Genomic DNA, 55702 nt, shown 5'->3' on the forward strand with positions numbered 1-55702 from the left:
GCCTCGCGCGACCACGGCTCTACCTCGCGCGACCACGGCTCTACCTCGCGCTACCACGGCTCTACCTCGCGTGACCACGGCTCTACCTCGCGCAACCACCGTTCTACCTCGGCAGCACCGGGGGGTGGTAGGCCGGGCCGGCGAAGTGGCGCAGGGCGGTGTCGAGGTCGCGCGCGACGGGGACGTCGAGGTCGGCCGTGAACGGGACGGTCGACAGCAGGCGCTCGTGCGTGAACAGCTCGGGGAGCACGAGGCGCGCGAGGGGCGACGGGTCGTCGGCGGCATCGGAGCCGGCGCGCGGGCGCCACAGGAGCGAGACGGCGACGGAGCTCGCCGGGCCCTTCGGCATGAGGTGGGTGCTCGCGGGGCGGACGGCGGTGACGTGGACCGCGACGGCCTCCAGCTCGGCCCAGTCGAGCCGCAGGGTGGCGGCGCCGAGCGCCAGGCCGTCGGGGCCGACGGTCGCGGTCCGTCGCGGCGCCCGCACGAAGGCCCGGACGGTCGCGGTGCCCAGGCCGCCGAGGAACGCGACGACGAGCGTCAGGAGCACCACCGCGACCGGGAGGGGCACCCGCACCGACTCCGGGTAGAGCACGACCTGGCGCAGGACGAGCACGGCCGCGGCGATCAGCCCGAGCCCGAGGACGAGGAAGAGCGGCCGCCGCCGGGCGAGTGGCAGGACGAGGGGGCGGTCGCCGTCGGGCACCCAGGCACCCGGTTCCCGCGCGCCGCCGGCGGCTGGGGACGCCGCGCTCACGGGCGGGCGTCGCGGTCGTCGCCCGCGAGCCACTCGCGCGCCGCGGCGACGAGCAGGGCGACGCCCAGGTCGAGCGTGGGCTCCGGTGCCGGGGCGAAGAACGGGGAGTGGTTCGGCGCGACGCCGTCGGGCAGGTTGCCCATGCCCGTCGCGGTCGCGAGGTCGAACGCGGCGAACAGCGCCGGGTCGAACCCGCCGAGGTTCCAGTAGACGAGCGGGACGTCGGCCGCGGTGGCGAGGTCGCCGACGTCCTCGGAGCCCGGCAGCGGGGGCAGCGCGACGACGGCGGGCCGGCCGCCGGCGGCCTCGATGCGCTCGCGCTGCTCGTCGAGCGTGCGCGCGAGGACGACCCGCGTGCGCTCGGCGGCGACGGGGTCGTTCACCATGAGGTCGAACGTCGAGACCTCCTCGTAGTCCGGCGCGGCGGGCGCGCCGGAGGCCGCCGCCTCGGCGTCGACGATGCGGTGGATCGCGGCGAGCACGCGGCGGCGGACGTCGGGCGTGAACGACCGCACGTTGACCAGCAGCTCGGCCGAGCCGGGGATGATGTTCGCCTGGGTGCCGGCGCGCAGGGCACCGACGGTGACGACCGCGGACTCCCCCGCCCCGACCTCGCGCGACACGACGCCCTGGAGCCGCATGACGGTCGCGGCCGCCATGACGACGGGGTCGACCGTCGACTCCGGGCTCGACCCGTGCCCACCCTTGCCGTGCAGGGTGACCCGGAACGAGTCGGTGGCGGCCATCGCGGGCCCGGCCGTGAGGTTGACGACGCCGACCGGGAGCGGCATGACGTGCTGACCCAGGACCACGTCGGGCCGTCCGCCCGTGCAGTCGTAGAGGCCGTCGGCGACCATGGCACGCGCTCCCCCGCCCACCTCCTCGGCGGGCTGGAACACGACGACGAGCGTCCCCGTCCACGTGTCGAGGTGAGCGGCGAGCTCGGCCGCGGCGCCGAGCAGGCACGTGACGTGGACGTCGTGCCCGCACGCGTGCATCGTCCCGGACTCGTGCCCGTCGGGCGTGGTCGCGGTGTCCGTGGACGCGTACGACAGGCCGGTGCGCTCGGTGACGGGGAGCCCGTCCATGTCGGCGCGGAGCAGGACGCGCGGGCCGCCGCCGTTCGCGAGGACGCCGGCGACGCCCGTCCCGCCCAGGCCCTCGTGGACCTCGTAGCCCCACGAGCGCAGCCGCTCGGCGACGATGCCCGCGGTGCGGTGCTCCGCGAATGCGAGCTCGGGGTGCCGGTGCAGGTCGGTGTAGACGTCGGTGAGCTCGGCGGTCGTGAGGGGGGTCGCGGTCATGCACGCATGATCGCGCGACCCGTGGCCGGGGGCGAGCTCGGGCCCGTGGTCGCACGACAGCCCGGGAGGGCCGGGTCGTGCGCCGAGCGGGCGCCGTCACCCCACGAAGACGCAGAACGGGTGCCCGGCCGGGTCGGCGTAGACGCGCAGCGGCTCCTCCGGGTCGTCGGACCGGTCGTGGAGCAGGCGCGCCCCGAGCGCGAGGGCGCGCTCGTGCTGCCGGTCGAGCTCCGCGACGTACGGCACGGTGCAGTCGAGGTGGATCTGCTGCGGGACGCCGTCGTCGGGCCACGTCGACGGCGGGAGCGTGCCGACCTGCTGGAACGCGAGCTGGACCCCGTCCGGCGCGGCGCGCAGCACGAGCCAGTCGGCACCCGCCGGGTCCGGCTCGCCGGCCGGTGGCGGCTCGTCGCCGGCGCGGTACTCGAGCCCGAACAGCGCGCGGTAGAACTCCGCGAGCGCACGGGCGTCGGTCGTGTCGAGCACGACCTGGGCGATCCGGGGAAACACGTCGGCCACGGCGACCACCTCCGCTCGCCACCGTCGCCCGGCGCGCGGGCGCTCGCAACGCGCCGTGATCCCTTCCGAGGGCCTTCTCCGGTCACCACCCGGCGGCCGGGGCTAGGCTCGCGCAGCAAGGCACCAGCGCGGGAGGGGACCGCATGACCGACCAGGACGCGCGGCTCGCGCGGCACGTCGCCGAGGCGGCGGACGCGTGGCTCCGCGACCCGCTCGACGCGGGCGTGTACCGGCGCCTCGTCGACGCGACGCTCGCATGGCGTGCGGGCGGCGGCCGCGTGGTGCCGGGCACGGCGGCGGCACCCGCCCCGGTCCCGACCGACGCTCCGCGAACCGGGACCGGGGCGGGTGCGGCGCCCGGCGGGGCCGACGACCCGGACGACGACGCGCGCTACCTCCGCCCCGAGCGCGCGCCGCGCGCGGTGGGCAGCACGCTCGCGGACGTCGCGAGCATGCTGCGCGCGCGGGCAGGCGCCGCCACCTCGGAAAGCAAGCCCTCGACAGAAGAATCGCAAGAACGCGACGACCGGCCCCTGACAGGGGCATAAGGCGAGGTCATGACGCGCATCCTCGTCACCGGTGCCGACGGCGGCCTGGTCGCCCCCTGAGGGCTGGTCACCCCGCGGCGCAGGTGGGAGTCGGCGGCTCGCCCGCCAGGCGCGCCTCGGTCCACCGCACGAGGTCGGGGGCGAGCGGGGAGTCGGCCTGCACGAGCCCGACGTGGTCCCGCCCCTGATACGTGCGGTAGTCGACGGGCTGCCCGGCGGTGCACCGCGCGCCGACGTACGCCTCCTGCGCCGTGGGGAGGATCAGCGTGTCCGACGTCCCCTGGGCGACGAGGAGCGGCGCAGCGACCGGACCCGTCGGCACGTTCTCGGCCAGGCGCTCGCCCAGCGGGCCGGTCGCCGGGTCGGTCGTCCACAGCGGCTGGTCCATCGACAGGGCCTCGGCGACAGAGACGAGCGCGCCCGGCTCCGACAGGCAGCGCGACGCCATCTCCCGCACGACGAACCGCGCACCCGGGCGGACGTACCCCGCCGCGTCGCTGTCCGGGTAGATCGCGTCGTACGCCTCGACGACGAACGACGCGAAGATGCTGCCGCCGGTGACGCTCTCCAGGTGGGACACGAGGCCGGTGAGGTCGCTCGCCGGCGCGAGCGCGGCGACGCCCACGAGCGGGACGTCGGGCGCGTACTCCGGGGCGACGGCCCCGGTCCACAGGGCGGCGTGGCCGCCCTGCGAGTGGCCCCAGACGACGGTCTGCTCGCCGAGCGTCGCGCCGTCCAGCTCGCGCGCCGCGCGCACGGCGTCGAGGACGGACCGCGCCTCGCCCTGGCCGACGAGGTACGGGTGGGGGCCGTCGGTCCCCAGACCCACGTAGTCCGTGGCGACGAGCGCCCAGCCGTGCGCGAGGACGTCGTCGAGCAGGAAGAACGCGCCGGACTCGAAGGGCTCGTCGAGGACGGACGGTGCGCAGCCGCGCGCGGAGCCCGTCGTGCCGTGGGCCCACGCGATCACGGGCGACGCGGCATCGTCCCGGACGGCGTCCGGCACGACGACGATCCCGCTCGCCACCGCGGGCTCGCCCTCGTCACGGGTGGTCGTGTAGAGGATGCGCCACGCCGTCGCGCCGTCGGGGATCTGCCGCGTGAACGGCTCGGCGCGCACGAGGCGGCCGGGCTCGTCCGGGACCGACGCGGGCGGGTCGTAGAACGCGTCGACCTGCGGCGCCGCACGGTGCAGACCGACGCTGACGGCTGTGAGCGCCCCGGCCCCGACGACCGCGAGGACCGCGCCGACGAGCGCGACCCGGCCGTGGCGTCGAGGCCCGGACGGGTCGGGCGCTGCGAGCGCGCCGCCCGCGTCGACGGGCACGGCGCCGTACGTGGCGCCGGACGGTCCCGCCTGCGCGCGAGCACGGCGGACCCCGGCGACGAGGAGGCGGACGCCGAGGACCACGACGCGGACTCCGAAGACCACGGCGACGACGAGCACGGTGACGTCCGGCCACGCGAGGGCCAGGACGCCCAGCACGACCGAGGCCACCCCGAGCGCCAGGCGCGTCCACCGGTCGACGCCGACCGACCCCGCCCCTTCGAAACCGTCCAGGACGCCCGCGACGACGAGCCCGACGCCGACGAGGACCGCGACGACGACGATCGACGGCGCCGGCCACACGACGACCGCGACCGCGAGCGCCAGGAACACCAGCCCGCGCACGACGTGCGGCCACCGCGGGGCTCGCGGTGCGCCGGGACCGGGCTCGTCGCCCCGGTCGGGCGAACGACCGGCGACGAGCTCCGTGACACCGAGGACGACCGCCCCCACGACGACCGCGACCACCAGCAGCGCGAGCGACGCGAACGGCCGCAGGACGACGGCCGCGCCGACGAGCGCGCACACGACCCCGAGCGCGACGGAGACCCACGGCGGGACCCTCTCCCCCGCGGCGGCGGCGGACGCGCGCATCTTGGCTCCGAAGCGGCTCACGCGGCGAACGTACCGGGCGCGGTGCCTGTCCGCGCGCCGTCCGAGGTCGAGCGCGGAGCGCGACCCTGCTCAGGCGGGCGGTGCGGCTTCGTGCGCGGGCCGCAGGTCGGTGCGCGAGAAGTCGTCGCCGACGAAGAGGAGCCGGTCGCGCGTCGCCGCGGCCAGCGCGTACGCGAAGCAGTCCCCGAGGTTGAGCCGCGCGGGGTGCCCGCTCCCCCGGCCGAACTCGCGGTACGCCTCGCGGGCGATCTCGGCGTGCTCGGCCGTGAACGGCTCGACCTCGATCCCGTACAGCTCGAGGAGGGCGTCGAGCCGGCGACGTTGCGCCGGGGACGACCGGTTGTCGAGTACTGCGTAGAGCTCGACGAGGGTCGGGGCGGCCATGCGCGGACGGCTGGCGGCGAGCAGGATCTCGGAGAGCGTGTCGGCACCCGGCTCGTCCAGGACGACCGCGACGAGCGCCGACGTGTCGACGATCACCGAGGGAGACCGCGCTCGTCGTAGAGCGACGCCTCGGCGGCACGCACGCTCTCGACGTCGAGGTCGACGCGGATCTCGTCGAGGAGCCGGGCGATCTCGGCGCGTCGGGCGGCGACGGCCTCGTCGCCCCTCGACCGGGACTCGAGCACCTCGTCGAGACGGTGCTGGACCGCCTCCTCGATCGCGCTCGTCTGCGACTGACCCGTGGTCTCCGCGAGCCGGCGCACCAGCGCGTGGGTGCGCTCGTTCTTGATGTTCAGGCTCATGGGTACCTTTCTACCGTGGCAGCACCGCTCGTCTACCTAGGGTAGATACCATCGCCGCCGATGTCTACGGCTCGCGCCCTCCCGGCGGACAGGCAGGCTCGCGCACGCAAGAATTGAACTGTGCTCCGCAATATCACGACAGAGCCTTGTGCTCAGGACGACGGCACTCTAGTGTTCGGCACGAACGACCCTGCGCGGAGGTGCGACCGTGCAGCGGGCCGGAGGGACAGCACGCCCTCCGGTGAGCACGGAGGCGGACCGCCTCCCGAGAGAAGACGGGTCAACGATGATTCGCAGCACGAACCACCCCGCGGCGCGGCGGCGCGCCCGGGTCGCCGCCGCCGCGGCCGTCGCCCTCACGCTCGTGGCGGGCACCGCGTCGTCGGCCCTCGCCCACGGCAAGCCCCAGCCCCCGGCCCCCGCGGTCGTGACGCGCGCCGCCGTCGACCCGGCGCTCGTCGAGGGACGCGGCGCCACCGTCCCGTTCCTCGAGCAGGAGGCGGAGAACGCCGTGACGACGGGGACCGTCATCGGGCCCGGCCGTGACGCCTACACGATCGAGGCCGAGGCGTCGGGTCGCTCGGCCGTCCGGCTCGCGGCGGGGCAGAACGTGGAGTTCACCCTCCCCGCGGACGCGAACGCGATCACGGTCCGGTACTCGATCCCCGACTCCCCCACGGGCGGCGGGATCACGTCGCCGCTCGACGTGTCGGTCCTGCGCCAGGGCAAGAAGGTCGGGGTCGACCGGCGCATGACCCTCACGTCGGCGTACTCCTACCTGTACAACCAGTACCCGTTCACCAACGACCCCACGGCGGGCCTCCTCCAGCCCGGCTGGTGGGTCACCGAGTGCGCGTGCGTCCCCGCGGAGACGACGCCGACCCCGACGTTCGAGAAGCCGTTCCGCCCCATGAAGTTCTACGACGAGCAGCGGCTGCTGCTCGGCCAGACGTACAAGAAGGGCGACGTCGTCCGGCTCACGGTGCCCACGCGCGGCGCGGCGGCGTGGACCGTGGTCGACCTGCTCGACTCCGAGAAGGTCGCGCCGCCGAAGGTGCGCCTGCTCGCCGCGAACGCGCTCCTCTTCGGGGCGGACCCCACCGGCCGGCGCGACTCCGCCGATGCGATCGACAAGGCGATCGCGTTCGCCAAGAGGCACCGGCTCGAGGTGTACGTCCCGCCGGGCGTCTACCAGGTGAACCGGCACATCGTCGTCGACGACGTGACCATCCAGGGCGCCGGGAGCTGGTACACGATCTTCACGGGCAGGGAGGTCGCGCTCGACACGCCCGCCCCCGACGGGTCCGTGCACACCGGGGTCGGGTTCTACGGGAGGTACGCCGACGAGGGCGGCAGCAGGAACGTGCACCTGCGCGACTTCGCGATCGTCGGGGACGTGCGCGAGCGCGTCGACACCGACCAGGTCAACGGCGTCGGCGGCGCGCTGAGCGCCTCGTCGATCTCCGGGCTGTACCTCCAGCACACCAAGGTCGGCCTCTGGTTCGACGGGCCGATGGACGACCTGCGCGTGGAGAACACCGTGATCGTCGACCAGATCGCCGACGCGCTGAACTTCCACGGGGGCGTGACGAACTCGGTCGTGCGGAACAACTTCGTCCGGAGCACGGGCGACGACGGCCTCGCCCTGTGGTCCGAGAAGCTGGCGAACAGCGGCAACGTGCTCGAGCGGAACACGATCCAGTCCAACACTCTCGCCAACGGCATCGCGGTCTACGGCGGCACGGACAACACCGTCCGCGCGAACCTCGTCGCCGACCCGGTGCGCGAGGGCAGCGGGCTGCACGTCGGGTCGCGGTTCGGGGCGGAGCCGTTCGCGGGCTACCTCCACCTCACCGACAACACGGCGGTCCGGGCGGGCACGTACGAGCTCAACTGGAACATCGGGCTCGGCGCGATCTGGTTCTACGCACTCGACCGCGACATCGACGCCGACGTCCGCATCACCGGCGACCACTACCTCGACAGCACGTACAACGCGATCATGCTGGTCTCCGACTGGGGCGTGAAGGACCAGGTCGCGATCGAGGGCGTCGCCTTCAAGGACGTGCGGGTCGACGGCACCGGGACGTCGGTCGTGAGCGCGCGCGTGCGCGGCGGGGCGTCGTTCGACAACGTCGACGCGCGCAACGTCGGCTGGGCGGGCGTGAACAACTGCGGGGCGTTCACCTTCCCGGACGGCGGCACCGAGTTCACGCTCACCGACCTCGGCGGCAACGACGGCACGTCGCTCAGCCCGTGGGAGCCGGGCACCGTGAACTGGCTCGGGAGGTTCGTGCCCAACGCGCCGAGCTGCGACGACCGCCCGCCGGTCGTCGCTCCCCCGGCGCCGTCCCCCTGGGTCCAGCCGATCGGCTGACCCCACCCCGATGAGTGCATGGAATAGTCGCGGTCGGATCGATTCGGCCGCGACTGTTCCATGCACTCACGGACGGGGTGGCGGGAAGGGTCCTCGACACCTCACGACGTCGGCACGGGGTGCCGGTCGGACCGCTGTCAGACCGCCTCGGCCGCCACCTGGCGCGCGAGCGCCTCGACGATCCGCACGTCGGCGTCGAGCCACGGCACGGTCAGCCAGCTCCCGGCGTCGAGCCAGGTCAGCTCGTCGTGCTCCACGAGGGGCTGCGGCTCCCCCGCGGTGATGCGGGCGAACCACAGGCGCATGACGTGCCGGTCCGTGATGATCCACGTCCCGTGGTCGGGCCCCACGAGCTCGTCACCGAGATCGACGGCGACGCCCAGCTCCTCGCGCAGCTCGCGGTGCAGCGCCTCCGTCGGCGTCTCTCCGGGGTCGACCTTGCCCCCGGGAAACTCCCACCGACCTGCGAGGTGCGACGGTCGTGACCGGCGCGCGCTGAGCAGGAGCCGCGGAGCGACGAGATCGTCGACGATCGCCGCGGCCACCACCAGTCTGCGCAGAGTCATACGCGGAGTGTCGCACGGCGTCGTGTCGTGCGGGTGACACGGTCACGCCCACGGCCCGGCAGGACCGTCGAGCCGTCGGTCAGCGCAGGCCGGCCGCCCGCGCCCAGGCCACGGCCTCGGCGCGCGTCGAGACCCCGAGCTTGCGGTAGAGGCTGCGGACCTGCGACTTGACCGTGTTGCGCGTGACGAAGAGCTTGGTGGCGATCTGCTCGAGCGTGACGTCCTCAGACAGGTTCGACAGGACGACCCGCTCACGGCGGGTCAGCGGGGCGATCGGCGTGGCGATCAGCTCCGACGGGGCCGCCATGGGGCGGACCAGCTCGATAGTGCTCATGTTCTCCTCCAGGTGCTCTCCGGGCACGTCATCCCCACGTGGCGTAGTTCCGGTGTGGTGCTACATGAAGAGATGGACCAGGAGCCGATTCATGACGCGACTTCTCGCGGCGAGTTTCAGGACGTCCGTCCCGAGCCGGGCAGAACGCCGCCTTCGCGGCGTTCGTGCAGGTCAGGCGGCGTGCTCGTAGGTCAGGAGCAGCAGTGCGACGGCGGTGAAGTCCTCCACGGACGACGTGGGACGCGTCACGACGCTCACGCTCATCTGCTCGACGGTCGGGACCATGCCCTGGGCGAGGTCCTCCTGCAGCGACCGCTCGACGGCGTCGCTCAGCGCCGCCATGGCCTCGTCGACCGTCTGCCGGGGACCTGACGAGAGATAGGTCGGCGTCGGGACGCGGGACGCGCGGCGCGCCGACGTCGTCAGGTGCTGAGGAGACGTCACGGTGTCGATCATGGGTTACCCCCTGCGAGTCCGGGGGACCTTCCCCCGACATCTCCCACACTCGGGGCCGGTCCTCGGGGGAACCCCACGGCTGCCGCAGGAGAACCTCAAGATTCCCTCAAGACTCCGGGCTCGCGTCGTTCCCGGGCTCTCCGGTCAGCTCGCGCAGCCGGCGGAGCGACGGAGCGACGGAGGGCAGGTCGTCCGACCGCAGCGTCCTCTCGAGAGCGCGCGCCTCCTCGGTGGTCTCGTCGTCGCCGAACGTGCCCGCGGACCCGGCGATCGCGTGGCAGAGCGCCGCGGCGGCGAGGACCGCCTCGGGCGACGCGCTGCCCGCACCGCCCGGACCGATACCCAGCAGACGGGAGATCTCGTCGACGCGCGCCGCGTTGCGGGCCCGGGCCCGCCGCCGGAGCACGGTCAAGGCCTCGTCCAGCTCGTCCCCCACGTCTCCCCCGGCATCGGCGGTCACGGGTTCCACCCCAGGAGCGCCCCCAGCCGAGGGCCGAGGTCGAGGACGTCGAACGGCTTCGTGATCACACCGGCAGCGCCCAGCCCGTCGAGCCGCGAGATCTCCCCCGCACCCACCTTGGCGGTGAGGAAGACGACCGGCACGTCCCGCAGGCTCGGCCGCGCCCGCAGCTCCGCGAGCACGGTCGGACCGTCGACCACGGGCATCATGACGTCGAGCAGGATCGCGTCCGCGCCGACCCGCTCCGCGAGCGCCGTACCCTCCTCGCCGTCCGCGGCGACGTGCACCTCGTATCCCCCGACCACGCGCAACGCGAGCTCGACCACCTCGCGGATCGAGGGGTCGTCGTCGATCACGACGACCCGCCGACGGACCTCCCCCTCCTCGCTCATCACCCCGACGCTAGTGCAGAGGCGCCGGCCCGGCAGCGCACGGCAGCAGGCCGTCGCCTAGGCTCGGCGCATGGAGCAGCAGCGGGCCGGTACCGGTGCGCGCGATCCCTTCGTGCGCTGGTGCTGGGTCGTCGGCGTCGCACTCGCCGTCCTCGTGGTGGTCCTCGCGAGCCCGCTCGACGCGTCGACCCGGCGAGGCATCGCGCAGCTCTCGCTCGTGGGGGCCGGTGCGATCGCCGCGGCGAGCTGCGGCTGGCGCGCCGCGCGCTCCACCGGCCGGCGCCGCCAGGCGTGGAGCCTGCTCTCGATCGGCGGCGCGGTCGGTCTCGTCGGGAACGTGTACGCGGGGGTGATCGGCGACCCCACGACGGGAGACGTCGCCTACATCGCCGCTCTGCTCCTCGGAGTGGTCGGCCTCGCCTTCTTCCCGACGGTGCGCCCCCGCGGCAAGGAGATCGGCCGCATGCTGCTCGACAGCGTGGTCGTCGGCGGCTCGGTCCTCTACATCGCTCTGTACGCCGTCACGCTGCGCGACGTGGGTACGCAGGAGCCGGGGTCGGCGGCGCTGACCGCCTACCTGCTCCCGGTCGTCGACGCGCTGCTGGCGACCTTCGCCGTCCTCGTCCTCACACGCTCGAGCGCGTCGGAACGCGTCCCCCTCGTCCTCGTCGGCACGGGATTCGTCCTGTACGCGGTGGCCGACGTCGCGTTCGCGCTGCTGTCCGCGGACGGGTCGTTCACGTTCGGCAGCCCCGTCGACGTCGGCTGGGTGGGCGGCTATCTCATGATCGCGCTCGCCGCCCGCCATCGCGCAGCGTCGGGGAGCCCGGTGGCACCTCGACCGGCGGAGGGTTCCGCGGTGCTCGGCACCACGGTGACCTTCTGCCTGTTCCTCGGGGCGGCGCTCGTCCGCGTCGCGCAGAGCGCGGACGGGGTCTCCTGGCTCTCGAACCTGCTGTGGGTCGTCGTGCTCGTCGCGGTCGTCGCGCGGCAGATCCTCGTGGTCGCGGACAACGAGTCGCTGCTGCACGGCCTCGAGCGCCGCGTCGAGGAACGCACCGCGCAGCTCAGGGCGCTCGCCAGCGAACGCGCGCGGACCCTCGAGTCCGTCGCGGACGGGATCTACGGCGTGGACCCCGACGGGCGGGTCACGTTCGTCAACGCCGCGGGCGCCCGGACGCTCGGCGCGAGCCCCGAGTCCCTCATCGGGCACGAGGCCCACGCCCTGTTCCACGCCCCGGACGCCGACGGGCTGCCGTACCCCCTGGCGACGTGCTACATCACGGAGGCGGTCCGGGACGGAGTCACGGCCGTCGCGGAGGACGACGTCTACCGCCGCCCCGACGGCCAGGACGTGCCGGTCGAGGTCACGGCGAGCCCGCTGCGCGACGACGGTCGCATCCTCGGTGCCGTGGTGGTCTTTCGCGACGTGACCGACCGACGGGAGGTCGAGCGGCTGAAGGACGAGTTCGTGTCCATCGTGAGCCACGAGCTCCGCACCCCGCTCACCTCGATCCGCGGTGCGCTCGGGCTGCTCGACAGCGGTGCCCTCGGCGAGCTGCCCGACGCGTCCGCACGGATGGTCCACGTCGCCCGCTCGAGCAGCGACCGTCTCAGCCGCCTCGTGGACGACATCCTCGACATCGAGCGCATGGACTCCGGGACGACCCCGCTCGAGCACGCGGACCACGACCTCGCTCAGCTCGTGGCGACGGCCACGGACCAGGTCAGGATGCTCGCCAGCGACGCCGGGGTCGAGATCGTCCAGCAGGACACGGACTTCCTCGTGCACGTCGACGCGGACCGGGTGGTGCAGATGCTCACCAACCTCCTGGGCAACGCCGTGAAGTTCTCGCCACCGGGCTCGACGGTCCGCGTCTCCGCCCGGACGCGGGGCGACCTCGTCGAGCTCCGGGTCGACGACGAGGGTCGGGGCATCCCTCCGGACAAGCTGGAGGCGATCTTCCGGCGCTTCGAGCAGGTGGACGCCTCCGACTCGCGCGAACGGGGCGGCAGCGGGCTCGGGCTCGCGATCTCGCAGAGCATCGTCGAGCGGCACGGCGGACGCATCTGGGCCACGAGCGAGGGGAACGGCACCGGCTCCTCCTTCTACGCGACGCTTCCGTTGTCGGCCCTCCCCGCCTCGCCCCCGACGACGCCCGACGACGACGAGCCGGCCGCCGTCCCGACGATCGGGCAGCCGCGCGTCGTCGTGGTCGACGACGACGCCTACGTCGTCGACGTCCTGCGCGCCGTCCTCGAGTCGCGCGGCTACGAGGTCATCGGGGTCACGGAGGGCGCGCACGCCTTCGACGCCGTCGAGGCCGCCCGGCCCGCCGCCGTCGTGCTCGACCTCGCCATGCCCGGTCGGGACGGCCACGACGTCCTGCGCCGGATACGTCAGTCCGTGGCGACGGCGGACGTCCCCGTCGTGATCGTCTCGGGCTCCCGACCGGCGCAAGCGGAGACGACGGCGAGCCTGGCCGACGGATGGCTCGTCAAGCCGGTGGGGCCCACCGAGCTCGAGAGCACCGTCCGCGACGTCATCGCGCTGCGGCCCCACCACGCGCGCGTCCTCGTCGTCGAGGACGACCCGGAGCTCGGCGAGGTCCTGCGGACGCTGCTCCAGGGGGCCGGGCTCGTCGTGACCCTCGCCCGGAGCGTCGGGGAGGCCCGTGCGTCGCTCGCGACGGACGACGAGCCCGCGCTCGTCGTGCTCGACCTCACGCTGCCCGACGGCGGCGGGCGCGAGCTGGTCGCCTCGCTCCGGCAGGACGGCCACCTGCGCCGCATCCCGCTCGTGGTCTACAGCGGCGCGCGGCTCGACCCTCGCGCGCAGGACGAGCTCCGTCTCGGGCGTACCGTCTTCCTCCGCAAGGAACGCACGACACCCGAGGGGCTCCTGGAGTCGGTGCTGGACCTCCTCGACACCGCGGTCGGGAGGCCGGGCGCGGGTGACGGCGACGAAGAGCACGAGAACTGAGGACGGAGAAGCGATGACGGGCGACGGACCCACCATCTTCGTGAGTCAAGGGACAGGTACGGGGCGCACGGAGCTCGCGGCCTTCGACGCGGCGCTCGTGGACGCCGGGGTAGGTGACTTCAACCTGGTCCGGCTGAGCTCCGTGGTGCCCCCGGGCTCGCGCGTCGTCGAGGTGGACCGCCTCGACGAGCACTACGGCGGTCACGGCGACCTCCTGTACTGCGTGTACGCCGAGGCGCACTCGGTGATGCCCGGGCACGAGGCCTGGGCCGGCATCGCCTGGTCGCTGCGGGACGACGGGACCGGAGCCGGGCTGTTCGTGGAGCACGAGGCACCGTCCCGTGAGCAGCTCGACCTCGACCTCACGCTCAGCATCGAGGACCTGTCGGCCTCCCGGGGGAACAGGTACGCGCCCGCCGGGCGTCGGATCGTCGGCGTCCGCTGCGAGTCGCTGCCCGTGTGCTCCGTGGTGGTCGCCGCCTACCGGCGCGAGGGCTGGGGCGGTGAGGGTCGATGACGACGACACCGGCGGCCGGGTCCGGTCGCGCCCGGGTCACGTTCGAGGAGATCGTCGACGCCGAGCTCGCCGAGCGCTTCTGGGAGCTGTACCTCGCGGCCTTCGAGCCGCTGCGGACGCGCGCGGCCGCCCGGCACGTGCTGCACCGCGAGGAGTTCGACGAGGAGATGAGCGACCCGCGGGTCCTCAAGCTTCTCGCCCATGACCACGACGGGACCGCGGTCGGGCTCACCACCCTGGCGACCGACCTCGCGGCCGTACCCTGGGTGAGCCCCGAGTTCTTCGCGGCGCGGTACCCCGAGCACGCCGCGCGGGGCGCCGTCTGGTACATCGGCTTCACGCTCGCCCACCCGGGTCGCCGAGCCAGCCGGACGTTCATGGACATGATCGACGCGCTCGTCGCGCACCTCGCCGCGCACCGCGTCGTGTGCGCGTACGACGTCTCGCGGTTCAACGACGACTCGCTCCGCTTCGCGGAGAACCTGCGCCGTCATCTCGAGCGGACGCAGGACGTCCGGGTCGAGACGGTCGACCAGCAGACCTACTACGCCACGACGTTCCGCTGATCCTCGCGGCGTGCGGCTCGTGCCGGGGCGGTCCTCACCGCCCCGGCACGGGCGTCAGCTCCCGACGTGCGCCGCGTACTGGTCCGGGGTGAGCAGGTCGCCCGTCTCGACGACGTCGACCTTGAACAGCCAGCCGTCCGTGTACGGGTCGGAGTTCACGACCGCCGGGTCGTCGATCGCGGCCTGGTTCACCTCGACCACGGTCCCCGTCACGGGCGAGAAGAGCTCCGACACGGACTTGGTGGACTCGACCTCGCCGATGACGCTGCCCGCGGTCACCTCGGAGCCCACCTCCGGCAGCTCGAGGTAGACGATGTCACCGAGCGCCTCGGCGGCGGTCGCCGTGATGCCGACGACGGCCGGGTTCGAGCCGTCGATCCACTCGTGCTCCGCCGTGTACTGCAGGTGGGCCGGGAACTGGGCCTCGGTCATGGGATTCTCCTTCGAGCTCTCTGGGACGGCTGGGCAGGTCAGGACTGCTGGGGACGACGGTAGAACGGGAGCGGCACGACCACCACGGGCTCCGCGCGGCCGCGCACGTCGACCGCGAGCTCGGTGCCCTCCGCCGAGAGCTCCGGCGTCACGTACGCGAGCGCGATCGGGTAGCCCAGCGTCGGCGAGGGCGCCCCCGAGGTCACGGTGCCGACCCGGCGCGCGGACTCCCCCACCGCTCCCCCGGGCTCGGCGTCGGTGAGCACGACGGCGTAGCCCGCCCGGGCGGGACGGCGCCCCAGGCCCTTCAGGCCGACGAGCACGCGCGCGGGCGCGGACGCCCGGCGCGCCGCGAGCGCCGCCCGACCGACGAACTCGAGCGGCGTGCCGTCGTCGGCGACCTTGTCGAGCTTCACCACGCGACCGAGTCCCGCCTCGTACGGCGTGGTCGTCGTGTCGAGCTCGTGCCCGTACAACGGCATGCCCGCCTCCAGGCGCAGCGAGTCGCGCGCGGACAGGCCCGCCGGGACGAGGCCCAGCGGCGCGCCGGCCGCGAGCACCGTGCGCCACAGGTCCGCGGCACGGTCCGCCGGCACGAACAGCTCGAAGCCGTCCTCCCCCGTGTACCCGGTCCGCGCGACGAGCGCGTCGACCGGACCGGCGTCCGTCGACAGCGCGAGCGGGACGGCCGCGTAGTACTTCAGGTCGCGCACGGCCCGGGCGGCGTCCGAGCCCGCCGCGTCCGTCCCGGGGGCGTCCGTGCCGACGGCGCCCGTCAGGCCGACGACGATCTCCTCCGCACGGGGGCCCTGGACCGCGACGAGCGCGGTGCCCGCCCCCTGGTCCGTGACGGTGGCGTCGAAACCCGCGGCGCGGGCCACGAGCTCGCGTGCGACGAGGTCCGCGTTCCCCGCGTTCGCGACGACGAGGAAGCGCTCCGCACCCAGCCGGTACACGACGAGGTCGTCCAGGACCGCACCGTCCTCCTGGCAGATCATCGTGTAGCGCGCCCGGCCGGGCGCGACGGCGGTGAGGTTGCCGACGAGCGCATGGTCCAGCGCGGCCGCCGCCTGCGGTCCGGCGACCTCGATCTCCCCCATGTGCGAGAGGTCGAACAGCCCCGCGGCCTCACGGACCGCGCGGTGCTCCGCGAGGTCGGACGTGTAGCGCAGCGGCATCAGCCAGCCGCCGAAGCTCGTGAGGTTCGCGCCCAGCGCGACGTGCTCGTCGTGCAGCGGGCTGTGCCTGTCGGTCGGGCTGTCGGCGGGCTGCTCGACGGGCTGGTCGGCGGGGTGGTCGATCGGGTCGGTCATGCGAGGTCTCCCGTCACGTAGGACTCCACAGGCGGGCACGAGCACACCAGGTTGCGGTCGCCCCGCGCACCGTCGATGCGGCGCACCGGCGGCCAGTACTTCCCGGACCGCAGGCTCGCGACCGGGTACGCCGCGAGCTCGCGCGAGTACGGCTTGTCCCACGTCTCCGCGACGAGCGCCGCCGCCGTGTGCGGGGCGCCGCGCAGCGGGGACTCCTCGACGGCCCAGCGGCCTGACGCGACCGCGTCGATCTCGCCGCGGATCGCGATCAGAGCGTCGACGAACCGGTCGAGCTCCGCCAGGTCCTCGCTCTCGGTCGGCTCGACCATGAGGGTGCCCGCGACCGGGAACGACAGGGTCGGCGCGTGGAACCCGTAGTCCATCAGCCGCTTCGCGACGTCCTCCGCCGTCACGCCGGTCTCCGCCGTGATCGGTCGCAGGTCGAGGATGCACTCGTGCGCGACCAGGCCGTTCGGCCCGGTGTAGAGCACCGGGTAGTGGTCGGCGAGGCGGCTCGCGACGTAGTTCGCCGTGAGGACGGCGGTCTTCGTGGCCTCGGTGAGCCCGTCCGGACCCATGAGCGCGACGTACGCGTACGAGATCGGCAGGATCCCGGCCGACCCGTAGCGCGTCGCCGAGACGGGCGTCGCGGTGGACCCGCCCGGCGCGAGCGGGTCCCCGGGCAGGAACGGGACGAGGTGCTCGGCCACGGCCACCGGGCCGACGCCGGGTCCTCCCCCGCCGTGCGGGATGCAGAACGTCTTGTGCAGGTTCAGGTGCGAGACGTCGCCCCCGAACTCGCCCGGGCGTGCGAGGCCGACGAGCGCGTTGAGGTTCGCCCCATCGATGTACACCTGACCACCAGCCTCATGTACGAGGTCGCAGACCTCGCGCACGTGCTCCTCGTAGACGCCGTGCGTCGACGGGTAGGTGATCATGATCGCCGCCACCCGCGGGCCGTGGTCGGCCAGCTTGGCGCGCAGGTCGTCGAGGTCCACCTCGCCGCTCTCGGCCGTCCTCACCACGTCGACCTTCAGACCCGCCAGGGCCGCCGACGCCGCATTCGTCCCGTGCGCTGACGCGGGGATGAGGCACACGTCGCGGGCCGTGTCGCCGCGCGACACGTGGTAGTCGCGGATCGCCAGCAGGCCCGCGAACTCGCCCTGCGAGCCCGCGTTCGGCTGCACCGACACCCCCGCGTAGCCCGTGATCTCCGCGAGCGCGGACTCCAGGCCGCCGATGAGCTCCTCGTAGCCCCGCGCCTGGTCGGCGGGCACGAACGGGTGGAGGTCCGCGAACTCCGGCCAGGAGATCGCCTCCATCTCCGCCGTCGCGTTGAGCTTCATGGTGCACGAGCCCAGCGGGATCATCGTGCGGTCCAGCGCGAGGTCCTTGTCCGAGAGGCGCCGCAGGTAGCGCAGCATCGAGGTCTCGGAGCGGTGCAGGTGGAAGACCGGGTGCTGCAGGTAGCTCGTCTCACGCCGGAGCCCGGCCGGCAGAGCGTCCGTGGTCCCGGCGGCGGGGGCCGCCCCGTCGCCGATGCCGAAGGCCTCGAGGACTGCAGCGAGGGCCCGGGGAGTGGTGGTCTCGTCGCAGGCGATCTGTACATGGTCCACGTCGGGGTTGTACAGATTCACGCCTGCGGCCGCCGCGGCAGCGACGACGGCCTCGGCGCGGCCCGGGACGACGGTGCGGACGGTGTCGAAGAAGGCGTCGTGCTCGACGGTGACGCCGCCCGCGCGCAGGGCGCCCGCGAGGGCCGTGGCGTGCGCGTGGGTCCGCTCGGCGATCGCGCGGAGGCCGTCGGGGCCGTGGTAGACGGCGTACATCGACGCCACGATGGCGAGCAGTGCCTGCGCGGTGCAGATGTTGCTCGTCGCCTTCTCCCGGCGGATGTGCTGCTCGCGCGTCTGGAGCGCGAGGCGGTAAGCGGTGTCACCGTCGGCGTCGATCGAGACGCCCACGAGGCGACCGGGGAGCGAGCGCTCCAGGCCCTTGCGCACGGCCATGAAGGCCGCGTGCGGGCCACCGTAGAAGAGCGGGACGCCGAACCGCTGAGCCGAGCCCACGGACACGTCGGCGCCGAGCTCACCGGGCGAGACGAGCAGCGTCAGAGCCAGCAGGTCGCTCGCGACGGTGACGAGCGCGCCCGCGTCCTTGGCCTCCGCGACGACGGGGCGCCAGTCCACGACGCGTCCCGACGCCCCGGACTGCTGGACGACGACGCCCACGAGCTGCGCGTCGTCGTCCACCCCGGCGGGGAAGGCCCCTGCGGCGCGGGCCGCGGCGAGCCCCGCGTCCAGGCCGCCCGACAGGTCGGCCACCACCACGGGCAGGCCGACGGCGTGCGCGCGACCGAGCGTCACCGCGAGCGTCTGGGGGAAGAGGTCGGCGTCGAGGGCCACGTAGCCGCTCTTCGCGCGCGACGCCCGCCACATGAGGGCGACGGCCTCGGCCACCGCGGTCGCCTCGTCGAGGAGCGACGCGTTCGCGACGTCCAGGCCCGTGAGGTCCTCGACGACCTGCTGGAAGTTGAGGAGCGCCTCCAGACGACCCTGCGAGATCTCCGGCTGGTACGGCGTGTACGCGGTGTACCAGGCGGGGGACTCGAGGACGTTGCGGCGGATCACCGGGGGAGTGACGGTGCCGTAGTAGCCGAGCCCGATCATCTGCGTCTTGACGACGTTCTTGCCGGCCAGCGCGCGCAGGTGCTCCAGCACCTCGGCCTCGGTGCGCGCCGCGGGCAGGTCGAGCGGACGCTCGGAGCGGATCGACGCCGGGACGGCCGCGTCGACGAGCGCGTCGAGCGAGGCGTAGCCGAGCTGGTCGAGCATCGCCCCGACCTCCCGCCCGCGAGGGCCGAGGTGGCGCGGCGCGAACGCGCCGGACGCGGCGTTGTGCCGTGAGCTGGGGTCGAAGGACTGCTGGGTCACGAGGGACTCCCGGTGGAGGGGACGACGGCGGGTCCCTCCCCGCTCTGTCATCGGACGCACGCGTCGACCTGAGAGTTTTGCCGGTCCGCCGTGCCACGAGGGCCGGGGCGCGCCGACTTGCACCGTCGGTGGGCCGAGGCCGCCGGAGGTCCGACGAGCGCACGGCCGCTTTCCAGAGTTGCCTCACCCCGACGGTACGTGAGCCTGAGAGATTCCCGGGGAGGAGTTGCTCCTTCGGCGCCGGCGCCCGGTCGTGAGGACCGTGGTGCCGAGCTCTCCCGTCGTGGTTCGGGCGGCACGGCGGCCCCGTCGCCGACGACGGCGCGCAGGACCACCGGTGAAGCGTGAAGTTGTGAGGCTCATCGTACCGGTCGCCGACCTGAGCCAGCACCGCGTGGTCGTGGTGCTGCGGGTCGCGGAGCCTCGCCGTACATTCGGACGATGGGGGAGCGTCGCACGGTCGTCGTCACCGGTGCAGCAGGCCCGGCGGGGCGAGCCCTGGGGGCCCAGCTCGCCCGGCGGCCCGACGTGCGTGCGGTCGGCGTGGACCTCACGCCCCGAGCCGTCCCCGGATTCGAGCACGTGGACCCCGTCCCTGCCGCGGGCGAACCCGCCTACGATCGTGCGACCCTCGAGCTCGTCCGACGGTACGAGGCCGACCTCCTCGTCCCGTCGGTCTCGGAGGAGCTGGCGCACCTCGCCGTGCTCGCCGAGGCTGCCGGACTGACGGGCAGGGTCGTCGTGGCCGGACCTGGCCCGACGGCGACCGCCGCCGACAAGCTCCTGACGATGCTCGCTCTCGACCGACAGGGCATCGAGGTGCCCCGTCACGCGGTCGCGGACGCCCTGGACTCCGCCGCCCAGGCTCTGGACTGGGCGGCGGGCCCGGTGGTCGTCAAGCCGCGGGTCGCGCGCGGAGGGCGGGGCGTCCACGTCGTGGAGGACGCGCGCGACCCGGTGTGGGCGACGCTCGACGCCTCGTGGATCGTCCAGTCGTTCGCGCCGGGACCGGAGTACTGCCCCCAGGTGTACCGGTCCCCGACGACCGGCGAGACACAGGTCGTCGTCCTCGAGAAGACCGGCCGCAAGCAGGGTCGGGTCGGCAACGCGACGACCGTCACGCGCCTCCCGGAGGGCGACGCCGCCGACGTCGCCGACGTCGCGCGCGCCGCGACCGAGGCACTCGGGCTCGTCGGGCCGCTCGACATGGACGTTCGTCGGCTGGGTGACGGGACCCCGGTCGTCCTGGAGGTCAACGCGCGCTTCGGCGCGGTGTCCGCGTCCGCGCCCGAGCTGCTCGACGCGGTGCTCGGCGAGTGGCCGGCCTGAGGGATGCCGACCGTCGTCACCGGTGTCGCCACCGCACTGGTGCTCGTCCTCGGCGCGACGCTCCTGGTCGTCGGGCTCGTCCGCCTCGTCCTCGTCCCGTTCGCGCTCGTCTTCGAGGCACGCCGCCGTCGCGAGGTGCCGGGCCCCGCCGGTCTGGGTCCCACGTGGCGCGAGCCCCCGCTCGTGTCCGTCGTGGTGCCCGCGTTCGACGAGGCCGTCGTCATCGACAACTGCATCCGCTCGTTGCTGCGGAGCGACTACCCCCGCTTCGAGGTCGTGTGCGTCGACGACGGGTCCCGCGACGACACGTACGACAGGATGCGGCGGCTGGCCGAGGCGCACGAACGCGTGCGCGCCGTGCGGCAGGAGAACGCGGGCAAGGGCGCCGCCCTCAACAGGGGCATCGCGCTCGCGCGCGGAGAGGTCGTGCTCCTCGTCGACGCCGACGGCGTCTTCCGCCCCGACACGATCACCCGGTTGCTGCGCGGGTTCCGCGACCCGACCGTCGGCGCCGTCTGCGGGAACGACCGACCCGTCAACCTCGACCACGTGCTGACCCGGTTCCTCGCCCTCGTCAGCCATGTCGGCACCGGGCTCATGCGGCGTGCGCTCGACGTGGTCGACTGCCTCCCGGTCGTGTCGGGGAACGTGGGTGCCTTCCGCCGAGAGGTGCTCGAGCGCACGGGCCCCCTGCGGACCGACACCCTGGGGGAGGACCTCGAGCTGACGTGGCGCGTGCACGGGGCGGGCTACCGCGTGACCTTCGCACCCGACGCCCTCGTCCACGCCGAGTCGCCGTCGACCGTGCGCGGGCTGTGGCGACAGCGCGTGCGGTGGGCACGCGGCCTGCTCCAGGTGTCGGCGCTGCACCGGCGGATGATCGGCAACCTCCGGTACGGGCGCTTCGGGGCGTACCTCCTCTACAACACCGTCGCGCAGGTGTCAGGCCCCTTCCTCCAGATCCTCGCCCTGCTCGCGCTCTGCGTCCTGGTCGTGGTCGAGGGCACAGGCTGGCTGCCCCCGTCGTGGTGGGAGTGGGTCCTGTTCCTGGGGATCCCGCTGTCCTTGGCGCTCCTGCTGCTCGCGGTCCTCCTCGACCGCGCACCACGGGACCTCCGGTACCTGTGGACGGTGCCGCTCTGGCCGATCTACTCCTCGCTGATGACACTGGTCATGATGGAGGCGACGCGCCTCGAGGCGTCCGACGCGGAGGGACGATGGGACAAGCTGGAGAGGACCGGCACCGTGTCGGTCCCCGGGCTGCGCGCCGACGACGACCCTGGCTCGTGCTGATCGCGGTCCCGGTGGTCGCGGTGCTCGTGCTCGCGGTGGTCCTGGCGCGCCCGTGGGAGGCGTCCGTCCCGCCGATGCGGGCCGCGGTCCCGCCCGAGGACCTGCGTTCGGTCAGCGTCGACTTCGGCATCGTCGCGGACCCGGACACGGACTGGTCGTCGATCGACCAGCACCTCGACCGAGCCGGCGTGAACGCCGTCGAGCTCAACGCCGGCCGGGTGGAGTACACCGCGTTCGACTGGGACGACCACCCGGACGCTGCGGCCGAGCCGGGCACGGACCACCTCGCGGTGGCTGCACGCGCCCTGGGGCAGGGTCCTGACGGAGCGCGCCGGGACGTCGGCCTCATCGTCGACGCGTACGTCCCGCGCTGGCTCGAGCAGGACCCGTCGCTCGCGGGCAGGTCGCCGGACGGCCAGCCGGCGGAGTACCAGGCCTCGGCGAGCGCTCTCGCGAAGGGACCCGTGGGTGACAGGCTCGTCGACTACGTCGTCGAGCTGGGGCGGCGGTACGAGCCCGCGCAGATCTCCGTGACCGAGCTCTTCCTCGACCGTTACACCTTCGGGGACGACGACCTGGCGCTCTACCGCGAGATGACCGGAGCGCAGGACTGGCCTCGCGACGAGTCGGGAGCGGTCGAGGAGGACGCGCCGGAGCTCGGGAGCTGGAGGTCCGACGTGCTCGCCGGGCTCCTGACGCGCATGCGGACGGGGCTCGACGAGGTCCAGCGAGGCGACACGGCACGGGTCGCGCTCTCCATGGAGGTCCGCGTCGACTGGGACGACCTCGCCCGCGGCGTCCCGAGCAGCGGACACGACTACGAGGTGCTGCTGACGGCCGTCGACCGGCTGACCGTCTGGGCGTACTTCCAGCCCAGCGGGCGGGACGTCAGCAGCGTCGAGGCGTTGACCGCGGCGCTCGCGGGAGCCGGGTTCGACATGTCACGCATCACGGTGTCGGTCGGCCTGTGGGCGGGGAGCTCCGCGAGCACCGCGCGCATCTCGCCGGAGGTCATGGCGCGAGCCGCCACGCTCGCGGCCACGAACGGGGTGCGGGCGGTCAACGTGACCCCGCTGTCCTTCATGACGGACGAGCACTGGAGCGCGCTGGCCTCGGTCTGGCACCCGGACGCGGGCGAGGACCCGACGCCGTAGCGCCTCCTACGGCGCATCCGGTCCCGGCGGAAGGTCCGGCAGGAGCACGTCCACCTGGGTCCCGCGGCCCGGCTCGCTGGCGATGGTCAGGCTGCCGCCGTGCTCGTCGACGACGGTCTGCACGAGGGACAGGCCGAGACCCACGCCGCGCACGCGGCGGCGGACCGTGTCCCGCGTCCGGTAGAAGCGCTCGGTGAGGTGCGCGAGCTCGTCCGCCGGGATGCCCGTCCCGTGGTCGACGACCCGGACGCGGACGCGACGGGTGGGTCCGTCGTCGTGCTCGCGCGTCACGCTCACGCGCACCTGGCTACCGGGCGGGCTGTGCTTCACGGCGTTGGTGAGCAGGTTCTCCACGACCTGCCCCAGCCGGCGCGCGTCGGACCGCAGGGGGACCTCGGGGTCGCCGTCCGCGACGATCTCGACCTCCGCCTGGTCCGCGACGGGCCGGTCGGCCACGACGACGTCACGGACCACGCGGACCACGTCCAGCTCCGTGGGCAGGAGGGAGAAGGCTCCGGAGACCACCTGTGCGCTGGTGAGCAGGTCCTCGACCAGCGTCTGGAGCTGGTGGGCGTTGCGCCCGACGACCTGGAGGTAGCGCTGCTGCTCGTCGTCCAGGGCCTCGGGACGCATGCCGAGCAGCTCGACGTACCCGAGGATCGACGCCAGCGGCGTCCGCAGCTCGTGGCTGACCAGGCCGATGAACGCGTCCTGCTCCTGCTCCGACTCGTAGCGCCGCGTGATGTCCGTCGCGACGAACAGGTAGCCCGCCGGGAGCTCGGGCGCGGCACCCGCGAGCGCCGGCCTCCGGGTCACGACCACCTCGAGCCGACGACGTGCGCCGTCGGGCAGCGTGTAGTCGCGCTCGTGCACCTCGGTACCGCCGTGCGCGGCGGCACCGACGGTCGTCGCGAGAACCGGTGGTGCGGCGCCGTCCGGGGCCCCGCCCCCGCTCGTCGCGGGCGGTTCCGCGCCGAGGAGGCCGACGACGTCCCGCCCGACGAGCGTGCTCGCACCCAGGCCGAGGATGCGCTCGGCGCCCGTGTTGGCGGACACCACCCGTCCCGCGACGTCGGTGGCGAGGAAGGCCTGCTCGGTCGCAGCGGCGAGGATCCCGGCCAGGGTGTCACGCGAGTCGCGGAGCCGCTCTGCCGTCGCGACCAGGTCGTCCCGGGCGTGTGCCAGCTGGACGGCCTGGCCCCGCGCGAGCGTCACGATGCCGTGGATGCCGAGCGCGAGCGTCGCGAGGATGAGGAACGTGACGACGGCGTGCAGGACCGGCTGCACCCGGCCGATGTCCGCGACGACCGGCACGAGGAGGACCACGGCGGCGCCCGCGAGCCCGATGGTGGGGCCGACCGATCCGGGCCGGAGCGCCAGGCTCGCGAGGGGGAGGACGAGCAGGATGTCGAGGGTCGCCGCCGGCAACCCGGCCCCGGCGTCGAGCAGGGCGATCGCGAGCATCTGGGCGAGCGAGCACGCGAAGCGCCACGAGACGGGCCACGTCTCCCAGCGACCGAGCGCCGCGACCACGAGCACCCCGGCCGAGAGCACGACCGCCGCGACCAGCAGCGCCGGGCGGGCCGGCTCCACCATCCACCACAGCGCCACGGCGGCGATCACCACGGAGAGCGTGATCGGCAGCTGGCGCAGCGCGACGGCGTCCTCGTCCGCCCAGCCGAGCCGCAGGACCGGGTACCGCTCGCCGAGCTCCGTGGGCGGCGCGCTCACCGTCCGCCGCCCACCCCATGACCCGAGTCGGCCCCCTGCCCGTCGACCGCCGGTGCGGCGTGGACCGCGTCAGGGTGCGCGAGCGTCTCGCTGGCGCGGACGGTCTCGAGCGGCTCTGCGTCGCGGGCCGGGCTGAACCTCGACCAGTACCGCGCGGTGGCCCGCACCACGTCCGGCTGCATGTACTCGCGGTGCGACTGGGACGCGAACGCGGCCAGCATCTCCAGCTTCGTGTCGACGAACCCGTCGACGTCGACGAAGCGGTTGGGTGCGAACTCGACCGTCGAGGAGGGGCTCTGGAAGCACCACAGCCCCGGGACCGCTCGCGCGGCGATCTGGACCGCCTCGTGCACGGCCCGGTGGTCCTGGTGGCGGTCGTGGATGCCGTGGGTGTAGATCCGGGTCGGGCTGACGTCACGGACGACGTCCTCGATCGCGGTGATCATCCCGGCCGCGGGGTCGAGCCTCGTGTCCGGGAAGTCGAGGTGCACGAGGCGCGCACCGACGACGGCGGCCGCCGCGGCCGCCTCGGAGCGTCGAGCCGAGGTCTCGCCACCGACCGCGCCGCCGGAGAGGACGAGGGTCACGATCTGGTCGCCCGCGGCGGCGTGCGCGGCGAGCGTGGCCCCCACCCCGATCTCGACGTCGTCCGGGTGCGCTCCGACGGCCAGGACGCGTTGCCGGGTCGCGGAGCGCAGGGCCCGGGCCTGCTGCGCGAGCCGGGTCGCACGCCGGACGAGCTCCTCCGTGACCACCGGCTTCACGAGGAAGTCGTCCGCGGACTCGCGCAGCGCGCTGATCGCGTGGTCGACGGTGGGGTAGGCGGTGACGATCATGACGCGCATCGCCGGGTCGATCGCCCGGGCCTCGGGCAGGAGGTCGAGCCCGGAACGGCCCGGCAGCTGGATGTCGCTGACGAGCACGTCGTAGCGCTGCCGCCGTAGCGCCGCGACGGCCTCGTCGACCGACTCGACGGAGTCCACCGACATCTTGCCGTAGCGCTCGAGCGTGATCCGCAGGAACTCCGCCGTGTCGCGGTCGTCCTCGAGGACGAGCACGCGGTACTTGTCTTCGGACACGCTTCCCCCTCTGCCGTGGCGGCCTTCCGACGACGCTACGCGTCAATCGGCGGCGTCGCCCGGCACGGTCCCGGCCGAGCGCGGGGGCGGTCAGCGGCGCGCGGGAGGGTCTGACGGCTCCACGACGACGCAGCGCACCGTCGCGAGGCGCCGGACGGCGCGCTCGAGGGCCCGCGTGCGGCGCGGCGTCGCACGGAACGTCACGACGATCCGGCCGGCCCGGCCGTCGCCGTCCACGGGTCCGGTCGCCAGCGAGTCGAAGCTCACGCCCCGCGTCGAGAACACGCCCGTGAGCGCGGTGAGCGTGCCCGGCTGGTCGAGCCCGTGCACGGTCGCGACCCACGACGTCTCCGCACCCCGGACCCCGCCCGGCGCCGCCCGGTCGCGCAGGTCCGTCCGGTCGGCCCGGTCCGTCCCGTCGCCCGCGTCGTCCCCGTCCCCCGAGCCGCCCTGCGGACCGTCGAGTCGTGCCGACGGCACAGGCACGGCGCTCCGCGCCGACCCGGACGCGGCGACGGTCGCAGCGATGCCGTCCGCCGCCTGCGCGAGGCGGCGCGCCTCGTCGTCGGGCAGCTCGTCGAGGAGGACCCGCGTCCAGCCGCCGGGGCCGAGCACGACGGGGACGCCGAGCACGCCGCGGTGCGGGTCGCCGTCAGGACCCGAGCGCGTCCCATCGAGCCGTCCGTCGAGCTCGCCGTCGAGGGCCACCTGCCCGGCGACGACGATCTCGCGCCCGTCGAGGACGACCTCGAGCAGGTCGACGGTCGCGCTGGCCGTCCCGGCGGGCGTCTTGGCGCCCGACTGGTGCGTCATCCAGGGCCGCGTGACGAGCCGTAGGTCCGCAGGCCACGTGTCGATGAGGTCGAACGCGGCACCCATGTCCGCCGCGGCGACGCGTGCGAGCTCGTCCTTCGCGGCCGCGATCTCGGCGGGCAGCGCGTCGAGCGTGCGACCCCTCCGCAGCGCCGCGACGGCGCGGGCCCGCTCGTCGGCGTCCAGACCGCTCACGCGGACCGTCGACCACAGCGGCACGGCGTCCTCGCCGTGCTGACCCCCGACGAACCCGCCGACGCGGTGCCGCCGCACGCCCAGCTCGACCGCGAGCTCGCGCCGGAACCGCAACGTGTCGAGCCACGCGCCCATCCCGAGCACACGGTGCCGCCCGAGACGCTCCGCCATGACGGCGACGCCGAGCTCCACGGGGTTGGTCACCACGACGACCACCTCGTGCCCCGACCCGTGGCGCGCGATGGCGTCGGCGTACTCCGCGAGCACGGCGCCGTTCGTGGCGGCGAGGACCCGGCGGTCGGGGTCGGCTCCCGTCCGGGCCGGGGGCGTGAGGCCCGCGGCGACGACGATCACGTCGGCCGTGACGTCCTCGGGGGAGTGCGCGACGTCGAGCAGGGGCGCGTGCTCGTCGTACGCGTCGACGAGGTCGGCGCGCAGCCCGTGCACGGCCCGTCCGGACGCCCCGCCCGCGCGTCCCACGAGCTGGAGCCGCGCCGTCGGCGGGAGCACCCGTCGCTCGACGATCTGCGTGCACACCTGCCGGCCGACGTCTCCCGTCGCCCCCACCACCGCTACGTCCACCCCGGCAGGCTACGTCCGGACCGACGAGCCCGGGAGATCTTCCTGTGCTCGGGCGAGGGCGCGCGCAAGAACCGCAACCTCGGCGTCAGGCGAAGGCGATGTCCGCCGCGGCGGCGACCATCTCGTCGAGGACCGCGGAGACGACCGGACGGGGCTCGTGGCGGGTCGCGCGGTGGCGTGCGACGAGGCGACGTGATCCGAGGCCGGGCAGGCCGACGACCGTGACGCCGTCGGGCACCTCGTCCGACGCGCCGCCCTCGACCGCGAGCGCCGGGAGCATCGCGACGCCGAGCCCGGCCGCGACGAGCGACAGCGCGACGTCGAAGTCGTAGTAGTTGTGGCGCGTGCGCACGGTCCCGCCGAGCCCGCGGGACAGACGGCGCAGGGCGCGCGCGGCGGCGGTGCCCGGCTCGGGGCCGAGCCAGACGACGTCGCGCACGTCGTCGAGACGGGTCGGGGTGGGCATGCTCGCCGGGACCACGAGCCGCCACGGCTCGTCCAGCAGCACGATCTCGCGCGTCCCGCGCGGCGCGGGGGAGTCGGCCTCGTAGTCCCGCTCCAGGAGCACGACGTCGAGCTCGCCCGCGCGCAGGAGGCGCAGCGCCTCGGTGGGCTCGCGCTCCTGCACGTCGAGCTCGATGCCCGGCGCCGTCTCCGCCAGTCGCCCGGCGACGGGCGCGACGACGGCGCGGATCGCCGTCTGGAACGACCCCACGGCGACGCGGCCGGTGACCTCGTCGCCCAGTGCCGCGAGCGCCTTGCGCGCCTCGACGAGCTCCGTCTCGATGCGCTCGGCCGTCTCGGCGAGCACGCGCCCGGCCGGTGTGAGGGTCACGCCGCGCGGTCCGCGGTCGAGGACGGCGACGCCCTCCTCGGCCTCGAGGCGCTGGATCTGCTGGGAGACCGCGGACGGGGTGACGTGCAGAAGGTCTGCTGCCGCGAGAATGCCCCCGCCGCGGTGCACGGCAAGGAGGAAACCAAGTCTGCGTGGGTCCGTCGCCATGTAGAGATGCTAAACGCCCGGTGCAGGATCCTTCGATTGTGCTGAAGCGCCGAAGGCCTCACACTTGTCGTGGCGCCGGTCGGTTACCTCCTCCTCCTTACGGGTCGGCGCCCGAGCTTCCGCACCACCGCGCCACCAGCCATCGGCCCGGAGCGCACAGCCACCGCAGCGTCGCGGTACCCCCCTCCACCCCTCTTCGTCACCGGAGTACCGCTGTGCCCGTCACCCTCGACGCGTTCGTCATGTTCCTCGGCTGGATCGGCGCCGCCGCCGGCGTCGTCGCCTACGCGATGGTCAGCCGCGGCCGCTGGGCCGCGTCGTCCGCCCCGTTCCAGCTCACCAACCTCACCGCCGCCGGCCTCATGGGCATGGTCGCGGCCGCGAACGGGGTGTGGCCGTCGGTGGCCGCCAACATCGTGTGGATCGTCATCGGCGTGCAGGCGATCGTCGTGCTCGTCCGCGCGCGGGCGCGCCGCCGCGCGACCGTCGTCGACGAGGCGACCCCTGCCGCGGTCGTCCCGGGCGCGGCCACGAGCGCCGTCCCCGACGCGGTCCTGCCCGACGGCGACCCCTCGCCGCGCGAGGTCGGGCTCGCCGCCTGACTACACCCCGGCGGGCGTGATCAGCCCGACCAGCAGCCCCATCACGAGCACGGTGACCAGCTCGTGCGCGGCGTTGAGGACCGTGAGCCCCGCCGGCCGACCCTCGAACGCGTCGTGCGTGACGAACCGCGCGGCGGTGAACCCCGCCCACAGCACGACGGCGGTCAGCAGCGCGTTGCCGAGGTAGCCACCGCCGTAGAAGGACCACGCGAGGTACGTCGCCCCCGCGAGCACCCACGCGGTGACGAAGCTGACCACGAGGGTCACGACGATCGGCACGACCGCGTCACGCCCCTCCCCGGACGGGTCGACCTTCGCGACGCGCATCCAGTACGTGCCGAACACCTTCGGCGTGTACCAGACCGAGCCCACGACCATGCTCGACACCGTCGCGGCCAGCACCGCCCAGTAGTTGATCTCCGGAACCATCGGGCCGCTCCCTCGCGTCGACGCCTTCGCTCGGAGCGTAGCGCTCAGGCGGTGGCGCCCGCCTGCGGTTCGACGACCACGTCGACCACGACCGCGCGGTGGTCGGACAGGCCCGTGTCGACGGCCGTCGCGGGGCCGAGGGCCCGGACCGTCGCCCGCCCGGGGGCGGAGTCGGCGAGCACGTGGTCGATCTGCCGCGCGGGCCGGTCGACGGGGTGGGTCAGCACGTCGGCGAGCGACGTGAAGCCGGTGATCTCCGCGGGCTCGGGCGCCCGCAGGTTGAGGTCGCCCAGCAGGACGAGCGGGCGGGGGAGCGGCGCGCAGGCCCCCGCGAAGGACCGGAGCTGGTCGGCCGTGAACTCGGGCCGGGACGTGGTGTGTGCCGTCACCACCGTCAACGGCCCCCACGGCGTCACGACGGCGGCGGCGAGCGCCGCGCGGGGCTCGTCCGGGACCACGCGGAACGGGACGAGGCGCGCGGCCCCGCGCGCCGCGCCGGGCACCCGGCGGCGGACGCGCGAGCGCCACGGCATCCGGTCGAGCTCGAGCCGCGACCACCGGGCGACCGGGAACCGGCTGACCAGCCCGATCCCGTAGGACGCGACGCCGGGCACGCGCCGCACCCCCGCTCCCGGTCGGGCCGCGCGGACCCACGCGCCGGAGACGCCGCGCAGCGTCGGGGAGAAGTGCCGGTGGTCGGCGCGGAGCGCCTCCGCCGCGACGGCGACGAGGTCGGCGCGCTGCGAGCGCGGCGAGTCGCGCTCGACCTCCTGCAGCGCGAGCACGTCCGCGTCGAGGTACGCGACCGCGCGCGCGAACCGCTCGACGTCGACCGTCCCGTCGAGCGCGGCGCCGTGCAGGGCGTTGAAGGTCGCGAGGCGCAGCGCGCCGTCGGGTCGCGGGGGGAGTCCGGGAGCGGCGGGGTCGGTCGGCACCGCACGATCCTCGCGCGAGCCCGCGACGGTCGCGACCAGACGCGTCAGAGGGTGCGTCGCCAGGCGACGATCCGCTCCACGGCCTCGGCGACCGTCGCCGGGGCCGCCGCGAAGGAGAGGCGCACCCAGTCGCCGCCCCGGACGCCGTCGAAGTCCGTGCCCGGGGTGAGCGCGACACCCGCCTCGGCGAGCAGGCGCTCGCACCACGTCACGGAGTCGAGCCCGTCCCCGGAGACGTCCGCGTAGACGTAGAACGCGCCGTCGGCCGGGGCGACGCGCGACCACCCGAGGTCGTCGAGCCGCGACAGCACGAGCTCGCGCGACGCCGCGTAGCGCGCGACGTTCTCCGCGGCGGCCGCGTACCCCTCGGGCGAGAACGCCGCGACGCCCGCGTGCTGCGCGAGCGCGGGCGGGGACAGCGCGACGTTCCCCGCGAGCGCGTCGACCGGCCCGACGAGCTCGTCCGGCAGCACGAGCCACCCCAGGCGCCAGCCCGTCATGGCCCAGTACTTCGAGAACGAGCTGACGACGACGGCGCCCTCGCCGACGTACCGCGCCGCGGTCGGCAGCGCCGCGGGAGAGGCGCCCGCCGCGTCGTCGTACGTGATGCCGTGGTAGATCTCGTCGCTCACGAGCCGGACGTCGTGGTCGGCGCACCACGCCGCGACGGCGTCGAGCTCGGCGGGCAGGATCATCGTCCCCGTCGGGTTCGCCGGGCTCGCGACGACCAGGCCGTCGAGGCCGCCGTCGTAGTACGCCTCCATGAGCTGCGACACCGTGGGCTGGTAGCGCGTCTCGGGCCCGCAGTCGAGCTCGACGACCTCGCAGCCCAGCGCCCGCAGGATGTTCTTGTAGGCGGGGTAGCCGGGGCGGGCCAGCGCGACGCGGTCGCCGACGTCGAACGCCGCGAGGAACGCGAGGAGGAACCCGCCGGAGGACCCGGTCGTCACGGCGACGCGCGCCGGGTCGACCTCGACGCCGTACCAGCGGTCGTAGTGCTCCGCGATCGCCCGACGCAGGGCCGGGACGCCGAGCGACTCCGTGTAGCCGAGGTCGCCGTGCTCCAGCAGCTCGATCGCCCGGCGGCGCACGACGTCCGACGCCCCCGTCGACGGCTCGCCCGCGCACAGGTTGAGGACGGACGCCCCCGCGTCGCGCAGGCGGTTCGCCTCCGCGAGCACCTCCATCACCGCGAACGGCGGCACGTGCGAGCGGCGCGAGACCTTCATCGACCCAGACATGGCCCCATCATGCCGGGTCCACCGGACCGGCCCGCTGCCGAGCCCGGCGTCGCAGGCACCGCACGATGCCGAACCCGGGGTTACGGGTGGATGCGGCGGGCGCGCAGCCCACAACCCCGGGTTCGGCGGGTCGGGTCATCCGTTCGGGGGACGCGCCGCCGTCGGGCGACGGGGTCGGATGGACGGCATGACCGAGGACGCGTGGGACGACGGCACCGACGACCGGGCGAGGGACGGTCGCGCTCGGGAGGGTCGCGGGCACGAAGGCCGCGCCGAGGCGTTCCGGCCGGTCCGGGGGTGGGGCGTCCTGTGGCGCAGCGCGTTCGTGCTGTGGCACGGCGGGCACGAGTACGTCGTGGACGTGGACTTCCTCGACTGGGACGAGCGCATCCGGCTCTACCGCGACCGGCGCCTCGTCGACGAGCAGCGGTCCCGGGCGCGCTTCGACCTCCCCGGTGTACGGATCGAGGCACGGATGAGCCTCTACGGGATGCGGTACGTGCGCGCCGTCGACGCCGTGGGAGACGTCCACGACGTCCCGCCGATGCCCGGGACGGCCGAGGCGTGGCGGGACCGCATGGACCGCGAGCGCCCGACGGCGAGCCGCGCCGTCGGCGTCGCCGCGTGGGTCGTGCTCGTGGTCGCGCTCGTGACGCAGGTGCCGCAGCTGCTCGACCTCGTCTCCGGGTTCACGGGCTGGACGCCGCCGTTCGTGCCCGACCTGCCGCCCTCCGTGAACACGGTGCTGTCCGTGGCGGGGGTGGTCGCCGCCGTCGACCGCGGGCTGCGGCGCCGCTACCACCCGCTCCTGGACGGCTGACCACCCGCTCGTCCCGCGCCGCCGCGCGTGCCTAGGGTGGACGAACGCCGACAGAGGAGGTTCTCGTGTTCCGACGACGGTCCCGCAGCACCCCCGACGACGACCCGGTCCGGCGCGCCGCGCAGTACCGGGTCGACCGCGAGACCGCGCGCGAGGAGTCGGAGCGCGAGGACCCGGGACGCGGGGACGTGCCCGGTCCCGCCGGGCACGACGCGCCCGCCGCCGGGTCCCGGGCGACCGACGACGACGCTGCGCCTCGCGGTCCGCGCCGTGTACGACCTGAGGACCGCGCGATGTACGTCGACACGGTGATCGACCAGGCCATCCGCCGGGGAGAGTTCGACGACCTCCCGCTCGCGGGCAAGCCGATCCCCGGGCTCACGGGGACGCACGACCCCGACTGGTGGCTCAAGGCGGTCATCGAGCGCGAGCAGCTCACGGGTCTCGGCCCTCCGGCGATGCTGCTCAAGCAGGAGGACCGAGAGCTCGACGACCGGCTCGACCGAGAGCTCGACGAGACGACCGTCCGCGAGATCCTCACGGACTTCAACGCGCGGGTCGTCGACGCCCGCCGCCAGCTCCTGGGCGGCCCGCCCGTGGTCACGCCGACGCGCGACGTCGAGCACGAGGTCGCCCGCTGGCGCGCGCGCCGCACCTCCCGCTGAGCACCGCCACCAGCTTCGCCGCCCCGCTCGCGAACCCGACGACCGGCGCGCGACCGGCCGCCCGCGCGCCTAGGGTCGGGCGCATGGCCGACTGGCAGCCCGACGTCCTCGGGGAGGACTACGAGCAGCTCACGCTGCCGCTCGCCCCCGACGACGAGGGCGACGTCGTCGCCACGCTCGTGCGCCGCCGTCGGGCCGGGGGAGACGACGCGGACGGGACCGGCCAGCACCTCGACGTCCTGTACGTCCACGGCTGGTCCGACTACTTCTTCCAGACCGAGCTCGCCGACTTCTGGGAGGCGCACGGCGCGCGGTTCCACGCGCTCGACCTGCGCAAGTACGGGCGCAGCCTGCGCCCCGGCCAGACGCCGGGGTACGTCACGGACCTCGCGACGTACGACGAGGACATCGAGGCCGCCCTCGCGGCGATCGGCCACCGTGGGCACGGGCGCTCCCCGCGCGAGCTCGTGCTCATGGGCCACTCGACGGGCGGCCTGACCCTGAGCCTGTGGCTCGCCCGGAACCCCGGCCGCGCGGCGGCGCTCGTCCTCAACAGCCCGTGGCTGGAGTTCCAGACGCGCGAGGTGGGTCGCCTGCTCCTCGAGCCCGTCATCGGCGCGCGTGCGCGTCTCACGCCGACGCGGCCGCTGCCCAACGTCGACCTCGGCTTCTACACGCGCTCGGTGAGCAAGGACTTCGACGGCGAGTGGTCGTACGACCTCGCGTGGCGCCCCCAGCACGGGTTCCGCACCACGCCCGCGTGGCTGTCCGCCGTCTTCCGCGGGCAGCAGACGGTCGCGCGCGGCCTGTCCATCGGGGCGCCGGTGCTCGTGCTGCTCTCCGCCCGCAGCACGCTGCTGCCGCGCTGGGCGCCCGAGATGATGCACACCGACACGGCGATCGAGGTGGACGGCGTCGCGCAGCGGTCCGTCCAGCTCGGCGACCTCGTCACGGTCGTGCGTCTCGACGGCGCGCTGCACGACGTCGTGCTCTCGGCCCGGCCCGTGCGCGCGCTCGCGTACGGACGGATCGCGCAGTGGGTCGGCGCATACCTCCCGCGTCCCACGCCCGTCGTGCCCGACGACGACCGGGCACCCGCGCCGGACGACGCACCACCGGCGCCAGGCGGCCCGGGCCCGCTGCTCTCCCGCCTCGGCGCGGGCGCGCACCGCGCCGGGCGCGCGGTCGCGCGCACGGTCGGCGCCGCCGTCGGGACGTTCCGCGGCACCCGGGCCGGCCGCCGGCTTCCGGGCAACCCGACCCGGTCGTAGCGGAGCAGCGCACCGCTCCGGGTGGTCGGAGTGGTCGTCGACCGGCCACGCCCGAGCCCTACCCCCTCGGGTGGGCGGCTCCGGTCCACGAGTCGTACCGCCGGTGGATCCCGGGGCGGCGGCGCGGCGATACCGTCGGCGGCGTCGTGCGTGGGTGGTCAGCAGAAGGAGTAGTCGACGTGTTTCGCGAGGTCCCCGTCCTTCCCGTCGTGATCCCCCTCGGGGCGGTGATCCTGGCCGTGCTCGTCTGGCGGTCGTCCCGGGCGGGCCGGCTCACGCTGCCACGGGCCGCCGTCGCGCTCGCGCTCGCGGTCTACGCCGCCGGTGTCGTCGCGAACACCGTGTTCCCGGTCTTCCTGGACAAGCCGGTGAGCAGCGCTCCGTGGAGCGCTCACCTGGCGCTCGTGCCCTTCGTGGACTACGAGGTCGCCGACGCCGCGACGAACGTCCTGGTGTTCGTGCCGCTCGGGGTGCTCGTGCCGCTGATCCTCACCAGGGTGTCGTGGTGGCGGGTCGTCGTCGCGGCGGCCGCCTTCAGCCTGGCGATCGAGCTGACCCAGCTCGTCACGGCGCACCTGCTGGGCGGCGGCCACATCGCCGACGTCGACGACCTGATCTTCAACGTCGTGGGCGGCGTGCTCGGCTTCGCCCTGTACACCTGGCTGTCGCGCGTGCCCGCACTGGCCACCCTCCTCGACCGCTTCCGCTGGTCGCGGCCGCCGGAGGCTCAGCCGTCGAGGCGAGCGCGGACGAAGTCGACGATCCCGTCCGCGGCGGCCTCCACCTCGGCCAGGCAGTCCTCGAAGTCCTGCTGACCGCCGTACCAGGGGTCGGCGATGTCGAGCACGTGCTCGGGCTCGTCCGGTCCGACGCGCGGTGCGGCCGGGTCGAACGAGCGGTACATCCGCACCGGGCCGGCGCCGTCGAGGCGGCGCAGGGCGCGGGCGTGCTGGGACGTCATCGCGAGCACGAGGTCCCGCGCAGCGAGGTCGCCCGCGCGCACCTGGCGGGCACGATGGGTCCCGTCGACGACGTACCCGTGCTCGGCGAGGACGCTGCGCGCACGGCGGTCGATCGGGTTCCCCCGCTCCTCGTCGCTGATCCCCGTCGAGTCGACGACCACGCGGCCGCCGAGCCCGGCCGCCTCGAAGCGGTCGCGCAGGACCAGCTCGGCCATCGGGGACCGGCAGATGTTGCCGGTGCAGACGGTCATGACGCGGTAGGGCCCGGGGGCCTCGGCACTGGTCATGGGCCCATTCTGCGCGAGGCGCGCGCGGTCCTCACGTGCGGTCCGTCGCCGGGCGACCCGCGACCGCCGCGTCTACCGTGAGGGGATGATGATCGGGGCGAGGTCGGGGCGGATCGCCGTGACGGGCGCGAGCGGGCTCCTGGGGTCGAAGCTCGCGTTCCGCCTCGCCGCCGAGGGCGCGGCGCAGCGCCTCGTCGTGCGCGACGCCGCACGCGCGCCCGGCCTCGGCGACGACCCGCTCCCGGAGTCGGACGTCGCCGTCGTCGGCGGGTACACCGACACGCGCGGGATGGTCGCGGCGTTCACGGACGTCGACACCGTGTTCCTCGTCTCCGCCCGGGAGGACCTCGACCGCGTCGCGCAGCACCGCGCGGCGGTCGACGCCGCCATCGCCGCCGGGGTCGGGCACATCGTCTACGTGTCGTTCGTCGGGGCGGCGCCGGACGCCGTCTTCACGTTCGCGCGCGACCACTGGCGCACCGAGGAGTACATCCGCGCGACGGGGGTGCGCCACACGTTCCTGCGCGACAACCTCTACCACCGCGGGCTCGCGCTCATGGTCGGCGACGACGGCGTGATCCGCGGCCCCGCGGGCGACGGACGGGTCGCGTCCGTGTCGCACGACGACATCGCAGACGTCGCGACCGTCGTCCTGCTCGACGCGGACGCGCACCGCCACGACGGGGTGACCTACGACATCACCGGGCCCGAGGCCCTGACGCTCGCCGAGGTGGCCGACGCCCTGTCGTCCGCCGCCGGGCGAGAGATCGTCTACCACGCGGAGACGCTCGAGGAGGCCTACGCGTCCCGCGAGCGGTACGGGGTGCCACGGTTCGAGGTCGACGGGTGGGTGTCGTCGTACACGGCGATCGACGCGGGCGAGCTCGCGCACGTGAGCGACACCGTCCCCCGGCTCGTCGAGCGCCCCGCGCAGTCGTTCGCCGCGTGGCTCGACGACTACCCCGAGGAGTGGGCACACCTGCGTCCCGCCTGATCCTGGCGCGCCACCGCTCGGCGTCTCACGCCGTGCGCGAAAACCCCTGGCGCGGTCCGCGGGGGCGGACGTACCGTCGTCGTACACGCGAAAGGAGGTGGTCCTGGAAGTGAAGATTCTTCGGACTCGTGAGGTGGTTGCGCGCTAGTCGTCGCGCAACCGATCCAGCAACGGACCGGATGCGGTGAGCCCGTGAACCGGGCGGGGTCTCCCGAGGGGAGGCGCCCGACGGCGAGCGAGTACCACGCAACCACCGGAGCCCGCGGGCGTCGTGCCCTCGTCCAGCACGACAGGAGGAAACCTCCAGCCCGCGGGCTTCTCGCTGCCCGCGCCCCGACGCTGAGTGCATGAAATAGTCGCGTCCGGCACGTCCGGACGCGACTATTTCATGCACTCACGCCGGGGTGAGGTGGGGTTCGACGAGCTCGACGTAGCGGCGGGAGAGGGTGGCCACGACGTCGGGGCCGGGAGCGGCCCAGACGTCGGCGTTGAAGATCTCGACCTCGACGTCGCCCGTGTAGCCCGCCTGGGCGACCGAGCGCGTGAACGCGGTGAAGTCCACGTGGCCGTCGCCCATCATGCCGCGGCCCAGGAGAGTGTCCGCCGGGAGCGGGGTGATCCAGTCGCACACCTGGTAGCTGACGATCCGACCCGCGGCGCCCGCCCGGGCGATCTGGTCGTGGACCTTCGGCTCCCACCACAGGTGGTACGTGTCGACGACGACGCCCACCTCCTCGGGCGCGAACGGCTCGGCGAGGTCGAGGGCCTGCTCGAGCGTCGAGACGACGCCACGGTCCGCGGCGAAGATCGGGTTCATGGGCTCGATGCCGAGCGTCACGCCCGCGTCGCGCGCGGCCGGGACGAGGGCGGCTATCGCCTCCGCCGCGCGCGCCCGTGCACCGATCAGGTCGCGGTCGCCGTCGGGCAGGCCGCCCGGGACGAGGACGAGCGTGGGCGCCCCGAGCGCGGCCGTCTCGGCGATCGCGGCGAGGTTGCTCGCGTGGGCCGCGGCACGCGCGTCCGGTTCGCTCGCGGTGAAGAAGCCGCCGCGGCACACGGACGACACCCGCAGCCCGGCGTCGCGCACCCACCGCACGGCGGTGTCGAGCCCGACCTCCGCGACGGGCTCGCGCCAGACCCCGATCGCCGGGAGCCCGGCGGCGACGCAGCCGTCGATCGCCTCGCGCAGCGACCAGTGCGCCGTCGTGCGCTGGTTCAGGGAGAGCCGCGCGAGCCGAGGATCGCCGGGCTCCGGCGTCGGCACCCGCGCGGCCACCCCGTTCGGCACGTCCACGAGACCCGCCCCGCCGAGCAGGTGGTCCTGGTCCGTCCCGCCACCAGGACGAGCCGAGACCACCTGGTCGGCGGGCAGGATCACCTGGTCGGCGGAAGACCGGGGCCCGGAGGACGGGAACTCCGAGATCTCCGTGCTCATGCGACCACCTCGCCGACGTCGGCCCGGGCGGACGCGGCCGCGGCGGACGCCGCTGAGCTCGTTCCGGAACCGATCTCGGTGCCGGTCTCGATGCCGGTCTCGATACCTGCCGCTGCGAGGACGAGGCCGAGGCGGTGCGCGGCGAGCTCGGGGTCCGGGAGGAGCCGGGCCTCGTTCGCGAGCTCGAAGGCCCGCGCGAGGTGCACGACGCTCCGGGCCGACTGCAGGCCGCCCACCATGGTGAACCCGGGCTGATGACCCGACAGCCACGCGAGGAACGCGATGCCGGTCTTGTAGTAGTACGTCGGCGCCTCGAACACGTGGCGCGAGAGCGAGAGCGTCGGGGCCATCTCCGCGTCGTAGCGGTCGACGTCGCCCTCGTCGAGCGCCGCGAGCGCGGCGGAGGCGGCGGGCGCGACGGCCGCGAACGCGCCGAGCAGCGCGTCGGAGTGCCGCTCGCCGTCACCCCGGATCAGCTCGGGATAGTGGAAGTCGTCGCCGGTGTACAACCGGACACCCTCGGGAAGTACGGCGCGTAGCCCGACCTCGTGCGCCGCCGAGAGCAGCGACACCTTGACCCCGTCGACCTTCGCGGCGTGGGCGCGCACGAGGTCGACGAACGTCGCGGTCGCGGTGTCGACGTCCCCGGACCCCCAGTAGCCGCGCAGGTTCGGGTCGAACGCCTCGCCGAGCCAGTGCAGCACGACCGGCTCGCGCACCTGGGACAGGATCGCGTCGTACACGCGCACGTAGTCGTCGGCCGACGCCGCGACCCGCGCGAGGTGGCGCGACGCCATGAGGACGACCTGCGACCCCGTGCCCTCGACGAACTCGACCTGCTCGGCGTACGCGCCGATCACGTCGTCCACGGTCCGCAGGTCATCAGGCGCCCGGTGGTCGGTCCCCGCGCCCGACGCGATGCGCGCTCCCAGCTCGTGCGCCTGCGCCGCGCTGCGCGACACGAGCTCCTGGACGGCGGGCCAGTCGAGACCCATGTTGCGCTGCGCGGTGTCCATCGCCTCGGCGACGCCCAGCCCGTACCGGAACAGGTGCCGCCGGAACGCGAGCGTCGAGTCCCAGTCGACGACGGCCGGCGCGCCGGGGACGTTCTCGCCCCGCGGGTCCGCGACCACGTGCGCCGCCGCGAACGCGACGCGCGACGCGTACGGGCCGGGGTGGTCCGCCCACTCCCGGGGCGCGCGCAGCTCGACGAGCCGCGTGCCGCCGCCGGGCAGCGGGATCCGCACCCCGCGGGGGCCGCTCACGCCCCCGCCCCGGACGCCGGGCCGCCCACGGCCTCGGACCCGGGGGACGGCGAAGCGCCGAGCTCCACCCGACGACCCTCGCGCGACGAGGTGTACCCCGCGTCCACGAGGCGCAGGCCACGCACGCCGGCGTCGAAGTCGTAGGGGTGCGGGCGCCCGGCGTGGACGTCGCGCAGGAACTCCTCCCACTGCGCCCGGAACCCGTTGACGAACTCCTGGTTGTCCGGGATCTGCTCCCACTGGGCACGGAAGTCCTGGTCGGTGGGCAGGTCCGGGTTCCACACGGGCTTGGGCGTGCGGGCACGCGGCTGGATGCGGCACCCGAAGAGGCCGGCGACCGCCGACCCGTGCGTGCCGTCGACCTGGAACTCCACGAGCTCGCCCCGGTCCACGCGCACCGCCCACGACGAGTTCACCTGCGCGAGGATCGGCCCGTCCGCCCCGGCGAGCTCGAAGATCCCGTACGCCGCGTCGTCGGCCGTCGCGGCGTAGGGCTTGCCGTGCTCGTCCCAGCGCTCGGGGATGTGGGTCACGGCCTTCGCCATGACCGCCTCGACCGGCCCGAACAGGTTCTCCAGCACGTAGTTCCAGTGGCAGAACATGTCGAGGACCATCCCGCCGCCGTCCTCGGCGCGGTAGTTCCAGCTCGGGCGCTGCGCGGGCTGCCAGTCGCCCTCGAACACCCAGTACCCGAACTCGCCGCGGACGGACAGGATGCGGCCGAAGAACCCGCCGTCGATGAGCCGCTTCAGCTTGAGCAGGCCGGGCAGGTACAGCTTGTCGTGCACGACGCCGTGGATCACCCCGGCCGCGCGCGCCGCCTCGGCGAGCTCCTCGCCCTCGGCGACCGACTCCGCGATCGGCTTCTCCGTGTACACGTGCTTGCCCGCCGCGAGCGCCTTGAGGATCGCCTTGGTGCGCTCGGACGTGACCTGCGCGTCGAAGTAGATCGTGGCCGTCGGGTCCGCGAGCGCCGCGTCGAGGTCGGTCGTGTACTCGGCGACGCCGTGGCGGGCTGCGAGCTCCGCGAGCTTGGCGCGGTTGCGCCCCACGAGCACGGGCTCCACCTGGAGGCGCGTGCCGTCGTCGAGCTCGACGCCGCCGTCGTCCCGGATCGCGAGGATCGAACGCACGAGGTGCTGGCGGTACCCCATGCGCCCGGTCACGCCGTTCATGACGATGCGCACGGTGCGGGTGGTCGGTCGGTCGCCCCCTGCGGCGTCCGTGGTCTGGCTGGTCATGCGGGCGGTCATCCGTTCTGCGAGAGCGAGCGCTCGGCGGGCCGACCGCCGAGGTAGAGCTCGGAGAGCTGGGGGTCGGCGAGGAGCTCGGGCGCGGGCCCGGTGATGTGCACGCGCCCGAGGTCGAGCACGCACCCGACGTCCGCCGTCTCGAGCGCGCGACGCGCGTTCTGCTCGACGAGCAGGACCGCGACGCCGGCGTCGCGCATGCGCACGACCTGCTCGAACACCGTCGACGTCGTCTTGGGGTCGAGGCCCATCGACGGCTCGTCGAGCAGCACGACCTCCGGGCTCACCATGAGCGAGCGCGCGAACTCGACCTGCTTCTGCTGGCCGCCGGACAGCAGGCCCGCGAGCTGCTTCCACCGCTCGCCCACGATGGGGAAGAGGTTCTGCACGAACGCCACGCGCTCCGCGATCTTCTGCTTGTCGCGCAGGGTGTAGGCGCCGAGGAGCACGTTCTCCGCGACCGTCATCTCGCGGAACACGCTGTGGCCCTGGAGCACGTGCGCCAGACCGGACGTGAGCATCTCCTGCGGTCCCTGGCCCGTGACGTCGCGCCCGCCGACGAGGATGCGGCCCGATCGCGGCTTGAGCAGCCCGCTCGCGACCTTGAGCACCGTCGACTTGCCCGCGCCGTTGGGCCCGACGAGGCACACGACCGTGGCCGCCGGGACCTTGATGGTCAGCCCGCGCAGCACCATCGCCGCGCGGCCGTACCCGGCCTGGATGTCGTCCAGCTCGAGGAGGTACTCCTGCTTCGCCCCCGTCCCGGGGGTCGGGTCAGACACCAAGGTAGGCCTCCAGCACTCGCGGGTCGGCTTGCACGACGGCGGGGGTGCCCTCGGCGATCGGCCGGCCCCGGTCGAACACGATGACGTGGTGGGACAGGCTCATGACCATGTCCATGTTGTGCTCGACGACGAGGAACGTCTTGCCCTCGGCGTTGAGCTCCTGCACGAGCGTCCCGATGCGCCCGATGAGCGCCGGGTTCACGCCGCCCGCCGGCTCGTCGAGCATGATCGTGTCCGGGTCGCCCATGAGGACGCCCGCGAGCTCGAGCAGCTTCTGCTGCCCGTAGGACAGGTTGCGTGCCTCGACGTTCTCCAGGTGGTCGATGCCGACGCGCACGAGCAGCGCGCGCGCCTTGTCGATCTCCTCGGGGTTGCGCGCCCCGCCGAGCAGCTCGCGTACCTTGGTGCGCCGGACCGCGACGAGCATGTTCTCGAGGACGGTCATGCGCGGGAACACGCGGCAGAGCTGGAAGCTGCGCCCGATCCCGGCGCGCGCGATCTTGTGCGGCGCGCGCCGCGTGATGTCCTCGCCGCGGAACGTGACCGTGCCGGAGTCCGGCTTGATCATGCCCGTCACGCAGTTGAAGAACGTCGTCTTGCCCGACCCGTTCGGGCCGATGAGCGCGTTGATCTTGCCGTGGTGGAACGTGACCGTCGCGTCGCGGACGGCGTGGACGCCGCCGAACGACTTGGTGAGGCCGGCGGTCTCGAGGTTGCGGGTCGTCGGGGGTGCGGTCGTCGCGCTCATCGGTCCTTCTCCTCTCCCGTGGCCTCCGCGGTCGGGTCACCGTCCGCGTGCTGTCCCTGCTGCACGACGGCGGCGGTCGGCTCTCCGGTCGGCTCCGTGGCCGGTTCGCCGGCCGCGGCGCGGTTGCGCTCGAGGAGCTCGGCCGCGGTCATCTCGCGGATCGAGGAGTCCTGCGGGCCGAAGCGCTTGAAGAGGGCCTGGGCCGCGGGGATGATCCCGTCCGGCATGAAGAGGACGACGACGCCGAGCAGCAGGGCGGTGGCGACGAGGTGGAACTGCGTGTCGCCGAACTCGAGCTTGAAGTACTCCAGGCCCGTGCCGACGACGACGGCGCCGAGGAGCGGGCCGAAGAGGTGCCGGACGCCGCCGAAGAGGGCCATGAGCACCATGTAGGAGCCGAGCATGATGGAGAACTGGAAGATCGGGTCGAGGTCGCCGAACCACAGGGCGTACATGCCGCCCGCGAGGCCGGTGAAGGTCGCGGAGACGACGTAGGCGACGAGCTTGTAGTTGCGCGTCGGGACGCCGAGCGCCTGGGCCTTGTCCTCGTCCTCGCGGATCGCCTTGAGCCCGGTGCCGAAGCGCGAGCGGTCGATCGCCCACCACGCGACGAGCATGACGACCAGCAGAGCGGCGAACAGGTAGAAGAACGTGCGGTGGTGCTCGGGCCGCAGCAGGTCCGGGAAGGGGCGCGGGACGACGAGGCCGTCGGACCCGCCCGTGAAGGATCCCCACGCCTGGAAGACGAGCAGCAGGATGAGCACGAACGAGATCGACACGATGACGAACGACGCGCCGCGCACGCGCAGCGCCGCGATCCCGACGGGGATGGTGATGAGCAGGACGAGCGCGCCGGCGACGAGCCAGGCGACGAAGCTCGGGAGCCCGAGGTCGCGGATCAGCAGGCCCGTGCCGTAGGCGCCGAGCCCGAAGAACGCGGCGTGCCCGAGCGAGACGTAGCCCGTGAAGCCGCCCATGAAGTTCCAGGCGGTCGCGGTGCACGCATAGCTGAGGACGACGATGCCGGCCGACAGGATGTAGGCGTTCGGCGCCATGGTCGGGAAGGCCAGGACGAGCACGGCCAGGACGACGAGCGCGGCGAGGCGGACGACGCGGCCCCAGGGGCGGCGTGCGGTGGGTGCGACGACGGCCGAGGCCGTGCCTGCGCCGTCGGGCACCGCGCGGGCGGCCGCGCGGCGGCTCGCGGGACGGGTGTCAGAAGCGTTGGGCAAGGCGACCTCCGAAGAATCCCTGGGGCCGCAGCATCAGCGTCGCGAACAGGGCGACGTAGAAGATGGTCTGCGCCCACGTGGTGCCGAGCGGCACCTGGAGCAGGCTCTGGCCGATGCCGAGGACCATGGCGGCGATCGCGGCGCCCGGGATGGAGCCCAGGCCGCCGACGACGATGATCGCCATGAGCGGGCCGATCCAGTGCCAGTGCAGCGACGGGTAGATCGTCGCGTCGAGCGACAGCGCGGTCCCGCCGATCGCGGCGGTCGCGAGGCCGAGGCCGAAGCCGTAGCCCGCGACGCGGTCGGTCTTGATGCCGACGAGCTGCGCGGCCTCGCGGTGCTGGATCGTCGCGCGCAGCGCCTGGCCGAACCGGCTGTGCTTCATGAGCAGGTACAGCAGCGCGAGGGAGAGCGCCGCGAGCCCGAAGGCCACGAGCTTCACGACGGCGATCCGCGCCCCGAAGAACTCGATGCTCGCGCCCGAGTACGGGAGCTGGATGCGCCGCTGCGTGCCGCTCCAGACGAAGCCGATCATGCCCTCGATGAAGAGCGCGACGGCGAACGTGAGGAGGACGGACATCATCGTGAGCGTCGCGGGTCGCAGGCGCGTGATGAGCAGGCGCTGCATGCCCACGCCGACGAGGAAGAACAGCGGCACGGTGATGACGAGCGACAGCAGCGGGTCCATGCCGGTCTGCTGGTTGAAGAACCAGGCGAGGTACGCGGCGAGGATGAGGAACGCCGAGTGGGCGATCATCACGACGCGCATCACGCCGAAGTACAGGGTGAGGCCCGCTGCCAGGAGGGCGTAGAGCCCTCCCAGCAGCACGCCGAGCACGAGGCTCTGGAAGAGGAGCGTTCCTGTCACGAGGTGATCACCAGGCCGGCTTGGGGAAGACGAAGTCGGCTTCCTTGGCGTCCTGCGGCAGGACGATCTGGATCTCGCCGTCCACGTACTGCTGGATGAGGTGGGCGCCCTGCGGCTTGCCCGTCTCGTCCCAGGTCAGCGGCCCGACGACGGTCTCGACCTCGTTGCTGCGCAGCCACGAGACGAGCTCCTGCTGGCAGTCGCCCTGCTCGGCGCAGCCGACGGCCTCGACCGCGGCGGCGACGACCTGGCCGGTCGTGTACGCGTTGGCCTCGTCCTCGCCGGGCGGGTTGCCGTGCAGCTCCGTATAGCGCTCGACGAAGTCGACGTTGGACTCCCAGCTCGCGGTCTCGGTGTAGCCGGTGGGCGAGAGGATGCCCTCGGTCTTCGATCCGATCGCCGCGGAGAACTCCGGGTTGGTCGGCGCGGTGGAGAACGCCGCGAGCTGCGGCTGGTAGTTGAGCTGCTGGAGCGCCACGATGAGGTTCACCGCGTCCTGGTACTGCGTGCCGCCGATGACCATGTCCGCGCCCGAGTCGTTGATCTTCGCGGCGATCGAGGAGAAGTCGGTCGTGTTGGGCGGGTAGACCTCGTCGACGACGATCTCGAGACCGGCGTCGGCGAGCTTGTCGCGCAGGCCGTAGGCCGTGCCCTGGGCGAAGGGGTCGTCCATCGAGGCCACCGCGACGGTCTGCGGACGCTCGCCCTCGGGCATGTCGAGGATGTGGTCCGCGAGGTAGTTGTAGTGGTCGTCGGCGACGGCGGGGGCGGCGTAGAAGAGGTTCTCGAAGCCCTGCTCGAAGACCTCGTTCGCGGCGCCGGCCGGCTCCACGAAGAGCATCCCGTACTCCTCGGCGACGCGGGCGCTCGGCACGACGAGGCGCGTGGAGAACGGCCCGAACACGAGGTCGACCTCGTCCTGCGCGATGAGCGCCTCGTAGTCCTGGACCACGCGGTCCGCGTTGGACTGGTCGTCGAGGATCTTGAGCTCGACCTGTCGCCCGAGGAGGCCCCCGTCCTCGTTGACGAACTGCGCCCACGCTTCGTAGCCGCGCTGGACGCCCTTGCCGGGCTCGGAGAAGTCGCCGGTGAGGGGGAGGGAGATACCGACGACGATCGGGTCGTCGGACCCGCCGCCTCCGCCCTCGCCGTCGGACCCGCCGGAGCACGCCGTGAGGACGAGCGCCGTCGCGGACACGCCGGCCGCGAGAGCGAGCGCGCGGCGTGAGCGGGGGCGGGTGGACATCCGTGGAGTCGACCGAGAATGCATGGACGTGACTCTCCCTACTTCGTCGTAGTGAAGACCTGAGGCCGTACTGCTCCGTACGAGACTGCCTGTTTGCGAAAGCGCTTTCGTAAGCGCTTCCGCTAGAGTACGGTGCGGACAGCGGATGTGGCAAGCGTCACGTCGGGGAGGGCCCTCGGGCCGCCGACCGGGCGACGCACGGACGAGCGGAGCAGGGGTGCGTCGAGAGGGTCGGGCCACGAAGGGTCGCAGCGCGCTGCGGCTGGTCGACGTCGCCGAGCGCGCGGGCGTGTCGCTCGCGACCGCGTCGCGCGCGCTGTCGGGCAGCGACGGCGTCTCGGAGGTGCTCGCGGAGCACGTCCGCGAGGTCGCGACGGAGATGGGCTACATCGCCAACCCGCACGCCCGCACGCTCGCGGGCGGCACCACGTCGGTCGCGGGGCTCCTGGTCTACGAGATCGGCGACCCCTACTTCTCCGAGATCGCGAGCGGCGTCGTGCGCGTCGCGACCGAGCACGGCTGGAGCGTCCAGATCAGCCACACCGAGCGCGAGCCCAGCGCCGAGGTCACGCAGATCCGGCTCATGCGCGCGCACCGCGTGGGCGTGATCCTCGTCGCCGGGTCCGGGTACGTCGAGCCCGCGATGGAGGCCGACGCCGCGCGCGAGCTCGAGGCGTTCCAGGAGGCCGGGGGCCGGGTCGTCGTCATCGGACGCCACCACCTGCACAGCGACGCCGTGCTCCCGGACAGCGAGGCAGCGGCCGCGAGCCTCACGGACCACGTCCTCGGCCTGGGCCACCGGCGCCTCGCGATCGCCGCCGGGCCCGAGCGGCTCACGACCGTCGCCGACCGCACCGCCGGCATCCGGAGCGCGGTCGCGGCCCACGGCCTCGACCCGGACGACCTGTTCGTCGTGCACGCGCCCTTCACGCGCGAGGGCGGGCGCGACGCCACGCAGCGCATCCTCGCCCAGCGCCCGGACACGACGGCGATCCTCGCGCTCAACGACGCCATGGCCACGGGAGTGCTCTCGCTCCTGCGCGAGCGCGGCGTCGTCGTGCCGCGCGACATGTCCGTCACGGGGTTCGACGACATCCAGGTCGCCCAGGACCTCGCGCCCGCGCTGACCACGGTGCGCCTCCCCATGAGCGAGATAGGCGCGACGGCGTTCGAGCTGGCGCTCCGGCCGCCGTCGGGCCGCCCGCGCCGCAAGCGCACCGACCACGAGCTCGTGGTCCGCGACTCGACGGCCCCACCCCGCCCGAACACCCCGTGAGTGCATGAAATAGTCGCGCCATCGGCGTCCGGACGCGACTATTTCATGCACTCACGCCAAAGGGCTTGCGGGCCACGACGAGGAAGCGCGGGGCCTCGTCGACGAACTCGTGGCCGGCGGCGAGGTGCAGGTGCAGCGCGCGCAGCGGCGCCTCGTACCGGGCGACCGCCTCGGGGGACAACGACGCGAGGTCGGGCACCTGCCACGCGATGAGCTTGAGGTACCAGAGCACGGACGACAGGTCGCGGAAGCGGCGCAGCCCCTCGTGCTCGCGCGCGACGTCGACGACGAAGCCCGCGTCCCGCAGCACCTCGACCGCCGCCTCGAGCGTCACCGAGTCCGGGTCCCACGGGAGCTCCGTGCCGAGCGCGGTGTTGAGGCGCAGGCCGTCGCGGGTGTCGACCTGCTGCGTGAGGAACACCCCGCCCGGCTCGAGCACGCGCAGCACCTCGTCGGGGTCGAACTCCTCGTGCCGGTCCAGCACGACCGCGAACTGGCCGTCGAAGAACGGCAGGAGCTGCTCCTCGTCGCCCTCGACCGGCCGGACGTCGACGCCCAGGGGCTCGAGCCGGCGTCGGGCCACGGGCAGGTTGGGCGCCCAGCCCTCCGTCGCCGCCGACCCGGCGGGCAGCGGCCCGAGCGTGGACAGCAGCTCGCCGCCGCCGGTCCCCAGGTCGAGCACCGGGCCGCGGCCGCTGCCGACCAGCTCGCGCGCGAGCGCCGCGTAGTCCCACGGCAGCGGGTCCTCGACCACGCGCTCCGCCACGGGCGAGAGGTCGAACCCGACCACGGGCACGGCGCGGGCCCACGCCACGTGCTCCTCGAACGAGGCGTCCCGGGCGGGGACGGGCACGTCGGCCGCCCGGGCGGAGGTGTCGGGAGTCTCGGGAACCGCGGCAGGCATGCCTCGATTGTCACCCGCGCGGCCGCCGGAGCCGAACGCGCGCGCCGGGTGGGCCGGAGCCCCGACGGGGAGTCCTCCCCATCGCCTCGGGCGGCGTCGACGCGGTAGCCTCCCGGATGCCCGTTCGGCGCGCCCGGCCACCACCGGAGCGGCGGCGGCCGACCTGACGACCGGCGAGGGGACGAGGACGACGTGAGCGGGATGTGGGGCGCCGACGTCACCGAGCTGAGGAGGCTCGCGCAGTCGCTGCGCTCCGCCTCCGACCAGCTCGTGAGCACGACGTCCGAGGTCAGCGGCCTCGTGGAGGCCGCCGGCCGGTGGCAGGGCGGCGACGCCGACCAGTTCCGGGGCGAGTGGACCGGCTCCTCGGTGGCGCTCCTGCGCGGGGTGAGCCAGACGCTCGCCGAGGCGTCGCAGGCGGTGCTGCGCAACGCCGACCAGCAGTACCTGACGAGCACCGAGGGCGGCACGATCCCGTCCCCCGGCGTGCCCGGGCCAGGAGTGCCCACGGGCCCCGGCGGCGGGCCGCTCGGCGGGGGCACCCCGCTCGACGGGTCGATCTGGGACGTCGGCGCGACGGCGTGGGGCGCGGTCTCGCTCGGCCTGGCCGGGTGGAAGAGCTGGAAGGTGGGCCAGTCGCTCACGGCGTTCCTGCAGGCCAGCCGCCTCGCCGATCTGTCCGACGCCGCCGCGAGCGCGTCGGTCTTCGCACGCGGCATGGTCCTCGACGACGCCATGGGGCTGCTCGGGGGGCTCGGGACCGCGGGCCGTCTCGCGGGCGGCGTCGGCGGCCTGTTCGGCGTCATCGGCGGCGTCAACCAGATGTTCAACACCGAGTACGACGGCGTCCGGGGCGGCGTCGACCGCGTCATGGGCGGCCTCTCGGTCGTGGGCGGCGCCGGGACCATGCTCATGATGGCCGGCATGCTCACCAACCCGGTGGGCATCGGGATCGTGGTGGGCGCGGGCGTCGTCGCGGGCGCCTGGGCGCTGGGGAACCTGGTCGTCGACAACTGGGACGCGATCTCCGGGTTCGCCACGAACCCCGGCCCGTACCTCGCGGACGGGTGGAACAACGTGACGGACTTCGCGGGCGACGCGGTCGATACGATCGGGGACGTCGCGTCCGACGTCGGGGACGCGATCGGCGACGGTCTCTCCGCCGCCGGTGACTTCGTCGGAGGGCTCTTCTCGTGACCCAGCAGACCATGCGGTGGTCCACGTCGGACATCGCCGCGGCCGAGCGCACGCTGGAGCGGGCCACCACGGGCGAGGTCACGCACGTCGTGACGCTCACCGACGAGGAGATCGTCATCCTCGACGGCCTCCAGAACCCCCAGCTCGTGGCCGTCCCGTGGCTCGACGCGCAGGAGGGCGCCGACCGCGCGCTCGTGGGCCGCGTCGCGCTCCGTTCGCTCCTGGCCCGCGGCATGGTCGTGCCGACCGAGGACGCGGCCGCGGCGGAGCCCGTGGACGGCCGCCCGGCAGTCGGCATCGAGGCCGTCCCGGAGATCACGGGCCCGCTCGTGCTGCGCCGCACGGCGACCGCGATCCTGTCCGTCGAGCGCACGACGTCGCTCGGACGGCACTGGGTGTACGTCTACCTCCACGAGGACGACCGCGTGCTCGAGGAGGAGGTCGCGCCCAGCGGCCACCACGCGTTCAGCGTCTACCCGCTGGCCGAGCTCGCGGGCCGGCTCGCCGTGTTCGTCGACCCGGGCGCGAAGGCCCTGCTCGACGGGCGCTCCCAGTCGTTCACGCCCGACGAGTTCGCGGCCCAGGCACCCACCCTCCCGGAGCTGGCCGGGGCGCTGGCCGTGACGACGCTCGGCGCGGTGCGCGCGGGCTCCGACGTCCTGGAGCAGGTCAGCGTGTACGCGACCCCCGACGGCGTGTACGCCGTCCGAGGCGGCGAGCACGGGGCCGACGGCGCGCCGACCTCGCTCACGCTGTCCGAGATCGGGGCGGCCACGGTCCGCCGTCTCCCTCTCGAGCTGCTCGGTCGATGAGCGGGCCGACGGCGCCGCCCGCGACCGGCGCGCGCGCGACACGCAAGGTCCGGCATCACGCGGCGCGGTCGGGCCTCGGCACGGTCCGGCACGTGTCGGCGGCGACGCCGAACGCCCCGGCGTGGGCGGTGACCGTCGTCGTGGTGCTGGTGTTCTCCGTCGGGCCCGCGCTCGTGGGGAACGCGGGGCCCGCCGCGATCAGCTACCTCCTGCCGTCGTTCGCGGCGATCGCCGCCGTGATCCTCTGGTTCCTCGGGTCCGAGAAGCTGGTCGTGCTCGACCACGGGATCCTCGTCGGCTCGTTCGCCCCGTTCCTGCGCCCGGTCGCGATCCCCTTCGCCGCGCTCGACGTCCGGACCGTGCGCGCCGCCGTCGCGAGCGCGCGCACCCTCGGGCTGCTGGTCACCGACCGCGGCGTGTCGACCTCGTCGCGCACCGTGCTCTGGTCGCGTCGCGCCGTGACCTTCGTCGCGGTCGCGCCGACCGTGCTCCGCCAGGCGGCGGCCCGAGGGCTGCCCGTCGACCTGGCGACGGCGACCGCCGTCGACCTCTGGGTCTTCTCGGCCCGCGACCCGCGCCGACAGGAGCAGGCGGTCCGCGCGCTGGGGGACGCCGCTCGCGCGGCGGGCGCGCCCGGGTCCGAGCAGGTCGAGGCGCTGGCGCTGCCCGCGCGGCCCGTGCAGGTCTCCCCGCAGGGAGCGGACCGCCTCGCGGTCCCGGAGCGGCTGCGCAGCGCCCGGACGCGACACCCGCAGACGACGCGCTGAGCGTCTCGCGGGCCGTCGGCCGACGGCGTCAGGCGGAGGTGGGCCGGAACGCCGCGGCGACGCGCGCCGTCGGTCCGTCGCCCGCGGGACTCACGGCGCCGAGGGCCGCGACCTGCAGCACCATCCACGGGCTGAACGCCCACGGCGTGGCGGCGACGGCGAGCGCGACGTCGCGGGGATCCGCCCAGGCGGTCTCCATCACCTCGTCGGGGTTCGGCTCGACCGTGCCCGCCGTGCGCGCCGCGTAGACCGGGCAGATCTCGTTCTCGACGACGCCGGAGGCGTCGACCGCGCGGTAGCGGAACCCGGGGACCGCGACCTCGAGGTCGGCGATCTCGAGACCGAGCTCGTGGCGCGCGTGGCGGACGATCGACTCCTCCGTGGTCTCGGTCCAGCGCGGGTGGCCGCAGAAGGAGTTGGTCCACACGCCCGGCCACGTGCGCTTCGCGAGGGCGCGTCGCGTGAGCAGGAGGCGGCCCGCGTCGTCGAGCACGTAGCAGGAGAAGGCGAGGTGGAGGGGCGTCTCGGTCGTGTGGACCGCGGCGCGCTCGAAGGTGCCGGTCCGGCGACCCTGGTCGTCGACGGTGACGACGTGGTCGGCGGCGACGGGGACGTGCGAGGTCATGCGGCCACTCTCGCACACGCCGGTCCGGGACGGGGAAACGCTGTCAGGAGCCGTGGCACGCCCGTGGCGGGGCCCCGGAGGGTCGGCCGGGGCGCGGCCCAGCCGTGAGGGGAGTCACCCCGACGGCTCGACGCACCGTCTTGCCGAGCCCACCCGGGAGTGAATTAAGGTGAGGGTAACCTCACCCGCCGACGACCGACCGGGCACGCGCCCCCGAGCAGATCCGAGCACCATGACCTCGCCCGCGACCGCCGACGCGCCGGTCGGCGTCCCCGACGGGACCCTCCGGCCCGCGACGGACCGCGACGACCGACCCGCCGGGGTCGCCCGCACCAACGCGGGGCGCAGCCTCGGGCTGCTCGTCGCCGTCGTGGTCCTCGCGCTCGCGGTCGTGCTGAGCCTCGTCGTCGGCTCCAAGCCGGTCCCGCTCGGCACCGTCTGGGACGCGCTCACCGGGTACGACGGCTCGGGCGACCACGTGATCGTCCGCGACCTGCGGCTGCCGCGCACGATCGTCGGCCTGCTCGTCGGGACCGCGCTCGGCGTCTCGGGCGCCCTCATCCAGGCCATGACGCGCAACCCGCTGGCAGACCCGGGCATCCTCGGCGTCAACGCCGGGGCCGCGTTCGCCGTCGTGCTCGCGGTCGCGTTCCTCGGTTTCACGGACATCCAGTCCTTCATCTGGTTCGCGTTCGCCGGGGCGGTGGTCGCGACCGTGGCGGTCTACGCCATCGGGTCGCAGGGGCGCGGGGGAGCGACGCCGGTGCGCCTGACCCTCGCGGGCGTCGCGCTCGGGGCCGTCCTGGGCGGCATCTCGCAGGGCATCACGCTGCTCGATCCCGCGGCGTTCGACCGCATGCGCTTCTGGGGCGCCGGGTCGCTGGCCGGCCGCACGACGGAGATGGCCGGCACGATCGCGCCGTTCGTCGTGGTCGGGCTCGTCATCGCGCTCGTCGTCGCCCGCCCGCTCAACACCATCGCGCTCGGCGACGACCTCGCGAGCTCGCTCGGCGCCCACGTCGGGCGCACGCGCATCCTCGTCGGCGTCGCGGTGATGCTCCTGTGCGGCGCCGCGACGGCGGCCGCCGGGCCGATCGCGTTCGTCGGGCTCATGGTGCCGCACGTCGCGCGCTGGACGGTCGGCCCCGACCAGCGCTGGATCCTCCCGTACTCGGCCGTGCTCGCGCCGGTCCTGCTGCTCGTGTCCGACGTCGTCGGCCGCGTCGTCGTCACGCCGGGCGAGCTCCAGGTCGGCATCGTCACCGCGTTCGTCGGCGCCCCCGTCCTCATCGCGCTCGTGCGCCGCTCGAAGGCGAGCGGGCTGTGAGCGCCCCGGTCCGGGACGACGCGCCCGTCGACCCGTCCGTGCGCGGCAGCGGCGCGCACCGCGTCGACTTCGGCCGCCCCACGCGCGTCGTGCGCGGGCTCGGCGGCCGCGCGAGCCTACGGCTCGACCTGCGCACGCTCGGGGTCTGCGGGGTGCTGCTGCTCGTCGCGCTCGCGATCGGCGTCGTCGCGCTGACCACCGGCGACTACCCGCTCACGGTCCCGCAGGTGCTCCAGGCGCTCGTGGGCGCGGCCGACGGCCCCGTCCACATGGTCGTCGTGGAGTGGCGCCTGCCGCGCGCGCTCATGGCGCTCGTGCTCGGCGCGGCGCTCGGCGCGAGCGGCGCGATCTTCCAGTCCCTCACGCGCAACCCGCTCGGCAGCCCCGACGTCATCGGGTTCAACACCGGCGCGTACACGGGCGCGCTCGTCGTCATCATGCTGCTCGGTGGCGGGTACGTCGGCGTCGCGGCGGGCGCGCTCGTCGGCGGCATCGTCACCGCGGGCGTCGTGTACCTCCTGGCGTACCGGCGCGGGGTCCAGGGGTTCCGGCTCATCATCGTCGGCATCGCCGTGTCCGCGATGCTCGCGTCCGTCAACCAGTGGCTCATCGTCAAGGCCGACCTCGAGACCGCGATGGCGGCCGCCGTGTGGGGCGCGGGGTCGCTCAACGGCATGACGTGGGCGCAGGCGGTGCCCGCGTGCGTGCTCGCGGCGCTCCTCGCGCTGCCGCTCGTGTGGCTCGCGCCGCGCATGGGGCTGCTGGAGCTCGGGGACGACGCCGCGGCCGCCCTCGGCCTGCGCAGCGAGCGGGTGCGCCTCGCCCTGGTGATCGTCGGTGTCGCGCTCACGGCGCTCGTGACCGCGGCGGCCGGGCCCATCGCGTTCGTCGCGCTCGCCGCCCCGCAGCTCGCCCGCCGCCTCACGGGCGCCGCGGGCGTGCGGATCCTCCCCGCCGCCGTCATGGGCGCCGTGCTGCTCGCCGCGAGCGACCTCGTCGCCCAGCGCGCGTTCGCCCCGACCCAGCTCCCCGTCGGCGTCGTGACCGTGAGCGTCGGCGGCGCCTACCTCGTGTGGCTCCTCGTGCGCGAGGCCCGCAAGTGACCACGAACCCGCAGACCGGAAGGACCCCGGTGGCTCTCACGAACCTCGCGGCCGCCCCGAGCGTCGCCGACGCGGCGACCGACGTGCGCGCGGACCGCGTGCCGCCCGCGGACCGCCTGCACGCCGAGGGGATCACGGTCGGCTACGACGACCGCGTCATCTCCTCCGACCTCGACGTGAGCATCCCCGACGGGTCGTTCACCGTGATCGTCGGGCCGAACGCGTGCGGCAAGTCGACGCTGCTGCGCGCACTCTCGCGCCTGCTCAAGCCGACGCAGGGGCAGGTCGTGCTCGACGGCCGCTCGATCTCCTCGATCCCCGCGAAGGAGGTCGCGCGCCGCCTCGGACTCCTGCCGCAGACGTCGATCGCCCCCGAGGGCATCACCGTCGCCGACCTCGTCGCGCGCGGCCGCTACCCGCACCAGAAGCTCCTGCGGCAGTGGTCGCGCGAGGACGAGGCCGCGGTGGTCGGCGCGCTCGCCGCGACCGGGACGACCGAGCTCTCGGGCCGCCTCGTCGACGAGCTCTCCGGCGGGCAGCGCCAGCGTGTGTGGGTCGCGATGGTCCTCGCGCAGGAGACCCCCATCCTCCTGCTCGACGAGCCGACGACGTTCCTCGACATCGCGCACCAGATCGAGCTCCTGGAGCTGTGCGCCGACCTCAACCGAGACCGCGGGCACACGCTCGTCGCGGTCCTGCACGACCTCAACCACGCGTGCCGCTACGCGACCCACCTCATCGCCATGAAGGACGGCGCGGTGGTCGCCGAGGGCGCGCCGGCCGACGTCGTGACGGCCACGCTGGTCGAGGACGTGTTCGGCCTCCCGTGCCGCATCATCGCCGACCCCGTGACGGGCACCCCGCTCGTCGTGCCCGAGGGTCGTCCCCGCCGCGCCTGACCGCGGCCCCGTTCCCCGCCGGTCGACACGCTGCGCGGCATCGCGGCGGAGAAGCCGCTGACGATCCTGCCGCTCGACGGCGCGGAGGGGCCGTGGGTCGGGCAGAAGAACCTGGACCAGCTCGTGGGCCGGGACGACGAGCGCCCGTTCACCTCCGCGAGCTACGTCGAGTGGTTCGGCCGGCTCATCGCGGTGCTCGACGGCGCGGAGGTCGTCTCGGGACCGCCCGCACCCTGACCGTCCCACCAGTCGAGGACGACGGTCGCGTGGTAGGTGAGCCAGCGTGACGGCTGGCCCGCAGGTGCGTCGACCTCGAACCACACCCGGCCCGGGTGGCGCCGGCCCTGGAGCCGGGTGCCGTCCGGGCGCCGGGCGCGGCGCACGTGCTCGACGGCGTCCGCCGCGCGCGGGTCCGGCGGCGTCCCGTCGAGCAGCGACGCCTCGCGGAGGTGGACGAGCGCGTTGAGCACGCTGTAGTACCAGCGGAACGGGTAGGCGAGCCGGAACACCCAGTCGCCGACGGGCTCGCCCGTGCTCAGGCGGCGGAACAGGCCGCGGCGCAGCAGGTACTCCTCCCCGGAGCGACGCGCCGCCCGCAGCTCGTCGCCTCCGCCCGCGAGCTCCTGGTACGCGAGGAGGCCCTTGAGCGCGTTGAGCGTCGAGTGGAACGACGACACCGTGGCGCCCTCCACCCACGCGCAGTTCCACCCGCCGTCGGGCAGGCGGCCGCGGAGCACCGCGGCCAGAAGCTCCGACACGTCGACCCCGAGCCAGGCGCCCGCCGCGAGCGTGTACCCGTTGATGCACCAGTCGACCTCGCCGCCCCAGTAGGGCAGGTCGTCGTACTCCCAGCGGCTGTGCGCGGCGAGCAGCTCGGGCGTGCGGCGCGCACGCAGCACGCCCGGGTCGAGCCCCCACTCGCGCAGCGCGACGAGCGACCACGTCGTCGCGGTCCAGGGCTGACCCTCCTCGGGCCTGCCCCCGGCGTCGTACGCGGCGTCGGTCGCGGCGTCGACGGCGCCCACGTCCGCGGGGAAGTACGCGCCGCCGGCCCACTGGCCGTCGGGGTCCTGGAGCGCGAGCAGGCGCGCGCCGAAGCCCTCGGTCGCGACGCGCGCCCGCGTCGCCTCCCACACCGCGGGCGGCGCGTGCACGACGTCCCGCTCGACCCGCCAGCGCAGCGCCGGGTCGGTGTCGAGGAGCCAGTCGACCAGCCCGCCGTCGGGCGGCCCCCCGGGAGCGCCATCGGTCATCCCGCCACGCTACGCCCGGGGCGCGGCCGGCGTCAGCCCGTCAGACGAACCCGAAGACGGGCGGGAACACGATCGCGACGATCGCGGCCCATGCCGCGTACACGGGCAGGAACCGGGTCTGCCAGGTCACGAGGTCGGCGAACGGGCGGCGCCCGCGCAGGAACGCCGTCGCGAGCACCG

55 protein-coding genes and 1 riboswitch (1 of these 56 cut by a window edge) are annotated in these 55702 nt (G+C 74.2%); of the genes, 21 read left to right on the forward strand and 34 right to left on the reverse strand.

Features of this window, described 5'->3' with window-relative positions; translation table 11 throughout:
- Positions 1 to 103: 103 nt before the first annotated feature.
- From CCE02nite_RS11150 to CCE02nite_RS11160, 3 genes are all read right to left on the reverse strand, one after another.
- Complete coding sequence (locus tag CCE02nite_RS11150) at positions 104 to 706, reverse strand: hypothetical protein (protein WP_141389720.1); 603 nt, start codon at positions 704 to 706, stop codon at positions 104 to 106.
- 47 nt (positions 707 to 753) lie between these two features.
- Positions 754 to 2061 (reverse strand): amidohydrolase, encoded by a 1308-nt coding sequence (locus CCE02nite_RS11155; protein ID WP_141389721.1) that lies wholly within the window; start codon positions 2059 to 2061, stop codon positions 754 to 756.
- 96 nt (positions 2062 to 2157) lie between these two features.
- On the reverse strand, positions 2158 to 2580 hold the full coding sequence (locus CCE02nite_RS11160; RefSeq protein WP_141389722.1) for a VOC family protein: 423 nt from the start codon (positions 2578 to 2580) through the stop codon (positions 2158 to 2160).
- A 143-nt stretch (positions 2581 to 2723) separates the two neighbouring features.
- Between CCE02nite_RS11160 and CCE02nite_RS11165 the strand changes: the two genes are divergently transcribed.
- Positions 2724 to 3128 carry a hypothetical protein gene (locus tag CCE02nite_RS11165; RefSeq protein WP_141389723.1) on the forward strand — a complete coding sequence of 135 codons (405 nt, stop codon included), beginning with the start codon at positions 2724 to 2726 and terminating at the stop codon, positions 3126 to 3128.
- Between the two features lie 67 nt (positions 3129 to 3195).
- Here the strand turns inward: CCE02nite_RS11165 and CCE02nite_RS11170 are convergent, their stop codons facing one another.
- From CCE02nite_RS11170 to CCE02nite_RS11180, 3 genes are all read right to left on the reverse strand, one after another.
- Entirely contained in the window at positions 3196 to 5070 is a 1875-nt protein-coding gene (locus CCE02nite_RS11170; RefSeq protein WP_255318807.1) for a lipase family protein, read from the reverse strand.
- 69 nt (positions 5071 to 5139) lie between these two features.
- The gene (locus tag CCE02nite_RS11175) at positions 5140 to 5550 is read right to left on the reverse strand and encodes a type II toxin-antitoxin system VapC family toxin (RefSeq protein ID WP_141389724.1); all 411 of its coding nucleotides are present in this window, start codon (positions 5548 to 5550) and stop codon (positions 5140 to 5142) included.
- A complete protein-coding gene (locus CCE02nite_RS11180; protein ID WP_141389725.1) occupies positions 5547 to 5816 on the reverse strand; it encodes a type II toxin-antitoxin system VapB family antitoxin in 270 nt (89 codons plus the stop codon). Before CCE02nite_RS11180 ends, CCE02nite_RS11175 begins: the two co-directional genes overlap by 4 nt.
- A 286-nt stretch (positions 5817 to 6102) precedes the next feature.
- On the opposite strand from CCE02nite_RS11180, the gene CCE02nite_RS11185 reads away from it, so the two are divergent.
- On the forward strand, positions 6103 to 8193 hold the full coding sequence (locus CCE02nite_RS11185) for a glycosyl hydrolase family 28-related protein (RefSeq protein ID WP_141389726.1): 2091 nt from the start codon (positions 6103 to 6105) through the stop codon (positions 8191 to 8193).
- 137 nt (positions 8194 to 8330) lie between these two features.
- On the opposite strand, the gene CCE02nite_RS11190 is transcribed toward CCE02nite_RS11185, so the two are convergent.
- The 5 genes from CCE02nite_RS11190 to CCE02nite_RS11210 all read right to left on the reverse strand — a co-directional run bounded on the left by CCE02nite_RS11190 (position 8331) and on the right by CCE02nite_RS11210 (position 10401).
- Positions 8331 to 8759 (reverse strand): (deoxy)nucleoside triphosphate pyrophosphohydrolase, encoded by a 429-nt coding sequence (locus CCE02nite_RS11190; RefSeq protein WP_141389727.1) that lies wholly within the window; start codon positions 8757 to 8759, stop codon positions 8331 to 8333.
- 79 nt (positions 8760 to 8838) lie between these two features.
- The gene (locus CCE02nite_RS11195) at positions 8839 to 9093 is read right to left on the reverse strand and encodes a helix-turn-helix domain-containing protein (RefSeq protein WP_082140876.1); all 255 of its coding nucleotides are present in this window, start codon (positions 9091 to 9093) and stop codon (positions 8839 to 8841) included.
- A 171-nt stretch (positions 9094 to 9264) separates the two neighbouring features.
- Positions 9265 to 9549: a hypothetical protein gene (locus CCE02nite_RS11200; RefSeq protein ID WP_141389728.1), complete on the reverse strand. Its 285-nt coding sequence runs from the start codon at positions 9547 to 9549 to the stop codon at positions 9265 to 9267.
- A gap of 106 nt (positions 9550 to 9655) precedes the next feature.
- Positions 9656 to 10009, reverse strand: a complete 354-nt coding sequence (locus CCE02nite_RS11205; RefSeq protein WP_170227293.1) for an Hpt domain-containing protein — start codon at positions 10007 to 10009, stop codon at positions 9656 to 9658.
- On the reverse strand, positions 10006 to 10401 hold the full coding sequence (locus CCE02nite_RS11210; protein WP_141389730.1) for a response regulator: 396 nt from the start codon (positions 10399 to 10401) through the stop codon (positions 10006 to 10008). The genes CCE02nite_RS11205 and CCE02nite_RS11210 overlap by 4 nt, the downstream gene beginning before the upstream one ends.
- 70 nt (positions 10402 to 10471) lie before the next feature.
- Here CCE02nite_RS11210 and CCE02nite_RS11215 point away from each other — a divergent pair, with 70 nt between their 5' ends.
- From CCE02nite_RS11215 to CCE02nite_RS11225, 3 genes are read left to right on the forward strand one after another with little or no spacing between them, the layout of a single operon-like run.
- Positions 10472 to 13384, forward strand: coding sequence for a response regulator (locus CCE02nite_RS11215; protein ID WP_141389731.1), 2913 nt, complete (start codon positions 10472 to 10474; stop codon positions 13382 to 13384).
- Positions 13385 to 13397: 13 nt separating this feature from the next.
- Complete coding sequence (locus CCE02nite_RS11220; protein ID WP_141389732.1) at positions 13398 to 13901, forward strand: pyruvoyl-dependent arginine decarboxylase; 504 nt, start codon at positions 13398 to 13400, stop codon at positions 13899 to 13901.
- The gene (locus CCE02nite_RS11225; protein ID WP_141389733.1) at positions 13898 to 14467 is read left to right on the forward strand and encodes a hypothetical protein; all 570 of its coding nucleotides are present in this window, start codon (positions 13898 to 13900) and stop codon (positions 14465 to 14467) included. Before CCE02nite_RS11220 ends, CCE02nite_RS11225 begins: the two co-directional genes overlap by 4 nt.
- A gap of 54 nt (positions 14468 to 14521) precedes the next feature.
- Here CCE02nite_RS11225 and gcvH read toward each other — a convergent pair whose 3' ends face one another.
- The 3 genes from gcvH to gcvP are packed head-to-tail and all read right to left on the reverse strand — an operon-like array spanning position 14522 to position 19046.
- Positions 14522 to 14899: a glycine cleavage system protein GcvH gene (gene gcvH / locus CCE02nite_RS11230; RefSeq protein WP_141389734.1), complete on the reverse strand. Its 378-nt coding sequence runs from the start codon at positions 14897 to 14899 to the stop codon at positions 14522 to 14524.
- 38 nt (positions 14900 to 14937) lie between these two features.
- Positions 14938 to 16212 carry a glycine cleavage system aminomethyltransferase GcvT gene (gene gcvT / locus CCE02nite_RS11235; protein ID WP_141389735.1) on the reverse strand — a complete coding sequence of 425 codons (1275 nt, stop codon included), beginning with the start codon at positions 16210 to 16212 and terminating at the stop codon, positions 14938 to 14940.
- Positions 16209 to 19046: an aminomethyl-transferring glycine dehydrogenase gene (gene gcvP / locus CCE02nite_RS11240; RefSeq protein ID WP_371861921.1), complete on the reverse strand. Its 2838-nt coding sequence runs from the start codon at positions 19044 to 19046 to the stop codon at positions 16209 to 16211. The genes gcvT and gcvP overlap by 4 nt, the downstream gene beginning before the upstream one ends.
- Positions 19047 to 19327: 281 nt before the next feature.
- Positions 19328 to 19436: riboswitch (glycine riboswitch) on the reverse strand.
- Between the two features lie 150 nt (positions 19437 to 19586).
- Here gcvP and CCE02nite_RS11245 point away from each other — a divergent pair.
- From CCE02nite_RS11245 to CCE02nite_RS11255, 3 genes are read left to right on the forward strand one after another with little or no spacing between them, the layout of a single operon-like run.
- Positions 19587 to 20474, forward strand: coding sequence for an ATP-grasp domain-containing protein (locus CCE02nite_RS11245; RefSeq protein WP_141389737.1), 888 nt, complete (start codon positions 19587 to 19589; stop codon positions 20472 to 20474).
- Between the two features lie 3 nt (positions 20475 to 20477).
- Entirely contained in the window at positions 20478 to 21767 is a 1290-nt protein-coding gene (locus tag CCE02nite_RS11250) for a glycosyltransferase family 2 protein (protein ID WP_141389738.1), read from the forward strand.
- Positions 21761 to 22921: a hypothetical protein gene (locus tag CCE02nite_RS11255; RefSeq protein ID WP_255318809.1), complete on the forward strand. Its 1161-nt coding sequence runs from the start codon at positions 21761 to 21763 to the stop codon at positions 22919 to 22921. The genes CCE02nite_RS11250 and CCE02nite_RS11255 overlap by 7 nt, the downstream gene beginning before the upstream one ends.
- A gap of 6 nt (positions 22922 to 22927) precedes the next feature.
- On the opposite strand, the gene CCE02nite_RS11260 is transcribed toward CCE02nite_RS11255, so the two are convergent.
- The 4 genes from CCE02nite_RS11260 to CCE02nite_RS11275 form a co-directional block, all read right to left on the reverse strand.
- Entirely contained in the window at positions 22928 to 24652 is a 1725-nt protein-coding gene (locus CCE02nite_RS11260) for a sensor histidine kinase (RefSeq protein WP_141389739.1), read from the reverse strand.
- Positions 24649 to 25731 carry a PIG-L family deacetylase gene (locus CCE02nite_RS11265; RefSeq protein WP_141389740.1) on the reverse strand — a complete coding sequence of 361 codons (1083 nt, stop codon included), beginning with the start codon at positions 25729 to 25731 and terminating at the stop codon, positions 24649 to 24651. Before CCE02nite_RS11265 ends, CCE02nite_RS11260 begins: the two co-directional genes overlap by 4 nt.
- Before the next feature lie 90 nt (positions 25732 to 25821).
- Positions 25822 to 27321, reverse strand: coding sequence for a lactate/malate family dehydrogenase (locus CCE02nite_RS11270; protein ID WP_141389741.1), 1500 nt, complete (start codon positions 27319 to 27321; stop codon positions 25822 to 25824).
- A gap of 85 nt (positions 27322 to 27406) precedes the next feature.
- Positions 27407 to 28324 carry a LysR family transcriptional regulator gene (locus CCE02nite_RS11275; RefSeq protein WP_141389742.1) on the reverse strand — a complete coding sequence of 306 codons (918 nt, stop codon included), beginning with the start codon at positions 28322 to 28324 and terminating at the stop codon, positions 27407 to 27409.
- Between the two features lie 215 nt (positions 28325 to 28539).
- Between CCE02nite_RS11275 and CCE02nite_RS20650 the strand changes: the two genes are divergently transcribed.
- Positions 28540 to 28926 (forward strand): CBU_0592 family membrane protein, encoded by a 387-nt coding sequence (locus tag CCE02nite_RS20650; protein ID WP_174774910.1) that lies wholly within the window; start codon positions 28540 to 28542, stop codon positions 28924 to 28926.
- Here CCE02nite_RS20650 and CCE02nite_RS11285 read toward each other — a convergent pair whose 3' ends face one another.
- Genes CCE02nite_RS11285 through CCE02nite_RS11295 form a run of 3 tightly spaced genes read right to left on the reverse strand, consistent with a single transcriptional unit; the run spans position 28927 to position 31519 of the window.
- Entirely contained in the window at positions 28927 to 29355 is a 429-nt protein-coding gene (locus CCE02nite_RS11285; RefSeq protein WP_141389743.1) for a DUF1761 domain-containing protein, read from the reverse strand.
- Between the two features lie 44 nt (positions 29356 to 29399).
- Positions 29400 to 30290: an endonuclease/exonuclease/phosphatase family protein gene (locus CCE02nite_RS11290; RefSeq protein WP_255318810.1), complete on the reverse strand. Its 891-nt coding sequence runs from the start codon at positions 30288 to 30290 to the stop codon at positions 29400 to 29402.
- 44 nt (positions 30291 to 30334) lie between these two features.
- Positions 30335 to 31519 carry a pyridoxal phosphate-dependent aminotransferase gene (locus tag CCE02nite_RS11295; RefSeq protein WP_141389794.1) on the reverse strand — a complete coding sequence of 395 codons (1185 nt, stop codon included), beginning with the start codon at positions 31517 to 31519 and terminating at the stop codon, positions 30335 to 30337.
- Between the two features lie 199 nt (positions 31520 to 31718).
- On the opposite strand from CCE02nite_RS11295, the gene CCE02nite_RS11300 reads away from it, so the two are divergent.
- The 4 genes from CCE02nite_RS11300 to CCE02nite_RS11315 all read left to right on the forward strand — a co-directional run bounded on the left by CCE02nite_RS11300 (position 31719) and on the right by CCE02nite_RS11315 (position 35102).
- A complete protein-coding gene (locus CCE02nite_RS11300) occupies positions 31719 to 32351 on the forward strand; it encodes a hypothetical protein (RefSeq protein WP_141389744.1) in 633 nt (210 codons plus the stop codon).
- A gap of 65 nt (positions 32352 to 32416) precedes the next feature.
- The gene (locus tag CCE02nite_RS11305; protein ID WP_141389745.1) at positions 32417 to 33016 is read left to right on the forward strand and encodes a DnaJ family domain-containing protein; all 600 of its coding nucleotides are present in this window, start codon (positions 32417 to 32419) and stop codon (positions 33014 to 33016) included.
- Between the two features lie 83 nt (positions 33017 to 33099).
- Positions 33100 to 34287, forward strand: a complete 1188-nt coding sequence (locus CCE02nite_RS11310; protein WP_170227294.1) for an alpha/beta hydrolase — start codon at positions 33100 to 33102, stop codon at positions 34285 to 34287.
- 179 nt (positions 34288 to 34466) lie between these two features.
- Entirely contained in the window at positions 34467 to 35102 is a 636-nt protein-coding gene (locus CCE02nite_RS11315) for a VanZ family protein (protein WP_141389746.1), read from the forward strand.
- On the opposite strand, the gene CCE02nite_RS11320 is transcribed toward CCE02nite_RS11315, so the two are convergent.
- On the reverse strand, positions 35015 to 35536 hold the full coding sequence (locus CCE02nite_RS11320; protein ID WP_255318811.1) for a low molecular weight protein-tyrosine-phosphatase: 522 nt from the start codon (positions 35534 to 35536) through the stop codon (positions 35015 to 35017). The two genes, CCE02nite_RS11315 and CCE02nite_RS11320, sit on opposite strands and share 88 nt — an antisense overlap.
- 85 nt (positions 35537 to 35621) lie before the next feature.
- On the opposite strand from CCE02nite_RS11320, the gene CCE02nite_RS11325 reads away from it, so the two are divergent.
- The gene (locus CCE02nite_RS11325) at positions 35622 to 36530 is read left to right on the forward strand and encodes an SDR family oxidoreductase (RefSeq protein ID WP_141389747.1); all 909 of its coding nucleotides are present in this window, start codon (positions 35622 to 35624) and stop codon (positions 36528 to 36530) included.
- Positions 36531 to 36924: 394 nt separating this feature from the next.
- Here the strand turns inward: CCE02nite_RS11325 and CCE02nite_RS11330 are convergent, their stop codons facing one another.
- From CCE02nite_RS11330 to CCE02nite_RS11365, 8 genes are read right to left on the reverse strand one after another with little or no spacing between them, the layout of a single operon-like run.
- On the reverse strand, positions 36925 to 37965 hold the full coding sequence (locus CCE02nite_RS11330; protein ID WP_141389748.1) for a sugar phosphate isomerase/epimerase family protein: 1041 nt from the start codon (positions 37963 to 37965) through the stop codon (positions 36925 to 36927).
- Entirely contained in the window at positions 37962 to 39230 is a 1269-nt protein-coding gene (locus CCE02nite_RS11335; protein ID WP_141389749.1) for a dihydrodipicolinate synthase family protein, read from the reverse strand. The genes CCE02nite_RS11330 and CCE02nite_RS11335 overlap by 4 nt, the downstream gene beginning before the upstream one ends.
- A complete protein-coding gene (locus tag CCE02nite_RS11340; protein ID WP_218027095.1) occupies positions 39227 to 40471 on the reverse strand; it encodes a Gfo/Idh/MocA family protein in 1245 nt (414 codons plus the stop codon). Before CCE02nite_RS11340 ends, CCE02nite_RS11335 begins: the two co-directional genes overlap by 4 nt.
- 8 nt (positions 40472 to 40479) lie before the next feature.
- Entirely contained in the window at positions 40480 to 41262 is a 783-nt protein-coding gene (locus CCE02nite_RS11345) for an ABC transporter ATP-binding protein (protein ID WP_255318812.1), read from the reverse strand.
- On the reverse strand, positions 41255 to 42013 hold the full coding sequence (locus tag CCE02nite_RS11350) for an ABC transporter ATP-binding protein (protein ID WP_141389750.1): 759 nt from the start codon (positions 42011 to 42013) through the stop codon (positions 41255 to 41257). The genes CCE02nite_RS11345 and CCE02nite_RS11350 overlap by 8 nt, the downstream gene beginning before the upstream one ends.
- Complete coding sequence (locus tag CCE02nite_RS11355; protein ID WP_255318813.1) at positions 42010 to 43245, reverse strand: branched-chain amino acid ABC transporter permease; 1236 nt, start codon at positions 43243 to 43245, stop codon at positions 42010 to 42012. The genes CCE02nite_RS11350 and CCE02nite_RS11355 overlap by 4 nt, the downstream gene beginning before the upstream one ends.
- Positions 43229 to 44113 (reverse strand): branched-chain amino acid ABC transporter permease, encoded by an 885-nt coding sequence (locus CCE02nite_RS11360; protein WP_024841626.1) that lies wholly within the window; start codon positions 44111 to 44113, stop codon positions 43229 to 43231. The genes CCE02nite_RS11355 and CCE02nite_RS11360 overlap by 17 nt, the downstream gene beginning before the upstream one ends.
- 7 nt (positions 44114 to 44120) lie before the next feature.
- Positions 44121 to 45359, reverse strand: a complete 1239-nt coding sequence (locus tag CCE02nite_RS11365) for an amino acid ABC transporter substrate-binding protein (RefSeq protein ID WP_174774911.1) — start codon at positions 45357 to 45359, stop codon at positions 44121 to 44123.
- Positions 45360 to 45576: 217 nt separating this feature from the next.
- Here CCE02nite_RS11365 and CCE02nite_RS11370 point away from each other — a divergent pair, with 217 nt between their 5' ends.
- A complete protein-coding gene (locus CCE02nite_RS11370; protein ID WP_255318814.1) occupies positions 45577 to 46635 on the forward strand; it encodes a LacI family DNA-binding transcriptional regulator in 1059 nt (352 codons plus the stop codon).
- Positions 46636 to 46678: 43 nt separating this feature from the next.
- On the opposite strand, the gene CCE02nite_RS20480 is transcribed toward CCE02nite_RS11370, so the two are convergent.
- The gene (locus CCE02nite_RS20480; RefSeq protein WP_170227295.1) at positions 46679 to 47539 is read right to left on the reverse strand and encodes a class I SAM-dependent methyltransferase; all 861 of its coding nucleotides are present in this window, start codon (positions 47537 to 47539) and stop codon (positions 46679 to 46681) included.
- 192 nt (positions 47540 to 47731) lie between these two features.
- On the opposite strand from CCE02nite_RS20480, the gene CCE02nite_RS11380 reads away from it, so the two are divergent.
- The 3 genes from CCE02nite_RS11380 to CCE02nite_RS11390 are packed head-to-tail and all read left to right on the forward strand — an operon-like array spanning position 47732 to position 50315.
- Positions 47732 to 48736: a WXG100 family type VII secretion target gene (locus CCE02nite_RS11380; RefSeq protein ID WP_141389752.1), complete on the forward strand. Its 1005-nt coding sequence runs from the start codon at positions 47732 to 47734 to the stop codon at positions 48734 to 48736.
- Positions 48733 to 49548: a hypothetical protein gene (locus tag CCE02nite_RS11385; RefSeq protein WP_141389753.1), complete on the forward strand. Its 816-nt coding sequence runs from the start codon at positions 48733 to 48735 to the stop codon at positions 49546 to 49548. Before CCE02nite_RS11380 ends, CCE02nite_RS11385 begins: the two co-directional genes overlap by 4 nt.
- Positions 49545 to 50315, forward strand: coding sequence for a hypothetical protein (locus CCE02nite_RS11390; RefSeq protein WP_141389754.1), 771 nt, complete (start codon positions 49545 to 49547; stop codon positions 50313 to 50315). The genes CCE02nite_RS11385 and CCE02nite_RS11390 overlap by 4 nt, the downstream gene beginning before the upstream one ends.
- 28 nt (positions 50316 to 50343) lie before the next feature.
- Here the strand turns inward: CCE02nite_RS11390 and idi are convergent, their stop codons facing one another.
- Complete coding sequence (gene idi / locus CCE02nite_RS11395) at positions 50344 to 50940, reverse strand: isopentenyl-diphosphate Delta-isomerase (protein WP_141389755.1); 597 nt, start codon at positions 50938 to 50940, stop codon at positions 50344 to 50346.
- Between the two features lie 232 nt (positions 50941 to 51172).
- On the opposite strand from idi, the gene CCE02nite_RS20760 reads away from it, so the two are divergent.
- The 3 genes from CCE02nite_RS20760 (at position 51173) to CCE02nite_RS11410 (ending at position 54269) form a co-directional block, all read left to right on the forward strand.
- Positions 51173 to 52267, forward strand: a complete 1095-nt coding sequence (locus CCE02nite_RS20760) for an iron chelate uptake ABC transporter family permease subunit (RefSeq protein WP_141389756.1) — start codon at positions 51173 to 51175, stop codon at positions 52265 to 52267.
- A gap of 38 nt (positions 52268 to 52305) precedes the next feature.
- Positions 52306 to 53370, forward strand: coding sequence for an iron-enterobactin ABC transporter permease (gene fepG, locus CCE02nite_RS11405; RefSeq protein ID WP_141389800.1), 1065 nt, complete (start codon positions 52306 to 52308; stop codon positions 53368 to 53370).
- An 83-nt stretch (positions 53371 to 53453) separates the two neighbouring features.
- Positions 53454 to 54269, forward strand: a complete 816-nt coding sequence (locus CCE02nite_RS11410) for an ABC transporter ATP-binding protein (RefSeq protein ID WP_141389801.1) — start codon at positions 53454 to 53456, stop codon at positions 54267 to 54269.
- Positions 54270 to 54430: 161 nt separating this feature from the next.
- Here CCE02nite_RS11410 and CCE02nite_RS11415 read toward each other — a convergent pair whose 3' ends face one another.
- Both CCE02nite_RS11415 and CCE02nite_RS11420 read right to left on the reverse strand, forming a co-directional pair.
- Complete coding sequence (locus CCE02nite_RS11415; RefSeq protein WP_141389757.1) at positions 54431 to 55522, reverse strand: squalene cyclase; 1092 nt, start codon at positions 55520 to 55522, stop codon at positions 54431 to 54433.
- A gap of 40 nt (positions 55523 to 55562) precedes the next feature.
- Positions 55563 to 55702: the 3' portion of a permease prefix domain 1-containing protein gene (locus CCE02nite_RS11420; RefSeq protein ID WP_141389758.1), read on the reverse strand. It continues 1240 nt past the right edge of the window; 140 of the gene's 1380 nt are visible here — the last part of the coding sequence; its start codon lies beyond the right edge, outside the window — the gene reads right to left on this strand; its stop codon occupies positions 55563 to 55565.

This window comes from Cellulosimicrobium cellulans, assembly GCF_006539945.1.
Classification (GTDB): Bacteria; Actinomycetota; Actinomycetes; order Actinomycetales; family Cellulomonadaceae; genus Cellulosimicrobium; species Cellulosimicrobium cellulans.

Coding starts and splice junctions, on each gene's coding strand:
- CCE02nite_RS11320 (WP_255318811.1), bottom strand. CDS start 35,536: ATGACCAGTGCCGAGGCCCCCGGGCCCTACCGCGTCATGACCGTCTGC.
- CCE02nite_RS11365 (WP_174774911.1), bottom strand. CDS start 45,359: ATGTCCACCCGCCCCCGCTCACGCCGCGCGCTCGCTCTCGCGGCCGGC.
- CCE02nite_RS11300 (WP_141389744.1), top strand. CDS start 31,719: ATGACCGAGGACGCGTGGGACGACGGCACCGACGACCGGGCGAGGGAC.
- CCE02nite_RS11325 (WP_141389747.1), top strand. CDS start 35,622: ATGATGATCGGGGCGAGGTCGGGGCGGATCGCCGTGACGGGCGCGAGC.
- CCE02nite_RS11200 (WP_141389728.1), bottom strand. CDS start 9,549: ATGATCGACACCGTGACGTCTCCTCAGCACCTGACGACGTCGGCGCGC.
- CCE02nite_RS11190 (WP_141389727.1), bottom strand. CDS start 8,759: ATGACTCTGCGCAGACTGGTGGTGGCCGCGGCGATCGTCGACGATCTC.
- CCE02nite_RS11245 (WP_141389737.1), top strand. CDS start 19,587: ATGGGGGAGCGTCGCACGGTCGTCGTCACCGGTGCAGCAGGCCCGGCG.
- CCE02nite_RS11285 (WP_141389743.1), bottom strand. CDS start 29,355: ATGGTTCCGGAGATCAACTACTGGGCGGTGCTGGCCGCGACGGTGTCG.
- CCE02nite_RS11210 (WP_141389730.1), bottom strand. CDS start 10,401: ATGAGCGAGGAGGGGGAGGTCCGTCGGCGGGTCGTCGTGATCGACGAC.
- CCE02nite_RS11275 (WP_141389742.1), bottom strand. CDS start 28,324: ATGGCGACGGACCCACGCAGACTTGGTTTCCTCCTTGCCGTGCACCGC.
- CCE02nite_RS11330 (WP_141389748.1), bottom strand. CDS start 37,965: ATGAGCACGGAGATCTCGGAGTTCCCGTCCTCCGGGCCCCGGTCTTCC.
- CCE02nite_RS11215 (WP_141389731.1), top strand. CDS start 10,472: ATGGAGCAGCAGCGGGCCGGTACCGGTGCGCGCGATCCCTTCGTGCGC.
- CCE02nite_RS11295 (WP_141389794.1), bottom strand. CDS start 31,519: ATGAAGGTCTCGCGCCGCTCGCACGTGCCGCCGTTCGCGGTGATGGAG.
- CCE02nite_RS11165 (WP_141389723.1), top strand. CDS start 2,724: ATGACCGACCAGGACGCGCGGCTCGCGCGGCACGTCGCCGAGGCGGCG.
- CCE02nite_RS20480 (WP_170227295.1), bottom strand. CDS start 47,539: ATGCCTGCCGCGGTTCCCGAGACTCCCGACACCTCCGCCCGGGCGGCC.
- CCE02nite_RS11195 (WP_082140876.1), bottom strand. CDS start 9,093: ATGAGCACTATCGAGCTGGTCCGCCCCATGGCGGCCCCGTCGGAGCTG.
- CCE02nite_RS11250 (WP_141389738.1), top strand. CDS start 20,478: ATGCCGACCGTCGTCACCGGTGTCGCCACCGCACTGGTGCTCGTCCTC.
- CCE02nite_RS11220 (WP_141389732.1), top strand. CDS start 13,398: ATGACGGGCGACGGACCCACCATCTTCGTGAGTCAAGGGACAGGTACG.
- CCE02nite_RS11415 (WP_141389757.1), bottom strand. CDS start 55,522: ATGACCGATGGCGCTCCCGGGGGGCCGCCCGACGGCGGGCTGGTCGAC.
- idi (WP_141389755.1), bottom strand. CDS start 50,940: ATGACCTCGCACGTCCCCGTCGCCGCCGACCACGTCGTCACCGTCGAC.
- CCE02nite_RS11180 (WP_141389725.1), bottom strand. CDS start 5,816: ATGAGCCTGAACATCAAGAACGAGCGCACCCACGCGCTGGTGCGCCGG.
- CCE02nite_RS11155 (WP_141389721.1), bottom strand. CDS start 2,061: ATGACCGCGACCCCCCTCACGACCGCCGAGCTCACCGACGTCTACACC.
- gcvT (WP_141389735.1), bottom strand. CDS start 16,212: ATGACCGACCCGATCGACCACCCCGCCGACCAGCCCGTCGAGCAGCCC.
- CCE02nite_RS11310 (WP_170227294.1), top strand. CDS start 33,100: ATGGCCGACTGGCAGCCCGACGTCCTCGGGGAGGACTACGAGCAGCTC.
- gcvH (WP_141389734.1), bottom strand. CDS start 14,899: ATGACCGAGGCCCAGTTCCCGGCCCACCTGCAGTACACGGCGGAGCAC.
- gcvP (WP_371861921.1), bottom strand. CDS start 19,046: ATGCTCGACCAGCTCGGCTACGCCTCGCTCGACGCGCTCGTCGACGCG.
- CCE02nite_RS20760 (WP_141389756.1), top strand. CDS start 51,173: ATGACCTCGCCCGCGACCGCCGACGCGCCGGTCGGCGTCCCCGACGGG.
- CCE02nite_RS11350 (WP_141389750.1), bottom strand. CDS start 42,013: ATGAGCGCGACGACCGCACCCCCGACGACCCGCAACCTCGAGACCGCC.
- CCE02nite_RS11340 (WP_218027095.1), bottom strand. CDS start 40,471: ATGACCAGCCAGACCACGGACGCCGCAGGGGGCGACCGACCGACCACC.
- CCE02nite_RS11390 (WP_141389754.1), top strand. CDS start 49,545: ATGAGCGGGCCGACGGCGCCGCCCGCGACCGGCGCGCGCGCGACACGC.
- CCE02nite_RS11225 (WP_141389733.1), top strand. CDS start 13,898: ATGACGACGACACCGGCGGCCGGGTCCGGTCGCGCCCGGGTCACGTTC.
- CCE02nite_RS11185 (WP_141389726.1), top strand. CDS start 6,103: ATGATTCGCAGCACGAACCACCCCGCGGCGCGGCGGCGCGCCCGGGTC.